This is a genomic window from Kitasatospora sp. cg17-2 (genome assembly GCF_054031055.1).
In genome coordinates, this window is sequence record NZ_CM132923.1 from 684481 (window position 1) to 742151 (window position 57671).

A 57671-nucleotide genomic window follows, 5' to 3' on the forward strand; every position below is an offset into this window, starting at 1 on the left:
CCGCCGGGCTGCGACCGGGCCTGGGTGTGCGCGCTGCCCGACCTCGCCCCGGGCGCCCGGACCGTCGTCCAGGTCGTGCTCAGCCCCGATCGGGCCCTCACCGGCCTGGTGACCGGCTCCCTGACCACCACCGGCACGGACGCCGACCCGGGGGACAACCAAGCCCGTCAGCAGCTGCGGATCCTCCAGCCGCGCATCGTCGCCGTCCCGCCGATCGGCAAGCCCGGCTTCGTCACCTCGGTGCGCGGTGAGGACTTCCCGCCCGGCGCGCCGGTGCGCTTCACCTGGCAGCCGGGCATCACGGCCGCGGCGGCGCCGACCGTCCCCGGACCGGACGGCCGGTTCGTCGGCCAGCTGCTGATCCTCGCCAAGGACGCGACCGGCCCCCGGGTCATCACCGCGACCGGCCCGGGATTCTCCCCGGTGCGGACCGACTTCCTGGTGGTCAGCGGCACGGTCCAGCCGCCCAACGAAATGATGCGCCGATGATCCACGAGGTCGACGAGGGGCTGCGCCGACTCCTCGCGGAGTCCGGGCTGGACGCGTCGGGCGTCGACGTGGTGTTCGACGCGCCGACCCGTGACTGGGCGGCCCGCCGCAGCGCCCCGACGGTGTGCGTGTTCCTGTACGACGTCCGCGAGGACCACACCCGGCGCGCCAGCGGCGCGGGCGAGGTGTACGACGCGGACGGCTTCCTCGCCGCGCGGCGCGCCCCGGCCCGCTGGTTCGAGCTGACGTACCTCGTCACCGCGTGGGCGAGCCGGCCGCAGGACGAACACCGGCTGCTCTCCCAGGTGCTGAGGTGTCTGGTGTCCACCGACGCGCTGCCCCCGCGCCTGCTCACCGGCTCGCTCGCCGAACTCGGCCTCATCGTCGGCCTGGACGGCGGCGGCACCGGGCTCGACGCGCCCGCCGCCTCCGACGTGTGGTCGGCGCTGGGCGGCGAGCTGAAGCCCTCGCTGGGGCTGCGGGTGAGGGCGCCGCTGGCCGGGGCCAGCACCGCCGTCGCCCCACCGGTCACCGAGGGGCTCGTGGTCCGCGCCGCGGCCCGGAGCGCGCCGGAGGAGCCGGGGGCCGCGCGGCGGCTGCGCTACACGGAGGCGGCCGAGCCCGGTCCGGAGGGCTTCGGCGGCCCCCGGGAGCGGGGGCCGGCCCCCGCCCGCCGCCGACGCGGGGAGCGGCAGCCGTGACCCGGACCCTGGAACCCCCGGCCGCGACGACAGCCCCGGCCACGACGCCGGACCCGGACCCGTACCTGTGGACGCGGCTGCGGGTCGTCGAGGAGCGGGTGCGCGAGGCCGTCGCGATCCGGCGCGCGCTCGATCCCGATCCGGACGATCCGTACCGCGGCCAGTTCCTCACCCCCGAGGCGGTCGCCCGCGTCCTGGACGAGGGGGACCGGCCGGCTCCGCCCGCCCTGCCCGGTCCGGACGCGCCGCCGCCCGGCTCGCCGCTGGCCGTGCTCGCCGCCCGCTTCGCGCTGGCACCCCTGGACCTGGACCTGCTGCTGGTAGCCCTGGCCCCGGACCTCGACACCCGCTTCGAGCGGCTCTACGGCTACCTCAACGACGACCTGACGCGCCGCCGGCCCACCGTCGGGCTCGCCCTCGAACTGTGCGGGCAGCGCGGGGTGTCGGCGGCCCGGTTCCGGCTGGCCCCCTCCGCGCCGCTCGTCGCGGGCGGTCTGCTGGAGGTCACCGAGGCCGAACGGCCGCCCCTGTCCCGGGTACTGACCGTCCCGGACCGGGTCACCGCGCACCTGCTGGGCGACACCGCGCCCGACCCGCTGCTGACCGGGGTGCTCGGCCGTCCGGCCGGTGATCCGGCCGTCGACCCGGCCGAGCTGCGCCGGGCCGCCGCCGCGGCCGGGACCGGCACCGGCCATGTCCACCTGCGCGGCCGGGGCGGCGATCCCGAGGGGCTGGCCGTCGCCGCGCTGCGGGCGGGCGGGCTGCCGCCGCTGGCCCTGGTCCCGGCGGCGCTGTGCCACGACCCCCGGGGCGTGCCCGGCATCGCCCGGGCCGTCGCACGCGAAGCCCGGCTGCTGGGCGCTGGCGTCCTGCTGGGGCCGCTGGAGGAGCTGCCCGACCGGCCCGACGAACGGGCCGGGGTCCTGCGCACGCTGTGCGACGCCCTGCGCGGTCTCCCCTTCCTCACCCACGGGACCGGCGGCTGGGAACCCGCCTGGGCGGCCGACACCCCCGTCACCCTGACGGTGGCGGCCCACGCCCCCGAGCGGCAGGTCGCGCGCTGGCGGCACGCACTGGAGCGGGCCGGCGAGCAGCACGGCGCGAGCGGCGAGAACAGCGTCGGCGAGGACGGCGCCGAGGCGCTCGCCCGGTCCGTCGCCGCGCACCGCCTGGACGCCGGGCAGCTGCGGAGGGCCGCCGGCACCGCGGTGCGCACGGCCGCGCTCGACGGCCGCCCGGTCTCCCCCGACGACCTGCGCACGGCCGTCCGGGCCCAGAACGGCGCGGGGCTCGCCCGCCTCGCCCGCCGGGTCGAACCCGCGGTGGGCTGGGACGACCTGGTGCTCCCCGCCCCCACCCACCGCAGCCTGCGGGAGCTCGCGGTGCGCGCCCGCCACCGCGAACAGGTGCTCGGACAGTGGGGCATGCGGCCCGGCGGCGGGCGGGGGCGCGGGGTGATCGCGCTGTTCGCGGGTTCCTCCGGTACCGGCAAGACGATGTCGGCCGAGGTGGTGGCGGCGGACCTGGGCATGGACCTGTACGTGGTGGACCTCTCCACGGTGGTCGACAAGTACGTCGGTGAGACCGAGAAGAACCTGGAGCGGATCTTCACCGAGGCCTCCGCCGTCAACGCGGTGCTGCTGTTCGACGAGGCGGACGCGATCTTCGGCAAGCGTTCGGAGGTCAAGGACGCCCACGACCGGCACGCCAACATGGAGTCGGCGTACCTGCTCCAGCGGATGGAGTCCTTCGACGGCATCGCCGTCCTGACCACCAATCTGCGCGCCAACCTGGACGAGGCCTTCACCCGCCGCCTGGACGTGATCGCGGACTTCCCGGTGCCCGACGCCGACCAGCGCCTCGCCCTCTGGGACCGCTGCCTGGGCGACCGGGTGCCCCGGAGCGACGACCTCGACCTGCGCTTCTGCGCGGACCGGTTCGACCTGGCCGGAGGCTCCATCCGGGCCTGCGCGGTGACCGCCGCGTACCTCGCCGCCGAGTCGGGCGGGCCGCTGACGATGGCCCAGACGGTGGCGGCGGTCGCGCAGGAGTACCGCAAGCTCGGCCGGCTGGTGCTGGAGGGCGAGTTCGGACCGTACGTGGCCCAGGTCACGCGGGTCTGAGCCGGGGCGGCCGGCGGACCGTCCCAGCACTGTCACGGAGGCCCGCCGCGGTGGGCCGTCCCGACGGTCCGGGGAGGGCCGGGGAGGGCAGCGCCCTTGCCCCCGGGCAGGTCCCCCGGTCCCTCCCCCGGTGACGGCGCGCCGGAAAGGCTGGGGGCGGGGCGCGACGGCGCGCGACCGGGTCCAGTCGACGGCGTTCCGCCGTTCTCCCTCCGCCGTCCACCGCCCGTAGAACCTGGCCGGAGATCCACCGAAGACCGTCCACCGAAGACCGGTGACACGAAGGAGCGAGCATGCCGACGTACCTCACCCCGGGGGTCTACGTGGAGGAGGTGCAGTCCGGTGCCCGCCCGATCGAAGGGGTCGGCACCGCCGTCGCCGCGTTCGTCGGGTTCGCCCGGACCGGCCCGTTCCACGAGCCCACGCTCGTCACCAGCTGGGACCAGTACTCCCAGCACTTCGGCGGCTTCACCGAGGGCGCCTACCTGCCCCACGCGGTCTACGGGTACTTCGCCAACGGCGGCGGCGCCGCGTACGTCGTCCGGGTCGGCGGTTCCGACCGGGACAGCTCCGCGCCCGCCGCCTCGGCCCCCGAGCAGCGCGCGGCGGAACCCGTCGAGCTCGGCGGGTTCCTGCTCTCGGCCCGGCCGGGCGTCACCGGCGTCTCGGTGGAGATCGCCGACGCGGAGGGCGAGAACCCGCCCGAGGACCGGTTCAGGCTGCTGGTCCACCGCGACGGGGCGGTGGCCGAGACCTTCGAGGCGTCGGCCCGCCGGAACGTCAAGGGCTACCTCGTCACCCAGGCCCGCGGTTCGGCGCTGATCGAGGTCACCGAGCAGCGCGGCACCGCCCAGGGCCGGCCCGCGAACGGGACCGCGGCCCTGCCCGACGCCCCCGCCGCCGTACCGGCCCCGGCCGCCGGCCAGGGCGCGGCGGCCGGGCTCGACCCGGCCGAGTACATCGGCGACGCGGCGGCCCGCACCGGGCTCGGCGGCCTGGAGACCATCGACGAGATCACCATGGTCGCGGTGCCCGACCTGATGGGCTCCCACCAGCGCGGGGAGCTGGACGCCGAGGGCGTGCGCACCGTCCAGCTCGCCGTGATCTCGCACTGCGAGCAGATGGGCGACCGGGTCGCCGTCCTGGATGCCCCGCCCGGTCTCTCCGCGCAGCAGGTGCGGACCTGGCGCAACGACGAGGCGGGCTACGACTCCCGCTACGCCACCCTCTACTACCCGTGGATCCGGGTCTTCGACCCGGCCGCCGGGCGCAACGCCACCGTCCCGCCGAGCGGCCACATCGCCGGCGTGTGGGCGCGCAGCGACGCCGAGCGCGGGGTGCACAAGGCTCCCGCCAACGAGGTGATCCGCGGCGCGGTCGACCTGGAACTGCGGCTGAGCAAGGGCGAGCAGGACCTGCTCAACCCGATCGGGGTGAACTGCGTCCGGGCCTTCCCCGGCCGGGGCATCCGGATCTGGGGCGCCCGCACCCTCTCCTCCGATCCGGCCTGGCGCTACCTGAACGTGCGCCGCCTCTTCAACTACCTGGAGGAGTCCATCCTCCTGGGCACCCAGTGGGTGGTCTTCGAGCCGAACGACGACCGGCTCTGGTCGAGCATCCGGCGCAACGCCACCGCGTTCCTCACCGAGGAGTGGCGGCGCGGCGCGCTGTTCGGGCGGACCGCCGCGGAGGCGTTCTACGTCAAGTGCGACCGGGACAACAACCCGCAGGAATCGATCGACCAGGGCCGCGTGATCTGCGAGATCGGCGTGGCACCGGTCAAGCCGGCCGAGTTCGTGGTGTTCCGGCTGTCGCAGTTCTCCGACAGCACCAGTCTCGTCGACGAGTGACCCGCAGGTCCGGCGCTCCCGGGACCACCGGGACGAGCAGCAAGGAAAGGTGACAGACAGTCATGGCAGAGGGCGATGCTCTTTCCACCCATATCTTCGGCGTCCAGCTCGGTGGCTACCTGGTCGAGTCGATCCAGGAGATCAGCGGCCTGACCGTCGAGGAGGAGGTGGTCGAGGTCCGGCAGGTCAGCAAGGACGGCAAGCAGATCATCCGCAAGCAGCCCGGCGCCCGCCAGGCCGGCGAGGTCACGATCACCCGGGGACTCGACAAGAGCAGCGAGTTCACCAAGTGGATCACGGAGACCCTGAACAACGGGGCCGTCGACACCGCCCGGCAGAACCTCACCATCGAGATCAAGGACTCCACGGGCGAGACCGTCCGACGCATCCAGCTGATGAACGGCTGGGCCTCCAAGTGGGAGGGCCCCTCCCTCAAGGCCGGCGAGTCCGCCGCGGCCACCGAGTCCGTGACCATCGTGTTCGAAGAGATCATCGTCGAGTGAGGCGACGTACAGTGACGGCGGGCAGCCTGGAGGAGATCCTCCGGGCCACGGAACCCGCCCCGGCCCCGGCCCCGGCCTCCGCCCCGGCACCGCCGACGGCACCGTCCGCCGGCGCTCCGGCGCGGCGCGAGGAGCACGCGCTGCGCACCGAGTTCGAGTTCGAACTGCCGCGCGGGTACGTGGACGAGGCGGGCACCCTGCACCGGCACGGCTCGATGCGCCTGGCCACCGCGCGCGACGAGCTGCGGCCCCAGATCGACCTGCGGGTCAAGGAGAACCCGGCGTACCTGAGCGTGGTGCTGCTCAGCCAGGTCATCACCCGGCTCGGCACCGTCACCGACGTGCACGCCGGGGTCGTGGAACGGATGTACGCGACCGACGTCGCGTTCCTCCAGGACTTCTACCGGCGCGTCAACAGTGAGGGCCACACCCGCGCGGCGGTCACCTGCCCGCACTGCGAGGGCGCCTTCGAGGTCGACCTCTCCGGTGGGCGCCTGGGGGAATCGTGACGTACGCGCTCCCCCGGCTCAGGGAGGAGATCGCGTACATCGCCTACCACTTCCACTGGCAGCGCGACGAGATCCTCGACCTGACCCATGCCGAACGCCGGCAGTGGGTCACCGAGATCGCGCAGATCAACTCCCGCATGAATGAAGGAGGTTGAGCAGATGGCATGGCGGGACAGGGTGCGCCGGCGGACCGCCGTGCCGGACGCCGCGGGTGTGGCTCCGGAAGCGGGCGCGGACGCGGCGGGTGCGGCGGGTGCGGTCCGGGAGGCCGCCGCCGGCCGGGGCCCGGGCGTGCCCGCGGACTGGGACGGCGGCTGGCGCCGTACCGTGCCGGGCCCCCTGACCGTGTCCCGGGCGCCGATGAGCGTCAGCGACGGACTCGCCTTCCGGGACGGGCTGGCCGCCTGGCGCGATCCGTCCTTCGACACCGGCCTCGCCCACGCCCTGCTGCCGACCGCCCCGACCGGCCTGGTCCGCGGCCTCGCCCGCCCCGCCGTCGCGCAGCCCACCCACAGCGTCGGCGGGCCGCTGCTGCTCAGGGCGCTGCGCCCCACCGACGCGGACACCACGCCGGACGCCGCGCCGGGGGCGGGGGCACCGCAGCCGGCGGCGCCTCCTGCACCGGGTGCGCAGGCTGCCGGGCGGGCACGGCCAGGTGCGCGTGCTTCGGCGAAGGGCGCTGCGAGGTCGGCACAGGCCGCGCCCGCGGTCAGCGCCGGCACCGACCGCTCGCGACCGGAAGGGACCGGCGAGCGCCCTGGTCGGTCCGGCGGCGGGCGGGATACTCCCTCGGGGGCCGGGGCGACGACCGGTGCACCCGGCACCCCTGGCCGCCCGCCCGCGCAGTCTGCGCAGTCCGCAGCGGTGCTCGGCGCGAACACCGCTCCCGTCGTCCAGCGGGCCGAAGTGACCGCCGCAGCCCCGACCGCAGCCCCGACCGCGCCCCCGGCCGGGACCGGCCATACTCCGGCGCCCAAAGGGCTCCCGCTGGTCCGCCGCATCGCGGTGGTCCCCGGCGCCTCCGGCGGGGGCGCTCCGGGGACGGCCCCCGGCGGCCGTCCCGTGCAGCGGACCGCCACCGGATCTGGGTCCCTGCCCACCGCCACCACCGGCCGCCGACCCGGCCAGGCGACACCCGCCGCCACCGGCCCCCGTCCCGGCCACCCCGGCGAAGGGGCTCCGGCGGACCGCGCCGAGGCGACGCACGTTGTGGTGCGGACGCGCCCTGTCGGCCCGTCGCTGACCACCGCCCGCGTGCCCGCCGCACCCAGGCGCCGGGTGCCCGCCGTACTCCCCGCCGCAGCACCGGCCCACGTCGGCCGACCGTCCCCCGACGCACCCGTACAGCGGGCGACCGACGACGCGCCCCCGCTCGGCGCCCCGCCGACCGAAGTCCCGGCGCCCGCCGTGCCCTCGGACGTGGTCGGCCCCGGTCCGGGCGTTGCACCGGCCATGCCCGTCGTCCAGCGGCAGGCGGAGACCGTCCTCGACCGGACCGGCACTCCCGTGCGGGGCGCGGACGCGGCTCCCGTGCAGCGTGCGGCCGACCGTCCTGCCCCGGGCGCTTCGGCGTCCGAACTCCCGCCCTCCAGTGGCTCCTTGGCGGCGGGGGCGGCCGCCCCCGCGCCAACCGCGCCCACACTCCAGCACCGGGCGGAGACCGTGGCCGACGCGCCTGTGCAGCGCGCGGCCGACCACCCCACCCTCGGCACGCCCTCGTCCGAACTCCCCACCACGGCAGCGCCCCTGGGACTGGATCCCGCCACTCCCGCACCGCCCATGCCGATCGTCCAGCGCGCGACGGAGACCACGACCGACGCACCCGTGCAGCGCGCAGCCGATCACCCCACCCTCGGCGCAGCAGCGACCGAACTCAGTTCCACCGCAGCATCCTTGGGCACCGCTCCCACCCCTTCCGCGCCGGGCCTGCCGATCGTCCGGCGGACGACGGAGGCCACGACCGCCACGCCCGTGCAGCGTGCGTCGGGCCACCCCGGCCTCGGCACGCCCTCGTCCGAACTCCCCACCACGGCAGCACCCGTGGGACCGGATCCCACCACTCCCGCACCGCCCATGCCGATCGTCCAGCGCGCGACGGCGACCACGACCGACGTACCCGTGCAGCGCGCGCCCGGCCGGCCGACCCTCGGTCCGCCGCTGGCCGAACTCCCCTCCACCGCAGCGCCCTTGGGCACCGGCCCGGCCGTCCGGGCACGGGCCGGTGAATCCCCCTCCGCGGCCGCGCCCTCGGCGCCGACCCTGCCGGTCGTGCAGCGGCAGTCGGAGGCTCCGGCCGCCGAGGGCGGCCCTGGGCGGACCGCTCGGCGTCCTCGTGCCGGGTTGGGAGCCCCGCTGCCCGCGATGCCGCCGACCGCCAGCCGTCCCGCGGCCCCGGCCACCGTCCAGCGCATGCCCGTGCCCGTGCCGGAAGCGGGACAGCACCCCGCGTCCCCGACCACCGTGCCACCGACCACCGCGTCCCGGCACGGCGGTCGCGCCGGAGTTCCCGCGCCATCCGCAGGAGCCCGGACGAGCGGGCCCGTCCCGCTCGTCCTCGCCGGTCGGCCCGGGGCCCCGGGCCCGGCACCGGCCGCTCCGCGCCGCAGCGTCCAACTGCTCTCGGCGCGGCCCCTGACCCTCGGCAGCGGCCGGGACATGGGCAGCGCGACGGCCCCCGTTCCTTCCGCCCGCGCGGTGAGCCGCCCCGTGGTCGCGGCCCGCTGGACCGCCCCGCCCTCCACCGCCGCGCCGCAGCACGTCCAGCGGGCGCCCGGCGCCCCGGCCCCGCGCCCGGCGTCCGCGTCCGGCCCCCTTCGCCCGTCCGAACCCCTACGCCCGTCCGAGCCCCTTCGCGGACCCGAAGCCCTCCGTACCTCCGGCCCCGGGCGCCCGTCCGGCCCGCTGCCCGTGACCGCCCCGCACGCACCGCCGCTGGTGGTCCGGCCTTCCCCGGCCACGTCCTCGGCAGGGCCCGTACCCGTGGTACAGCTGGTGCGGTCCAGGACACCGGACCCCGGCGGAACGCCGGAAGTCCCCCCGGCATCACCCCCGGCCCCCCTCCCCGTGCAACGCGACACCGGCGGCGTCCGGGGCACCGCCCCGGGAACCACCACCACCCCCGCCCCGCGCACCACCGCCCCGGGAACCACCACCGCCGCCGCCCCGCGCACCACGGCCCCGGAGCAGCAGGTCACCACCCCCGACCGAACCGGCGGAGGTCCGCGCGACGCCGGAGCACAGGGCGGCGACCTCGACCTGGAGGACCTGGCCCGCCGCCTGCTCGACCCGGTCGCCCGCCTGCTGCGCGCCGAGCTGCGGCGCGGCCGGGACCGCGCGGGCAGGACCTTCGACGGCCGCCGCTGAGCACCCGCACGAACGAGAAACGGACCACGGACCGATGACGGACAACATCTTCGCGACCAGCGTGTTCTTCCGGCTGGCGATCGGCGGCAACGACCTGGGCGCCTTCCACACCTGCTCCGGCATGGGCGCCGAGGTCGAGATGGAGAGCTACGCCGAGGGCGGCAACAACGGCTTCACCTGGCAGCTCCCGGGTCGCGTGACCTGGTCGAACATCACCCTCACCCGGCCGGTCACCGCCGACACGGCGAAGATCGGCCGCTGGCTGGACGAGACGCTGCGGCGGGTCGAACCGAAGGACGGCGAGATCGTGGCCCTGCGGCCCGATCTGAGCCGGATCATCAGCTGGCAGGTCTTCGGGATCGTCCCGGTCCGCTGGCAGGGTCCGTCCTTCGACCCCGCCAACTCCGCGGCCGCGGTGGAGACCCTGGAGATCGCCCACGCGGGACTGGTCCCCGCCTGACCCGCCCCACCGACGTCCCACCACCGCCCCACCGAAGTCCCCCCACCGCCCCGTCCGACGACCGCCGTACTCCCGCTCCGGAAGGAAGCCCCGCCATGGCCTACTCGGCACGCGCCAGCCGCGCCAGGGCCCAGCTCACCCTGAAGGAGCCCCCGGCCTCGGTCGGGGCCAAGCCCGGCGGGACGATCGCCCGGCTCGACCTCCAGTTCAACCCCTCGACCCTGCAGCTGGGCAAGACCACCGAGTGGCGACGGTCCCCGTCCCGGATGGCGGGGCAGTCGGCGCTGCCCGAGTTCGTGGGCAGCGGACCGCGCACCCTGAGCCTGGAGGTCTTCCTGGACGCCACCGCCACCCATGACGACTCGGTGGAGCAGGCGGTCGAGAAGCTGATGAAGGCGTGCGTGCCGACCCCGGCCAGTCTCGGCCGCAAGAAGCCGGCCAGCCCCTGGGTGCGCTTCGAGTGGGGCAGCGCGCGAACCACCTCCTTCGACGGGGTGCTGTCGAACCTGTCGGTCTCGTACACGCTCTTCGACGTGGACGGCACGCCGTTGCGGGCGACCTGCTCGCTGTCCATCGAGGAGGCGAGCGTCGAACCGCCCGGCCAGAACCCGACGTCGGGCGCGCGCACCGCGCGCAGCACGCACACCCTGGTGGCGGGCGACAGCCTGGCGATGCTGGCCTGGCGCGAGTACGGCGACGCGACGGCCTGGCGGGTCATCGCGGAGGCGAACGGCATCGACGACCCGATGGCGCTCGCCCCGGGCACCGAGTTGGTGGTGCCGGCCCTGCGGGACGACGACCGCGCCCGAACGACCGGCGACGGGCACGCATTCGACAACGGACCCGGAAACGGACCCGACAGCGGTCCGGAGCACAGGCCCGACCACGGTCTCGACCACGGACGAAGCAGCGACAACGGGTTCGGCAACGGCAGCGGCGAGGGGGAACGGTGAGCGGGTTCGATTCCGGGGGCAGGTCCTTCGCGGCCGACCCGATCGTGGAGGCCCCCGGCGAGCTGCCGCAGATCTGGGCGGCGCAGCTGGTCAGCTGCGTGGTCGACGAGAACGTGAGCCTGCCGGACGCCGCCGTGCTCACCTACCGCGACCCCGACCACGAGTTCCTGCGCGCCACCGGGATCACCATCGGATCCCCGCTGCGCGTGTCGGTGACGACGGCGAAGGGGCAGGCCCGGGAGCGGCTGTTCGACGGGGAGGTGACGGCCCTGGAGATCGACCGGGACGGCACCGGGTCGTTCACCGTCGTCCGCGCCTACTCCAGGGCCCACCGGCTCCAGCGCGGCCGCAAGGTGGTCGCGTACCGGAACATGACGGCCGCGGACATCGTCCGCAAGGTGGCCGCGAGCGCCGGTCTGGCCGTCGGGAGGGTGGAGGCCGCGCCGGTGACGTACCGGCAGCTGTCCCAGGCGAACGTCTCCGACTGGGACTTCCTGCAGTTCCTCGCGGGCGAGAGCGGTGCGCGGGTGCGCGTCGACGACAAGGGGCTGCTGCAGTTCACCAGGCCCGCGAAGGCGTCCGGGGCGCCGGCGCCCTCGACGTCGGCCGCGCTCGACCCGATGGTCCTGGAGTACGGGCGCAACCTGCTGGCGCTGCGGGCCGCGCTGTCGGCCGCCGACGGCGCCTCCGAGGTGCAGGTGCGCGGCTGGGACGTCGCCACGAAGCGGCCGTTGGTCGCCGAGCAGCCGTCCGTGGTCAGCGACACCGTGGTGCCGGGGCTCGCTCCCGGGACGGCCGCCCGGTTCGGGAGGTCGGTGGTGGCCGTCACCGACACCCCCTACCGGACCCAGGCGGAGACGGCGGCGGTCGCCCGCGCGGCGGCGGCCCGGGTGAGCGCCGGGTTCGGCGACCTGGAGGCGGTGGCCGAGGGCAATCCGCTGCTGCGGGCGGGCAGACCGGTGGCGCTGGGCAACGTGGGGCCGGCGTTCTCCGGCCGGTACACGGCGACGGCCGTGCGGCACGTGCTGGAGCCGCACGGCGGCTACCGCACCACCGTGTGGGTCGACGCCGGCCAGGACCGCTCCCTGCCCGGACTGATGGCGGGCGCCGACGCTCCGGGGCGCGGCCCGCGCATCCCCGGTCTGGCGGTCGGGGTGGTGACGGACGTGCGCGAGCCGAACGGCTCCGAGCGCGGCGCGGTGCGTCTGACGTTCCCCTGGCTGGACGACACCTACGTGACCGACTGGGTGCGCACCGTCCAGTGGGGCGGCAAGGGCGGTGGCGGGGTGGTGAGCCCGGAGGTCAACGACGAGGTGCTGGTCGGGTTCGAGCAGGGCCTGCTGGACAGTCCGTACGTGATCGGCGGGCTCTACAACGGGGTGGACCGGCCCTCGCCGCACGGGGTGCCGCTGGTCGACGCGACCAGCGGCAAGGTCAACCGCCGTTCGGTGGCCTCGCGTTCGGGTCACCGCGTGGAGCTGCTGGACGCGCCGGCACCGGGTCCCTCCGGGCTGCGGCTGGTGACCGGGGACGAGCGGCTGGAGGTCCGCATGGACGACCGCCTGGACCGGATCGAGCTCACCGTGTACGCGGGACGGAACCGTCCGCTGACCTCCGTCCTGCTGGACCGGGACGGCATCACGCTCGACGCCCGGCAGGGCACCGTGAAGGTGACCGGTCGGCAGGTGGACATCGACGGCACGGCCGGGGTCAGCATCGGCGGCCGGTCGGTCCAGGTGTCCGGGTCGACGGAGGTCTCCGTCGACGGCGGCCTGCTCGCCGTCCTCAAGGCCCGTCTCGTCCGGATCAACTGACGTCGCGTCAGTATCTGTTCCCACTCTCCCCCTTCTCCCCGAGGAGCCCCCGATGCCAGCCGCAGCCCGTACCGGTGACCCCACCGACCACGGTGGCCGGGTCGCGACCCCGCCGCCCGGTGCCGCCGCGCGGGTGGCGACGGTGCTGATCGGCGGGCGGCCCGCCGCCGTGGTGGGCAGCCTGCACGTCTGCCCGGTACCGCCGCACGCGGCCCTGGGGCCGGGGAACGTCCTGCTGCCCTCCCCGGCCGCCGTCACCGGGGGTGCGGTGCTGATCGGCGGACTGCCCGCCGCGCGGGCCCGCGACAAGGCGGCGTGCGGCGCGACGGTCCTGACCGGTGCGCCCGACGTGCTGATCGGAGGAGTGTGATGGGCGATCGGTTCATCGGGCGCGGCTGGGCGTTCCCGCTGCGGGTCGGGCCGACCGGCGGGATCGCCATGGTCGAGCGGGAGCGGGAACTGGAAGAGGCCATCCGCCTCGTGCTGGGCACCGCGCCCGGCGAGCGGCCGATGCGGCCCGACTTCGGCTGCGGCATCCACGAGTACGTCTTCGCCCCCGGCGACGGCGTCACCGCCGGGCGGATCGCCCAGCAGGTGCGCGAGGCGCTGGAGCGCTGGGAGCCGCGGATCGCGGTGGACGAGGTCGTCGTGGCCTTCGACGCGGTGGAGACGGCCACCCTCTACATCGACGTGCGCTACACGGTGCGCACCACCAACGACCGGCGCAACCTGGTCTTCCCCTTCTACACGATCCCCTCCGAGCAGGGGACCGAGGAAACGGTCGCGGACTGATGGCCCTGCCCTCCCCCAACCTGGACGACCGACGGTTCCAGCAGCTCGTCGACGAGGCGAAGCGGTACGTGCAGCAGCGCGCCCCGGAGTGGACCGACCACAACGTCTCCGACCCGGGCGTCACCCTGATCGAGACGTTCGCCTACCTCGTGGACCAGCTGCTGTACCGGCTGAACCGGGTCCCGGACAAGAACTACCTGGCCTTCCTGGACCTGTTGGGCATCCGGCTGTACCCGCCGTCGGCGGCCGTCGCCGAGGTCGACTTCTGGCTGTCGGCGCCCCAGCCGGACCCGGTGACGCTGCCCGCGGGCACCGAGGTGACGACCGCGGCCGGCGAGACCGGGGCGGCCGTGGTCTTCGCCACCACCGACGACCTGCGGATCCTGCCGAGCGAGCTGATCCGGCTGGTCACCGCGCCCCGTACCGGCGAGCAGACCGACCGGACGGGTGCGCTGGCCGAGGGCCGGGACGTCCCGTGCTTCCAGGCCGCGCCCGAGCCCGGTGACGCGCTGCTGTTCGGCCTGCCGACGGCGGTGCCGCGCTGCGTGGTCGCGGTCCGCCTGGACAGCCGGGTCGAGGGCGTCGGCGTCGACCCGCGCCAGCCCCCGCTGGTGTGGGAGGCGTGGGACGGCGGCCGGTGGCAGCGCTGCGAGACAGGCTCCGACAGCACCGGCGGGCTGAACCGGCCCGGCGAGGTCATCGTGTACGTGCCGGCCGGACACACGGCGTCGCTGATCGGCGGGACCAGGGCGGGCTGGTTGCGCTGCCGGGTCACCGAGGCGGAGCCGGGGCAGCCGTTCTACTCGGAGTCGCCGACGGTGCGCGAGGCCGCCGTCTTCACCGTCGGCGGCACCACGGCCGTGGAGCACGCCGAGCGGGTGACCGACGTGCCGCTCGGCGTCTCGGAGGGGGTGGCGGGGCAGTCCTTCCGGCTCGGCCGCCCGCCCGTGCTGCTCGACGGGGAGCCCCCGGTGGTGGAGGTGTCCTCGCCGGACGGGTGGCAGCGCTGGGAGGTGGTGGAGCACTTCGGGCACTCGGGGCCGGCCGACCGGCACGTCCGGGTGGACGCCACCACCGGCGAGTTCGCGTTCCCGCCGGTGCTGCGCGAGGCCGACGGCACCCTGCGCGCGTGCGGGGCCGTACCGGCCAAGGGCGCCCGGATCCGGGTGGCCCGCTACCGCACCGGCGGCGGCCCGGCGGGCAACGTCTCCCGCGGCGCGGTCTCCGTCCTGCGCAGCTCCGTCCCGTACGTCGCCCGGGTCGTCAACCGGGAGGCGGCGCGCGGCGGGGTCGCCGGGGAGACCGTCGACAACGCCAAGCTGCGGGCGCCGGAGACGCTGCGCATGCAGGAGCGCGCGGTGACCGCCGAGGACTACGAGATCATCGCCCGGCAGGCGGCCCCCTCCGTGCGCCGGGTCCGCTGCCTGCCCGACCGGGACGCGGGCGCGGGCGCGGTACGGGTCCTGGTGGTGCCGGACGCGGTGGCCGACGAGGGCGGCCGGCTGCGCTTCGAACAGCTGATCCCGTCCGACCAGGTCCTCGCCGGGATCACCGCGGCCCTCGACGAGCGGCGCCTGATCGGCACCCGGCTCCTCGTCGAGCCGCCGTTCTACCAGGGCGTCACCGTCGTCGCCCGGCTCTCGGCACCGGCCGCGGCCGCCGACCGGGTGCGCGACGCGGCGCTCGACGCGCTCTACCGGCACTTCGACCCCTTGCGCGGCGGAGCCGACGGAACGGGCCGGCCGTTCGGGCGGCCCGTGCAGTACGGGGAGGTGTTCGGTGTGCTGCAACGCGCCGTCGGGGAGGTGGTGGTGGAGGAGATCCGGCTGTTCGCCGCCGACCCGGTCACGGGCCGGCGCGGCGCCCCGGTCGACCGGGTCGACGTCGGCGCGGGTGCGCTGGTCTTCTCCTACCAGCACCAGGTGCTCGTGACCGCGCGGGAGCCGGAGGTGCGCGGATGAGCCGCGCCGCCGTCCCGGACCTGCCCAGCCGCCACCCGATCGGCGAGCAGCTTCCCGCGCTGTACGCCGACGACGACTTCGCGCAACGGTTCACGGCGGGGCTGGACACGGTCCTGGCCCCGGTGTTCACCACCCTCGACAGCCTGCCCGCGTACTTCGATCCGCGGCTGGCGCCGGCCGACTTCCTGGCCTGGCTGGCGACCTGGGTGGGCGGCGCCGACGATCCGCGCTGGCCGCTGGCGCTGCGCCGGGAGGCGGTGGCCGGCGCGGTGGAACTGCACCGCTGGAGCGGCACCCGGCGCGGCCTGGTCGAGGCTCTGCGCCTGGTGCTGGACGTGGCCGCCGAGATCACCGGGGACGGCGGGGCCGCCTGGTCGAGCACCGCCGGTGGCGCGCTGCCGCCCGCCCCGGCCGACGAGGTGCTCGTCCGGGTGTGGCCGCTGCGGCACGGCGGAGCGGTGGACGCGGCGCACGAGGTGGACGCCGACCGGGTCCGGGCGCTGGTCCGGAGCCTGTGCCCGGTCCACACGGTCTGCCGGGTGGAGGTCCTGCCGGGACCGCCCACGAACGAGGAGGGGCGACAGTGACGCGCGAGTGTCCCGCGTGCGGGGCGGCCAACGGTCCGACGGACGGCTTCTGCGGCAACTGCGGCTCGTACCTGGGCTGGTCGGACACCCCGGCTGCCCCGGCCGCCGACCCCTCGCCTCCCGCCGTCCCCCGTCCCCCCGACCCGTCACCGCCCGCCGAGCCCCCGCCCGCCGAGCCCCCGTCCACCGAACCCCCGCGCGCCGAACCCCGGCGCGCCGCCGCCGCTCCTCCCCCTTCCCCTCCCCTCCCCGACTCGCCGCAGCCCGTACGGCCGGCGAAGGCCGTCGCACCACGCCCGGTCGTCCGGCCGGTCCCGGTGGACGACGACACCGCCGGAACGCCCTGCCCCTCCTGCGGCACGCCCAACCCGCCCGACCGCCGCTTCTGCCGCCGCTGCGCGACCCCGCTCGCGCCCGGTACGGCCCCACCGCCGCTCCCCTGGTGGCGGACGATCCGGCGGCGGCGCCGCACCCGGGCCGGCTCGGGCCGGGCCACCCGCTTCCTGGTGGTCCTGGCCGTGGTGCTGGCCCTGTGCGCGGGCGGCCTCCTGCTGCTGCCGGCCGGCCGGAACCTGGTCGCGGACACCCGGGACAAGCTGGGCAAGAGCAAACAGGTCACCCCGGTCCGCGTGGAGGCGAGTGCCGAGGTACCCGGCCGGCCGGCGGGCAACGCCACGGACGGGCTCAGCAACCGCTACTGGGGCGCACCGGGCCCCGGTGCCTCGATCACCTGCACCTTCGCCGAACCCTTCCGCCTGGTGGCCGTGATCGTCACCAACGGCGCCTCGACCTCGCCCGAGGACTACGCCGGCGAGGGGCGGGCCCTGCGGATCGACCTGGAGGTGACGGACTCGAACGGCCGGAAGTCGGTCAAGAAGCTGACCCTGATCGACAAGCCCGGCCCGCAGACCTTCGACACCGGCATCAGCGACGTCACCACCGTCCGGCTGACCCTCGAAGCCCCCGCCGGCCTGGACGGCGACCGCCATCTCGCCCTGGCCGAGCTGGAGTTCTTCCGGCGGAGCTGAGCCCCGGCGGACACCGGTGCCGGACCGGTGCCGGACCGGCGCCGATCCGCGCCGCACCCCCGTGGACGCACCCCCCGTTGACGCCCCCCGTGGCCGCGCCGGGCCTGGACGTCGGCCGAGGAGGACCGGGCTCCCCCACGGGGGGGCGGCGCCCGCGTCTTACCGTTCCCTGACGCCGCCCCGTGTCGGGGCGCCGCGGGTCGGGACGGCCGCTAGCGTCGGCGGCATGAGAATCCTGGTCACCGGCGGTGCCGGTTTCATCGGTGTGTCCGTGGTGCGGGCCCTGGTCGCGGCCGGGCACGCGGTGCGGGTGCTGGACGCCCTGCTGCCGGCGGTCCATCCGACCGGGCGGGCGCCCGTGCTGCCCCCGGGTGTCGACTTCCGGCGCGGGGACGTCCGGGACGCGGCGGCTGTCGAGGAGGCGCTCGCCGGCGTGGACGCGGTCTGCCACCAGGCGGCGATGGTCGGGCTGGGGCTGGACCTGGACGACGCGCCGCAGTACGTCGGCTTCAACGACCTCGGCACCGCGGTCCTGCTGGCCGCGATGGCGCGGACCGGTGTCCGGCGGCTGGTGCTGGCCGGGTCCATGGTGGTCTACGGGGAGGGGCGCTACCGCTGCGCGCGGCACGGCGAGGTGGCACCGGGGCCGCGGCGGCCCGCCGATCTGGACGCCGGGCGGTTCGAGCCGCCCTGCCCGGTCTGCGGGGCTCCGCTGCGGCCGGACCTGGTCGCGGAGAGCGCGCCCGCCGACCCCCGCAACGTCTACGCGGTGACCAAGCTCGCCCAGGAGCACCTGGCCGCGGCGTGGGCGCGGGCCTGCGGCGGAGCCGTCCTGACGCTGCGGTACCACAATGTGTACGGCCCCGGGATGCCGCGCGACACCCCGTACGCGGGAGTGGCCTCGCTGTTCCGGTCGGCCCTCGCCCGGGGCGAGGCGCCCCGGGTCTTCGAGGACGGCGGCCAGCGCCGGGACTTCGTCCACGTCGCGGACGTCGCCGCCGCGAACCTCGCGGCACTGGCGGCCGTGGGCGACCGGCCGCCGGGCAGCGCCCGGGCGTACAACGTGGGCAGCGGCGAGGTGCGCACCGTCGGCGGGATGGCGGCCGCGCTGGCCGCGGCCCACGGCGGCCCGGCGCCGGTGGTGACGGGCGAGTACCGGCTCGGCGACGTGCGCCACGTCACCGCCGACTCGGCCCGGCTGCGCGCCGAGCTGGGCTGGCTGCCGCGGGTGTCCTTCGACCGGGGCATGGCGGAGTTCGCGGCCGCGCCGCTGCGGGTCTGAAGGTCAGCCGCGGGCGGACGGCAGGGCGATCTCGAAGCAGCAGCCGCCGGCGACGTTGTGGACGCGGGCGCGCCCGGCGTGGGCCTCGACGATGCCGCGGACGATGGCGAGGCCCAGGCCCGCACCACTGCCGCCGGCCTCGGGCCGGTCGGACCCCTCACCGGGATCGGCCGGCCTGGGCGTGCGGGCCGCGGTGCCGCGCCAACCGGTCTCGAAGACCCGGGGCAGGTCCTGGGCGGGGATGCCGCCGCAGCCGTCGGTGACGGAGAGCAGCACCTCGTCCGCCTCCCGCCGCGCGGACACCGCGACCACGCCGTCCTGGGGGGTCGAGCGGATCGCGTTGACCAGCAGGTTGCCCAGGACCCGGGTGATCTCGCGGCTGTCGACCTCGACCGGCTCCGGCTCCACCTGCCGGCCCTCCAGCCGGACGCCCCGCTGGCGCGCCAGCGCGTGGGCGCCGGCCAGGGCGTCGTCCACCAGGTCGTAGACGGACACCCGGGAGAGCGAGAGGGAGAGGGTGCCGGCCTGGATCCGGGAGAGTTCGAACAGGTCGTCCACCATGCCGGTGAGCCGTTCGACCTCGGTGCGGATCCGCCGGAGGTAGCGCTCGGGCTCCTCGGCGACGCCGTCCTCCAGCGCCTCGGCCATCGCCCGCAGTCCGGCCAGCGGGGTGCGCAGGTCGTGCGAGATCCAGGCGACCAGCTCCCGCCGGGACTGTTCGAGGGCCTGTTCGCGGGCCCGGGACTCGGCGAGCCGGGCGCTGGTGGCGGCGAGCTCCCCACTGAGCTGGGCCAGTTCGCGGCCCAGCGGGTGGGCGGGCGCGGTGAAGCCGGTGTCGCTGCCGACGGTCCTGGCGGCCACGGTCAGCGCCCGGCTTCCGGCGACCACCTGCCGCCCCAGCAGCGCGGCCGTGCACAGCGACACGACGGCGGCCATGGCGAGCACCGTTATCACGACACCGAGGTCGTGGGAGGAGAGGAACATGGCCTGCGCGACGGCGAAGGTCCCGGAGGTGACGGCGAGCACGGTGACGGCGGCGACGCAGAACAGCGAGAGCGCCATCGAGCGTCGGCGCAGCAGCCGGACGGCGGGCCAGCCGAGCAGGCCCGCGCCACCGGCGCCGAGGGCGGCGAACAGCGCGATCAGCAGCAGGTCCTTCACGAGCGGTCCTCCTCGGCGCGCCGCGCCGGGTCGTAGCGGTAGCCGACGCCCCACACCGTGCTGATCAGCCGCGGCGCGGCGGGGTCGTCCTCGATCTTCTCGCGCAGGCGCCGCACGTGGACGGTCACGGTGGAGAGGTCGCCGAAGTCCCAGCCCCAGACCCGGGCCATCAGCTCCTGCCGGGAGAACACCGTCCCGGGGTGCCGGAGCAGGAACGCCAGCAGGTCGAACTCCCTTGCCGTGAGCGCCAGTTCCTTCCCCGCCCGGTGGGCACGACGGGCCGGTCCGTCGAGGGTGATGTCCCCGGAGCGGACGGGCCCGGCCGGGGTGCCGGGCGCCGGTGCCCCCGCCCGCGCGCGCCGCAGCACCGACTGGACCCGCAGGACGAGCTCGCGCGGGCTGAACGGTTTGGTGACGTAGTCGTCGGCGCCCAGTTCCAGGCCGAGGATGCGGTCGGCCTCGTCGCCCCTGGCGGTGAGCATGACGACCGGCAGTTGCGCACCGCTGTCCTGGCCGCGCAGGCGCCGGAGCACCTCCAGGCCGTCGATGCCGGGGAGCATCAGATCGAGGACCACCAGGTCGGGGCGGTGGGCGCGGGCGAGGGCGAGCCCCTGCGGGCCGTCGGCGGCGTGGTCGACGCGGTGGCCGGCGCGGGCGAGGTAACCGGCGACGACCTCGGCCACGGTCGGGTCGTCGTCGATCACCAGGACACGGCCGGCGGCCGGGGGTCCGGTGGTGGCGGAGGGCTCGTTCACCCCGCCGAGGATAGGTGCCCCCGCGCCGGTGCGGACGCCGCCGCGGTCCGCCGTTCGACCTCCGTAAGATCCGGGGACCTGCCGCGCCGGCGCCCCGGTGGGCCGTCGGCGGGACGTTCGACTTCCGTAAGGCTGCGGCGCCGCCGCGCGGAGCCGAACGGCCCCTAGCGTGACCGGCGTGACCTCCGTTACCCCTCTTCCTCCTTCCTCCGGTGTCGATGTCGTGCTGCCCTGCCTCGACGAGGCGGCGGCCCTGCCCTGGGTGCTCGGGCGGATCCCGCCGGGCTGGCGGGCGATCGTCGTGGACAACGGTTCCCGCGACGGCTCGGCCGAGCTGGCCCGATCGCTCGGGGCGACCGTGGTCGAGGAGTCCCGGCGCGGATTCGGCGCCGCCTGCCACGCCGGGCTCCTCGCCGCCACCGCCGAGCTGGTCTGCTTCCTGGACTGCGACGGCTCCCTCGATCCCGCCCAACTGCCCCGGGTCACCGCCCCGTTGGCCGACGGCAGCGCGGACCTCGTGCTCGGCCGCCGCCGGCCGGTGGCCGTGAACGCCTGGCCCCTGCACGCCAGGCTCGCCAACACCGTGCTGGCCCGCCGCCTGCGCGCCCGCACCGGTGCCCCGCTGCACGACCTGGGGCCGATGCGGGCCGCGCGGCGCGAGCGCCTGCTCGCCCTCGGGCTGGGCGACCGCCGCTCCGGGTACCCGCTGGAGATGGTGCTCGCCGCCTCGGCCGCCGGCATGCGGATCGCCGAGACCTCCGTCGACTACCTGCCGCGCGCCGGCCGGTCGAAGGTCACCGGCACGCTGCGCGGCACCCGGCAGGCGATCCGCGACATGCGGGCCGTCCTGGCCGCCCCGCCGCCCACCCTGCTGGTCATCGCCAAGGCTCCCGTGCCCGGCCGGGTGAAGACCCGGCTCACCCCGGCCTGCACACCCGAGCAGGCGGCGGCGCTGGCCGAGGCCGCGCTCGTGGACACCCTGCACACCCTGGCGACCGTACCGGCCGGACGGCGCCTGCTGGTCCTGGACGGCGAACCGGGCCGCTGGCTGCCGCCGGGGTGGCAGGTGGTCCCGCAGAGCGGCGGCGGACTGGACGCGCGACTCGCCGCGGCCTTCGGCCACGCGGCCCGGCTCGCCCCGCACGCGCCCGCGCTGCTGGTCGGCATGGACACCCCGCAGGTGGGCGCGGCCACCCTGGCCGAGCCGCTCTCACCGGTGCGCCGGGCCGGGGCGGACGCCTGGTACGGGCCCGCGTCCGACGGCGGCTTCTGGGCCCTCGGCCTGGCCCGGCCGACCGAGGACCTCGCCCGCCGGCTCCTCCTGGGCGTGCCGATGTCGACCCCGGACACCGGTCGGGTGCTCCTGGACCGGCTCGCGGCGGCCGGCCTGGCGGTCCGCCGGCTGCCGGAGGCCACCGACGTCGACACCGTCGAGGACGCCCGGCTGGTCGCCGCCCAGGCACCGCACAGCCGGTTCGCCGCCCGCCTGCGCTCGTTCCGGACCGCCCCCGAGGTGGCGGGTTGAGCGGCACCGCGACGGCCTGGATCGACGACCCGTTCGCCGACGCCGTCCGCACCGGACGCGGTCCGCTGTGGCTGCGGGGCGACGACGGCCGCCGGATCCCGCTGGACATCGAGCGCTGGTGCGCGCCCGCCGACGGCGGTGACCACAGCCTGCTGCTGCGCTGCTTCGACCTGTCCGCGCCGGTCGTGGACCTCGGCTGCGGGCCCGGCCGGCTGGTCGCCGCGCTGCTCGCCCTCGGGGTCCCGGCACTCGGCGTCGACGTCACCCCGGCGGCCGTCAGCCGCACCCTGGGCCTCGGCGGGGCGGCGCTCTGCCGGTCGGTGTTCGACCGGCTGCCGGCCGAGGGCCGCTGGGGCGCCGCCCTGCTGGCGGACGGCAACCTCGGCATCGGCGGGAACCCGCAGGCCCTGCTGCGGCGGGCCGCCGAACTGATCGCGCCGGACGGGCTGCTGCTGGTGGAGGTGGAACCGCAGGAGGTCGACGAGCGCGTCACCGTCCGGGTCGAGGGCCCGGACGGCCGGCTCGGGCCGCCGTTCGCCTGGGCGCGCCTCGGCGCCGGGGCCGCCGTCCGGCGGGCCCGCGGCGCCGGGCTGGTCGAGGCGGAACGGTGGACCTCCCACGGCCGGCGCTTCCTCGCCCTGCGCAGGCACGCCGCCGCACCCGCCGGCTGAGGCCGTCCGCCGCACCGGGGGGCGCGCCCCCGGTGCGGCGGCTCAGGGGCGGGGTGCGCCGCCGCCCCGGACCGGGTGTCCCCGGTCCGGGTCGGGCGCCCACCCTCCGCCCACCGTCACGACCGCCCGCCCCGCCAGCCGCTGCCGCAGCAGCGGGACCAGGAGGACGACGCACAGCGCCGTCCCGTAGGAGAGCTGCTGCGCCGTCTGCCCTCCGGTCAGGTAGAGCGCCTGCCCGGCGGCCGGAACGGCCAGCCACTCCCAGCGGCCGTCGAGGGCGACCAGCGCGACCACCAGCAGCCCGTACCACGGGTATCCGGGCGAGACCAGCAGCAGCGCGGTGCCCGTCACCAGCAGCGCGCCCTCCCAGGGCCGCTCCCGGTCGCCCCGGAGCAGCACCCGGACCACCACGACCGCCAGCACCAGCCCCGCCGCCCACGGTGCGAGGCGGTCCGGCAGGACCAGGCGCAGCAGCCCGAACCGGTCGAGGTGTCCCTGCTCGTAGCCCTCCTCCCGCAGGTAGCCCGGCAGGTAGCCCAGGACGGAGATGCCGGAGGCCGCGACGTACGGCAGGTAGGAGAGGGCGAACGCGCCCAGCGCGGAGCCGAGCAGCAGGACGTCGCCGCGGGTCGGGCGGCGGGCCAGCAGGCCGGACAGCGCCCCGGGAAGGGCCAGGGCCGGCAGCAGTTTGGTGGCGACCGCGCCGCCGAGGAGGAGCCCCCCGCGGACCGCTCGGCCCCGGGCCGCGCAGCCGAGCCCGGCCACCGTCAGGAGCGCGCCGAGCGTGTCCACGTGCGCGTCGTTGACCGCCCACACGGTCACGCCGGGGAACCACCCCCACAGCGCGGCGCGCCACGGCGCCCGCCCCGTTCCCAGCAGCAGGCCGGTGGTCGCCACCGCCAGCAGTGCCCCGGCGGCCTGGACGCCGCGCACCCCGCCCCCGAAGGGGTGCAGCGCGAGGAACCAGGCCTGCGCGACGGGCGGGTAGACGGTGTGCACGGCCGGCCGGTTGATGCGGGTGCAGTCCCCGGCCGCCGTCCGCCGCTCGTCCCAGCCGGTGCAGCCGTCGCCCGTCGGGAAGAGACCGGGATCGCGCAGGCGGGCCAGCGCCGGGTCGTCCGGGGTGTGCGCGTAGGGCGAGACCCCGGCGGCCTGGACGCGCCCGTCCCAGACGTAGCGGTAGGCGTCGTCGCTGGTCCGCGGCGGGGCCAGGAGCCCGACGGCGGCCACCGCGACGCTGCCCGCCAGGACCAGCGGCACGGCCTGCCGTCCGGGCACCCGGCGCAGCAGCGGTACCGCGAGGGCGAAGAGCGCGACGTCGAGGAGGTACCAGCCGTGGCGCGGGAGGGCGCCGCCCTCGGCGACGGTCAGCGCCAGGGCGGTGACCAGGGCGGCCAGGGCGAGGAGGCAGGGCAGCACGGTACGGGGGATCACGTCGGCCACCCTCCCACCGGCGGGGCCCGGCGGGCCGGGCGGCGGGGCCACCGTTCGGATTCCGTAAGCACGTCGGAGCACCGGTCCGGCCCGTCCGGGCGCTTCGATGGGCAGGTGGAATCCGAACCCGCCGACTCCGGCACCCCGGCCGCCCGCCGTCGCTACGACCCGCCGCTGCCCGCTCCCCCGTCGTTCCTGCGGCGCGGGCCGTTCCGCGAGGGCGCGTTCACCTCGCCGCTGCACGAGCCGCGGACGGTGGTCGTCGTGGGACGGTGGTTGGGCGCGGCCCTGCTGCTGTGCTTCCTGACCGGCCTCGTCAGCCATCTGCTCCAGGACCCGCCCACCTGGCTCGCCCCCCACCTGCCGGCCCGTCCGGTGAACGGCTACCGCGTCACCCAGGGCCTGCACGTGATCGCCGGTCTGGCCGCGGTCCCGCTGGCCGGCGCGAAGCTGTGGGCGGTCTACCCCCGGCTGTTCGAGTGGCCCCCGGCGCGCAGTGTGCTGCACGCCCTGGAGCGGCTCGGCATCGCGGTCCTGGTCGCGGCCGTCCTGCTGGAGCTGTTCACCGGTCTGCTGAACACCCTCCAGTGGTACCCGTGGCCGTTCCCGTTCCGGCAGACGCACTTCTGGCTGGGCTGGCTGGCCACCGGCGGACTGCTGGTCCACCTCGCGGTCAAGGCGCCGCTGATCGCGGCGAACTGGTGGCGCCGGGCGGCGCCGGTGCTGGTCGGGCGCCGGGCGTTCCTCGCCTCGGTGTTCGCCGCGACCGGCACGGTCACCCTGGTCACGGCCGGGCAGACGGTGCCCTGGCTGCGTGCCCTGGACCTGCTGGCACCGCGCCGCCCGGACCTCGGCGCCCAGGGCCTGCCGGTGAACCGCACCGCCGCCCAGGCCGGCACGCTCACGGTGCCGGCCGGCTGGCGCCTCGTGGTCGACGGGCCCAGGCCGTACGCGCTCACCCTCGCCGAGCTCGGCGAACTCCCCCAGTACGAGGTGGAGCTGCCGATCGCGTGCGTGGAGGGCTGGAGCGCCACCGCCCGGTGGGGCGGGGTCCGGGTCTCCGACCTGCTGGTGCGGGCCGGGGCCCCGGCCGGGTCCTCGGCCCGGGTCACCTCGCTGGAGGCCGAGGGGCCCTACCGGGTGATGGAGATGCCCGCGCGGTACGCGGACGATCCGCTCAGTCTGCTGGCCCTGCGGGTCAACGGCGAGGTGCTGACGGCGGACCACGGGTTCCCGGCGCGGATCGTCGCGCCGAACCGGCCCGGTGTCCTGCAGACCAAGTGGGTCGCCCGGATCGAGGTGGTCGCATGACCGCCGCGGTCCGCGGCCTGCTGCTGGCGGCCGGCCTCGCCCTGATCGGCTACGGCCTGTACGGGCTGCTCGGCGACCCGTACCTCACCGACCCGGTGGACGTCCTGGTCTGGGGGTTCGGGGGGCTGGTGCTCCACGACGGCCTGTGGGTGCCGCTGTTGTGCCTGCTGGGCGCGTTCCTGGTGCGCGGGCCGGTGCTGCGCGGCTGGCTGGTGGTCGCGGCGGCCGTCACCGCCGTCGGCCTGCCGGCCGTGCTGCGCGCCGGGGACGACGGCGGCAACCCGTCCGTGCTGCCGCTGCCGTACCTGCGCAACTGGCTGCTGGTGCTGGCCGCCACCGCCGGACTCGCGCTGCTGGTCGCGCTGGTCGGACGGTGGCGGCGCCGGGATCCCGCCGCCGGGTACCGGGACCGCGGCGTCAGGCGCCGGGCACCCCGGGGAGACCGGTCGTGAGGCCGTCCAGGGCGTGCGGGCACGGGCAGTCGCGCACCGCGGGGAGGCGCTCCACCGCCTTGAACAGCACGGTGCGCAGCCGGTCGACGTTGCGGGCGAACTCCTTCAGCACCTCGCCGTGGGTGACGCCCGCACCGCTCTCGACGCCCGCGTCGAGGTCGGTGACCAGCGCCACCGAGGTGTAGCAGAGCCCGAGTTCACGGGCGAGGACGGCCTCCGGGTGCCCGGTCATGCCGACCACCGACCAGCCGTTGGCGGTGAACCAGCGGGACTCCGCGCGGGTGGAGAAGCGCGGGCCCTCGATCACCACCAGCGTGCCGCCGTCGACCGGCTCCCAGGCCGCCTCCCCGGCGGCCTCCATCGCCACCTGCCGCCCGGCCGGGCAGTACGGGTCGGCCGTCGACACGTGCACCACCTCGGGCACCGTGCCGTCCGGCAGCGGCAGACCGTCGTAGAAGGTCTGCGGGCGCCCCGAGGTCCGGTCCACGAACTGGTCGGGCACCAGCAGGGTGCCCGGCCCGTACTCCGGCCGCAGCCCGCCGACCGCGCAGGGCGCCAGCACCTGGCGCACACCCAGGGTGTGCAGCGCCCACAGGTTCGCCCGGTAGTTGATCCGGTGCGGAGGGAGCCGGTGGCCCCGTCCGTGCCGCGGCAGGAACGCGACCCGGCGGCCGGCCGCCTCGCCCACGAACAGCGCGTCGCTCGGCTCGCCGTACGGGGTGTCCACCCGCACCTCGGTCACGTCGTCCAGCAGCTCGTAGAGCCCGGACCCTCCGATCACGCCCACCTCGGCGCTGGGCCGGACGTCCTGGTCGACCGTCATCGCGGTCCGCCTCTCTCCTCGGGAACAGCCTCCGGGCCACTGTAGGAACGGACCGCGCCGGATCCGGGCCGCCGGTCCTTACGAATCGCGAACGTCCCCCGTGTGCTCGTTCCGGTGACGACGGGACCCGGGGGCACCGGGTCCGGGTGCACCGCCACGCCCGTCGAGGGAGGAGGCCGAGCGGCAGCGAGGTTCAGGGAGCCCCGTACTCCGCCAACCGCTCGGCCGCACGGCGGACGCGAGGCTCGCGCCGCAGGGGGTCGAGGCGGTCGAGTCGTTCGCGGAACTGACGGCCGAGCACCGGAGGAAGACCCCCCGTGACCACCACGACCTGCTCGACCACGTCCGCGGCACGATCGACGTCCCCCAGGGCCAGGGCCACATCGAGAACAGTCAGGAGGTAGAGCGCGGTGAAGGGAGGCGTACCGTCGGAACGCGGTACGGCCAGAGCCCGCGTCACGGCGTCGACGTGCCGCTCCGCCCGCTCGGAACGTCCGAGGTGGACCGCCACCCGGGCCCGAACGAGGTTCAGGGTGAGGTGGTCCGGTTCGGCTTCGCGCCCGGTGTCCGACACCGAGGCGTCCCCGCAGCCGGCGACGGCCTCCTCCGCCCGGGCCAACGACCGGTCGGCACGGCCGGCTTCGCCCTCGCGAGCGCGGGCCATGGCCCGGGCGCCGTGCAGCACCGCCGCGAACGCCGCCGGACGGTCCGGGTCGGCGGCACCGGCGGCACCGGCGGCACGGACGAGCATCCGCACGTCGGCGGGGTCACCGGCCTCCAAATGCCGCAGGCCCAGCAGCAGCATCGCCCGGGACACCCGAACCCGGTCCCCCGCCACGGCGGCCGCCCGCATCGCCGCCAGCGCCTGCCGCTCCGCCCGGGCCTGCTCACCGAGCGCACCGCTGATCCAGGCGCACAGCAGCGCGGTCCGCGCCCCGAGCAACAGCAGGTGACGCCCGGTGGCCCGGTCCTGGCCGGCCGCCGTAAGCAGCCGCACGACCAGCCGGTGTTCGGCCACAGCCGCCACGTACAGCGCCGTCGGCGGCAGCTGGGTGCGGTGGAACTGCTGCTCCAGACCCGCGACGCGCGCGGAGATCCACGCCAGCCCGTCCACCCCGGTGGGTTCGCCGCCCCCGACCCGGCCGCGTCCCGGGGCGGAGGCACGCGCGACCGCCGCCTTGAGGTGGCCGGCCAGGGCCGGTCCGCGGAGGACCAACCCGGGCGGGGCGGCGACCTCCGCCAGGTGGGCCGAGCTGCGCAGGACGGCGGCCGCACCGCCGCCGTTCCAGTGCTCGTCCCGCAGTGGAGCGTCACCGACGGCCAGGTACAGCCAGTGCGGCCAGCCGAGCCGTACGACCTGCCCGGGCGGGACGCCGTGGATGTCGGCCATCGCCAGCTGCGCGGTGTACTCGGGCACGATCCGCCCCGACTCCCACCGCGACACCTTCTCCCGCCGCGCGGCCGTCCGCCCGTGACCGAGGCCCGCGTGCCGCTCGGCCACCAGACGGGCGTACTCGGGGTGGGACAGACCCATCCCCGTGCGCAGCAGCGTCAGCGGGTGGACCACGAGCAACGCCCCGGAAGGCCCGGCGCGCGGCCGAGAGCGCTGGTCCCGGTGGGGGCCCACGGGTTTCCGTCGGCGCCGGAGCGCGGCGGCGCGGACCGGTGCTGTCCGTCGTTCACGGTGGTGTTTCCTTTCCGGTGGACCACGTGCCCTTGAGGAGCCCGCACGGACGGCGGGTCGGGGCGGGGCCAGCCTCTCCGGCAGCACCCGGGTCTGTGATCCCCCGGACCGGCCGCTCCGGGGCCACCGTCCGGCTGCCCCCGGACCGACCGTCCGGAGGTCCGCTGGCCCCCTGTCGGCTTTCGCGGGCCCCCTTGTCGGCGACGGCCGTACCCCCGTCCTGCGGGAAAGCGCCGAGAGCCTGCGCGGCACGCTCACCTGCGGCACCACACCCGTCGGCGGCCACCGCATCCACGCCCGCCTGTCCGTCTCCGACCACTGACCGCAGCCCGTCGGGGCCGGTCGGCCTGCCGCGTGCGCCACGTGGGCCGGGGCGCTCTTCACTCGAACCGGTGTATTGGGCGGGACGGTCGGTTCGATGTCCTCGGCCCGGGTCACGCTCCTGGACATATGGCTGAGGAGCGTGCGGGACGGACGGTGAGGTCGGGGCGGCCGCCGCGGGCGGGTTTCCGGGGGTGGCGCCGGATCGCCGTCGCGGCTGCCCTCGTGCTGGTCGCCTGCGTGTGCGCGATGTGGCCGTCGGCCGATGCCGGGAGGGATCCGGCCGCGACCGCCGCGCCCGTCGCACCGCTCGCGGCACCCTCGTCCGTACCCGGCTGTGACCTCGGCACCTACGTCAACGACCTGTACGACCTGGATCCCGCGAAGCGGGTCTTCTCCGCACGGCTGTACCTGTGGTCGATCTGTCCGGACCCGAAGCTGGACCCGCTGCCCACGGCCGCGTTCACCAACGCCGACGATCCGGAGAAGGGTGATCCCGTCCTGACCTCCGAGGCCGGCAGGTTCAGGGACCTGATGCTCCTGCAGGGGACCTTCCGGCAGGACTGGGACGTCCGCGCCTTTCCTTTCGACCGGCAGCGGATCGAGGTGCTGGTGACGGCGGCGGCGGAGAGCCGGACCTTCCGGATGCTCCCGGACAACGTCAACTCGACCTACAACAGGGAGATCCGGCCGGCAGGGTGGCGGATCACGGGTTTCCGGCTCGAACCCGCCCAGCGCGTCTATCCCACGAACTTCGGTGATGTCACGCTGCCGCCGGGGGCCACGAGCACCTACAGCAGGATCCGTGTGCAGATCGATCTGGCGAGGGACGATCCCACGGTCTTCTGGAAACTCACCGGGCCGCTGTTCCTCATGGTGCTCGTGGTCACCGCGACCTTCCTGCTGCCCGCGCACACCGAGGCCCTGGGCATGGGAGAGCGGCTGAACTCCCTCCAGAGCCGCCTCGCCATGCTCGCCGGTGGGCTGTTCGTGGTGATGCTGAACATGCAGCAGGTCAACACGGTGATCACCAGCACGGTCGGGCTCACTCTCCTCGACTGGCTCCACCTGCTCACCCTCGGCTTCCTCCTGCTGGCGGTCGTCGCCACCGTCCTCTCCTGGCGCTGGACGGTGCACGGCGGCAGCGCCGATCAGGCGGGGCGGTGGAACCGCCTGGTCGCGACGGCGGGCCTGGCGGGATACCTGGCGATCACCCTGGCACTGGTGTGGAGCTTCGCCGCACGAGCGGGGTAGCGAGGTCAGTTCGTGCCGTCGGCCGGAAGGTCCGGGTCGGCACTGACGGGTGAGAGGTTCTGGACGGCCCGGGCCTGGTCAACCATGATCAGCAGGGCGTCGAGGCTCGCCGCGGAGAGCCCCTCGGCGCGCAGCGCGAGCGAGCGCACGCGTGTGTCGCGCAGCGCGTGCGCGAGCCTGAGCTGGGAGTTGACCCGCTCGGCGACCGCGTCGTTCAGGAAGTACTCGGGCGGCACGCCGAAGAACTCGGCGAGGACGTCGAGTTGTTCGAGCGTGACATTGCGCTTCTTGCCGGTCGCTGAGCGCGGTGCGCGGCCGGCCTCCGGACCGGCCCCGGGAGAATTAGAAGAACTCGTCGAGCAGTTGGTAGAAGGCGATCCGGTCGCTCCGCAGCTCCGTCGCCCCGTAGCGCTCCAGGAAGCTCTCCACGCAGTCCGGGCCGAACCACGGGTCCTCGACGTGCCGGAGCTCACGGAGCGCGATCGCCAGGTCGGAGTGCCGGTCGGCGCGGCCCAAGCGGCCCACGTCGATCAGCCCGGTCACCGTGAGGGTGTCGGGATCGATCAGGACGTTGTTCGGGCACAGGTCACCGTGGCAGACGACAAGGTCCTCGTCGGCCGGGCGGGTGCGCCGGAGTTCGGCGAGCAGCCGCTCCCCCGACCAGCCCTCCCGCTCGTCCTCCAGGTTCTCCAGGTCCACCAGGCCGTAGGCGACGGCCTGTTCGGCGAGCGGGACGGCGGTGGCGAGGCTGCGGTCGAAGGGGCACTTGTCGACCGGGAGTTCGTGCAGCGCCCGGGCGATCCCGGCGATCGCGGCGGCCACCGCCGGGCGCCGGTGGGCCGGCCATTCCTCGGCGGCGCCGACACCGGGGACGGCCTCGGTGACCAGCCAGACCGCGTCGGCGTCCGCGCCGCGGTCGACGATGCGCGGCACCGGGATGCCCTGGTCGGCCAGCCAGGCCAGGCGGTCGGCCTCGGCGGCCAGGTCGAGCGCGGGATTGCCGTCCGGCGCCGCCGGGGCGATCTTGGCGTAGAGATTCGAGCGCGGTCCGACGAGCAGATGCACGAGAGCCCCTGAGTCACCGTCAGTCACCGGCGTCCACTCGTAGGTCGAGTAACGATGGCGCAACGTGCGGTCCATGGGGTCATCATGCCGCACGGCCGGGCCCTCACGCGTCCCGGCCCCGCGCGGCGCCGGCCGCCTCGAACCGGCGGACCAGTGGTGATCTGCGGGCCCGCGCCACCGCCACCAGGAAGGCGGTCTTGTCGGCTAGTTGACGCCCGGGGCCGCCGGAGCCACCGCCGTCACCGTGGGCACCAGGACCGCGGCCGTGCGCGGCATCGCGTACAGGTCCAGCAGCAGCCGCAGCCCGGGCCGCAGTCGGTCCGCGGGTACGGCCAGCGGCACGCCGTGGCCGAGCCAGTTCACCCCGGCCGGCGCCGCGCTCCAGCCGAACAGTCGCAGACCGAGCCGCAGCTCCCGACCGACGGTGGGGCCGCTGTAGCGCGAACAGGTCCAGGCGCAGGCGGCGTTCGCGGCCAGGTGGGTGCCGATCAGGAGCACCCGGTAGGCCAGGGGCTGGACGTCGGAGCCCGCCTCACCGAGTCGACCCGACCCTCTCCTCCGGAGGTCGATGACGGGACGTCCCTTGGGCGCGAGGTGTCCTCGGCCATCTGCAACCGGCGGCAGTCGGCCCGGTGGGCCGCTACGGGCCCGGCCACGCAGTCGGCCGAGGAGGTCGGGCCAAGTCCGTGGCGACCCCCGCACCGCCTCCGAGCAGGGCCCGCAGCTCACGGCCGACGGGCCTGCAGACCTCGTGCCGTACGCAACGGCGACACGTCAGCGTCCGGACGGTGGCCGGGCCACCGTCCGGACGGGAACGCGCGCCGCGTCGGGAGCAGTTGCCCCGGGCACCCGGAGACCCGCTGGAGCAGGTACCCCCACGAGTACAGGAGCAGATACCGCAACGCAGCAGAGCACCAGAGCGAGAAATCGCAGGCGCCGACGAGGAGCGTCTCGTACCCTCGTCCTCACCGGTTCGCCGAACAGCCACTGAGGATTGTGTGAAGCACTTCGATCTCCGCGCCAGGATTCCGTCGCTCGTGCAGGCCATGGCCGCCGCCGACCACAGCCCGGACGCCCAGCTGGTACAGACCCGCCACCGCGTCTCGCTCGTGGAGAGCTGGGACATCGAGCCCGGCTCCACCGTCCTCGAACTGGGCTGCGGTCAGGGCGACATGACCGCCGTCCTCGCGGAGGCCGTCGGCCCCCGGGGGCGCGTGGTGGCCGTCGATGTCGCCGGTCCGACCTACGGGGCGCCGGTCACGCTCGGGGAATCGGCGGCCCGGCTCGCGGCGGGCCCGCTCGGGCCGCGCATCGACTTCCGCTTCGGCACGGATGTCCGCGACCTGTCGGTCGACTTCCCCTCCGACGCCTTCGACCACGTCGTGCTCGCCCACTGCTCCTGGTACTTCGCCTCGCTCGGGCAGTTGCGCGACACGCTGACCCGGGTACGGCCCTGGGCGCGACGCCTGTGGTTCACCGAGTGGGACCTGACACCCCCCTCCGGCGACCGGCTGGCACACCTGCTCGCCGTACTGGTCCAGGGCCAGATCGAGGCCGCGGGCTCGCACGGCGAGGGCAACATCCGCACGCCATTCTCCCGCGAGGCGCTGCTGCGGCTCCTGCCCGAAACGGGCTGGACGGCGGACGGCGACGGGCCGGTCGACACCGACGCCCTCCAGGACGCGGACTGGGAGATCGCCGCCTGCCTCGACCTGATCACCGCAGGAGAACGGCTCGCCGCGCTGCCCGAACCGGTACGGCAACTCGTCCTCGGCCAGAGCGACGTCCTGCGAGCCGTCGCCGCACCGCACGGCAACCGCCCACTCGCCGCCTACTGGGTCACCGCACGCTGACACCCCACCACGGCCGGACCGGCCGACTCTCGGTCTGCGGCCGGGTCGGGGCGGTCGCCGGGATCGGCGGGCGACCGCCGGAGGAAGCACCGGCCGCTGGCCACCGCCAGATGTGGTCACAGCAACAGCACCCACAACGGACCGATCCGGGGCGGACGGACCGGCCACTGGTGACGGACCGGCAATCGCCCGTACCCTCGGTGCGAAAGAACGAACGGTGACCGTTCGTACTGCGATCCGGGGCACAGTGGCGAGGGGGCTGTTGGTCGTGGTGGGGGCGGCGTTCCGGTTCACGGGGTTACGAGGGCACGATCCCGACGGCTTCGGCGGATTCCGGCTGCTCGCGCGCCTGGGCGAGGGCGGGATGGGTCAGGTGTTCCTGGCCCTGTCGCCCGGCGGAGTGCCGGCCGCGGTGAAGGTGGTCCGTCCCGAGTTCACACAGGATCCGGAGTTCGCAGCCCGGTTCTCCCGCGAGATCACCGCCGCGCAGCGGGTGCGCGGCGCTCACATCGCACCGTTGCTGGACGCGTCCGCGCATGCGGCGCGGCCGTGGCTGGCGACCTCCTACGTGGCCGGACCCTCGCTGCACGACCTGGTAGTCCGAGCCGGCCCGCTGCCGCACGACCAGGTGCTGCTGCTGGCAGGAGGGATCGCGCACGCACTGACGGACATCCACGCGGCCGGGGTGGTGCACCGCGACCTGAAGCCCGCGAACATCGTGCTCGACGAGACCGGGCCCAAGGTCATCGACTTCGGGATCGTGAAGTCCCTTTCCCAGTCGGTGACGTACGCCAGTCAGTCGACCCGGATCGGCACCCCGTTGTACATGTCGCCGGAGCAGGCGACGGGCCGCCCGGTCGGCCCGGCCTCCGACGTCTTCTCGCTCGGCTCGACCCTGTACTTCCTGGCCACCGGGCGGGAGGCGTTCGGCGCGGAGAACAAGTGGGCGGTCGTCCACCGGGTCACCGCCGACTCCCCGCAGTTGTCCGCCGTGCCCGAGCCGCTGCGCGAGTTGATCACCGACTGCTTGAGCAAGGACCCCGACCGCCGGCCGACGCCGGCGCGGATCCGGGAACGGTGCGACGCGCTGCTCGGCGGCACGACCCGTCCCGGTGCCTGGATGGCCATCGACGGTGCGCGCGAGGCCATCCGCGAACGCACCGACGCCCTGCGCACGCTCACCACCCCGCCACCGCACCAGGTCAGACCCACCCCCACCATGCCTGCGTCGCCACCCGGCGGCGGAGACGGTGCCGGGCGGTCACGTCCGGCCGATCCACAGGGCGGATCGCCCGTACCGCCGACGCGACCCGACAGGTCTTCGTTGCAGTCGCCACGCGAGCGCCCCGACAAGCGCCCGTCGACCACCCTCGGCAAGGCCCTGCTCGTCATGGCCGGGGTTGCTCTGCTGGCAGCGGGCACGAACCCGATGGCGGAAGAGCTCAGGCTCTCCAGGAGCGAGCAGGCCCAGGTGATCCTGGTCGTCGACCGGCATCACCCCTTCGGAACGACCAGCTACACCCCCGACCCCAGCAGCGACTACTCGGCGTTCGCCGCCACCCTCGTCCTCGGGACCGCGACGGCAATCGCCCTCGCCGGGGTCGGGCAGCTTCGAACGGGACGCAGCCGCGGGAAGCTGAAGAGCGTGGCCACCGTCGCGAACGGGATCTCCATGCTCTTGGCGGGAGTGTCCGTCTACGCCGTCGCCAACTTCCTCATAAGTGGCATCGGGTACCACAGGACCCTGGTGGCAGGCGGGTGGACGTACATCATCGCGAACGCCCTGATCCTGGCCGCAGGCTGCACCCCAATCGGACGGAAGAACCCGACGACCAGAAGACCGAAGCGCAACTGACCGCACCGGGCGACGAGCAACCCGAAGCCGGACTCCTGGCCGGCCGGAGCGGCGCCGGGCCTGGCACTGCCTGCGCTGCACCCGTAGCGGCGGCGCGGCAACGGTGGCGAACGCGCCGACCGACCGTCGAATCGGACGACCGGGCTCAGTACCCGTTCACGCGGACGACGACGCTCGCGGGCGATCTGTTGCGGCACCGCGGGGCGGTCGGTCAGCGCACGCTCTCCAGGACAGCCCGCTCCCTGTCGGGGTCGATCCAGCGCGTGGCCCACCGCCGTTGCGGCACCGAGACATTGCCCCGGCACAACCAGGACCAGGTGTCGGCAACGGTCCGCGCGAACTCGGCGACGTCGCGGACGTCAACCGCCTGCACGCCCCGGCCCGGACCCCGGGCGCGAGGATCCGGCCGCCCTGCGCGGCGCGGCCACCAGGGCAGTCGGCCCACGTACCCCCCTCGGGCGGAGCAGGCTCGTCCTGGCGAGCCCGAAGGTCTCCGTCACCACGCATCGGTCCCGGCCTTCCGGCGCCCGTGGTCGGGGTTGACCGCTGATCCCCGTGCCACAACCGATCAGGATCAAGCGCCAAGTCGGCTGCGGCCTCCCACACCGGCGAGCCGGCGGCCAGGGGCTCGATAGGCCACCCCTCGTACACCGCCACCGTGAACACGTACACATAGCGGTAGACGACCCACTCCAGGACCCGGACAACCGCCAGCACGTAACTCGGGCCCAAAGCTTGTTGCAGGAGTCCGGGTGGGGGCAGGTCGGTATGTGGTCCGGCCTGCTGGTTTCATGTGGTTCGGGCGAGGTTGTGCATGTGGGCGACGGCCTGCACCGCGTGGTGCAGGCCGTCGCCCTTCTGTCGGCAGTCGCGGAGGATCTTCCAGTTCTTCATGCGGGCGAAGGTGCGCTCGACGCGGGCGCGTACGCGTCGCCGGGGAAACGGCCGGGGCAGGACGACACCGCGGTGGCGGGAGTTCCGGAAACAACCCCGTGGGATATTCCGGACGTATTGTATGAATGATAAAAATCAGGGTCTCGGGTATGGCCATATTCACCCGCCCGGGAATAACCTCTAGCCGCGAGAGTCGAAGTCGTCCGGCGGTGACGGATCTAACCCCGCCCACCGACTCTCCTCGACAGTTATTTCCCATGCCCGTCACTTTCGTGGCGGACCTCCATGCCTTCGGCACGGGCCGGTTCACGGGCACATCTGTCCACCGGTCCCTGCCGCGGCATGCCCGACAAACCGAACAGCACGGACCAAGAAACAAATGAGGCGACATGAGCAGTCAATTCGACGGCCTGGCGCAGATGTACGAGGACATGTTCGCCCTGCCGTGGCGGAAGGACCTGGAATCCCACAGCGTACTGGCGACCCTGGGGCAGGTCCGGGGCGAACGCGTCCTGGACCTCGGGTGCGGTACCGGCCTCTATTCGCGCCTGCTGAAGGCGCAGGGGGCCGAACTGGTGGTGGGTCAGGACGTGTCGGAGGGCATGCTCTCCTACGCGAGGGCGCAGGAGCCCGCCGGCCACCGGGGCATCGAGTACGTCCACGCCCTGCCGCCCGCCCTGGAGGGGACCTTCGACGCCGTGCTCGGCGTCTACGTCCTGCCCTACGCCGAGCAGTACGCGGAACTCGTGGAGCTGTGCGGGATGGCCGCGCGGGCGCTGAGGCCCGGCGGCCGGTTCGTCACCCTGCCGGTCAACCCCGACTACGACGGCAGGCGCGAGTACTACGAGCGTTACGGGTTACGGTTGTTCGACGCGGAGCCGCGGTTCGACGCCTCGAAGGTGACCCTGGAGCTGGAGTTCGGCCCGTACCAGGAGACGATCACGGCCCGGTACTGGAGCCGGGAGGCGCTGGAGGGCGCGCTGGCCGAGGCGGGCTTCACCGAGATCGGCTGGCCCCCGTTCCGGGTCTCGGAACAGGGGATGCGCGAGCACGGAAAGAGCTTCTGGGGGCCGTACCTGCGCACGCCGCACGCAGCGCTGATCAGCTGCGTGAAGGGTGTGTCCGTCCCGTGAACGTGCTCCGCGCGCCCACCGCGATCGGCACCCTCGTCCACCCCGACGCCCACGGCATCGACTCCGCCGCCTGGGACCGCCTGGTCGGCGCCGACAACTTCTACGGCAGCCACCGCTGGGTGCGCTCCACCCACCTCGCCTCCGGCGGGGACCCGGTCGTCACCGCCTCCGCGTCCGGTGTCCTGCTCGGCGTGCTGCCGACCTGGCCCGGCGAGGGTCGCGGCGACGAGATGTTCTCGCTGCCCGGCATCCTGCCCGGCCTGGCCGCTGCCGGCGGCGGCAGGCAGCTCTGGCTCGGCACCCGGCGCTCGGTCCGCAACGAGTTGCTGTGCGTCCGGGGACCGCGGCGGCGCCCTGTGCTGAGGGCGCTCCTGGGACGGGCGCTGGAACTCGCCGCCGACCGGGGCGACGACGGAGTGGTGATGGCCTACCTCGACGGCGAGGACGCCCTGGAGCTGGCGGCGGCCCACCCCCGGGCCCGCGCGCTGCTGCACTCGGCCGACACCTATCTGCCCGTACCGCCGGGCGGCGCCGGAGAGCTGTCGGCCCGTGCCAGCCAGCACACCCGGACCCGGCGCAGGAGCGAGATGCGCGCCTTCCAGCGCACCGGAACGGTCGTCAGGACCGCCCGGCTCACCGAGGACGTCGTTGCCCGCATCGCCGACCTGATCGCCCAGAACCGCACCCGCCACGGCAGTTCCGGAGGTCCGCAGGCGGTGCTCGACGCCCTGAACGCCCAGCGTGCCACCGGCCTGCTCGACGACGCCGTGGCGTTCCTGGGCCTGCGCGGTCCCGACCTGGTGGCCGCGACCGTCTGCTACGAGCACGGGGACCGGCTGTACGCCCGCTACTTCGGCTACGACTACACGAGTACCGCGCCCACCAACGAGTACTTCCTGCTGACCTACCACGCACCCCTCGACTACGCCGCCGAGGGCGGGTTCCGGCGCTACCGGACGGCGATCTCCGCGTGGGACGTCAAGGTGCGCCGGGGCGCCCGGCTCACCCCCCTCGCCGCCGTGGTGCTGCCGCTGCACGGCGCCGTCTGCGCACCCGCCCGCCAGCGCGAGCACAACATCACCGCCGCCGGGCGGTGGCGGGAGCTGGCCGGGGACCACCTCCAGGCCATGGGGCCGGAGTGGGCCAGCTGGGACTCACCGCTGCCGTGACCCGACCAGCGTCCCTCAGGGAAGGAGAAACGTTCATGCTCCACCTCCACTACCGGCTCGAACTGACGGAGGCCGCCGAGGCGAACCCGGCCGGGTTCTGGGCCTGGGCCGCCGAACGCGAGAAGTGGTTCTACGAAGGACTCGACACCGTGCTCGCCACCAGCTGGCACCTGCGGACCGTCGGCACCCACGTCCACGCCCTCGAACACCTCGTCACCTTCGCCGACGAGGCCGCCTGGGGCACCTACCGCCGCCAGGTCTCCGCCCGCAGCAAGGACCCCGCCTGGGAGGAGCGCCGCACCGAGCAGACCCACTGGTGGCGCCTCGCCGAGGCCGCCCTGCTCAACGACCCGCCCGTCGCGATGGGCCTCCACCGCGCCCCGCCGCCGAGGTGACCGCCGTGACCACGGGCTCCGGCTCCGGCTCCGAGTACGCCGACCACGTCGCACGCAGCACCCACCTCCTCGACCACGGACGCTTCACCACCCTCGCCACCCTCGGCGAGGACGGCCCCTGGGCCTCCACCGTGAACTTCGTCGCCCTCCGCGACCCGCTCCGGCTGCTCTACTACTCCCTCCACCGGTCCAAGCACTCCCGGAACATCGAGGCGCGGCCCGACCTCGCCGGCTCGGTCCACCTGCTCGGCACCCCCGGATTCGGCCTGGACGGCGCCCAGTTCACCGGGCGCTGCGAGGCCGTGCCGGAGTCCGAGGTCCCGTGGCACCGGCAGACGTACTACGAGCTGAACCACCCCGACCCGGAGGTCCGCGCGGCCTGGCTCCTCCCGGAGTCGGACTTCACCGGCCACGGGCCGCGCCGCTTCTACGTGGTGCGCGTGCACCGGTGGTGGCTGCTGGACATCGACCGCTGGCTCGCCGACAAGCACGACACCCGTGTGGAGGTCGACCTCGCCGAACTCGCCCGCCCGGCCCGCCCTGCCCGGCCGTGACCACACTGACGAACGCACGCGTCGTCACCCCGCACGAAGTCCTGGAGCCGGGGTGGGTCACCTTCTCCGGCCCCACGATCACCGGGGTCGGCACCGGCGCGGCCCCGGCCGCCGCCGACGACGACGTCCACGACCTGGCGAACGCGTACCTCCTCCCCGGTTTCGTCGACCTGCACCTGCACGGCGGTGACGGCGCCTCCGTCGGATCCGGCGATCCCGACGAGGTGCGCAGGGCCGTCGCCTTCCACCACCGCCACGGCACCACCCGGATGCTGGCCGGCATCATCGCCGGCCCGGTGCCCCGGATGACCGCCGCCGCCGCGACCCTCGCCGACCTCCTCGACGCCGGCGACCCCGGCTGCGCCGGAGTCGCCGGGATCCACTACGAAGGCCCCTTTCTCAGCAGCCGCCACCGGGGCGCCCACGCCGAGGCACACTTGCTCACCCCCGACCCGGCCACCCTGGCCGCGCTGCTCACGGCCGGCCGGGGCCACGTCCGGGTCGTCACGCTCGCCCCCGAACTCCCGGGCGGCCTGGAACTGGTGCGGTCCGTCGTGGCCGCGGGCGCCATCGCGGCGATCGGCCACTCGGAGGCCGACCACCGCCGCTCCCGCGACGCCTTCGCCGCGGGAGCCCGGCTGACCACCCACCTGTTCAACGCCATGAACCCGCTGCACCACCGCGAACCGGGCCTCGCCGGCGCCACCCTCGCCGACGACAGGATCGTCTTCGAGCTGATCAACGACGGCCTGCACCTGCACGACGACACGGTGCGCATCGCCTTCGCGACCGCGCCCCACCGCGCGGCCCTGGTCACCGACGCGACCCCCGCCGCCGGAATGCCCGACGGCGAGTACCGCCTGGAGGACGTCGACCTCACCGTGCGCAACGGCCGCGCGACCCTGCCGGACGGACACACCCTCGCCGGCAGCACCCTGACCATGGACCGCGCCGTCCGCCGGGCCGTCCACCACCTCGGCCTCCCCCTCACCCAGGTGGCCGCCGCGGCGGCCACCACCCCGGCCCGGCTCCTCGGCCTCGGCGACCGGACCGGCTCCATCGCCCCGGGCAAGGACGCCGACCTGGTCGTCCTCACACCCCGACTGCACGTCCGGCACACCGTCCTCCAGGGCCACATGATCGGAACCCGCTGACCCCCGCCCCCCGCACGACCCCGTGCCAGGCCCGCTGCACCCACGCCCGGCAGGTGGACCGCACCGCAGGTGCTGCGGCTCCCAGCTCGTTCGCACACACACCGGGCCCCTTGGCAGCCTACGAGTCGAGCGGGACGACGGCGTGGGTGTCCCAGCAGATCTGCCAGCCGGGCAGGTCCGCGCCGGGCGTCGGGACGCGCTGCCAGTACACCTCGATCAGGGCGATCCGGCTCACGGTGAAGGTCGCGTGGCCGGGCCGCACGTAGTGGATGATCTGCGCAACTTGGTCGGTGTCGGTGTCCGCCGCGGCGTACGCGACGGTCGTGTGGAGAACGCCAAGCGGGTAGCCGGCCGCGTCGGCTCCGAAGACCTCGTGGACAGCGGTACGGACGCGGCGCTGAAGAACGGCGAGGCGGTCATCGGGGTGAAGGTCCAGGCGCACACCGGTGCGGTACGCGATCGGCGATCCGGCCTGCAGAAGGACCGGCCCGATGTCGGCCACGGCGGTGCGCAGCCGCTCGGCGAGTGAGTCACGGACCGCGTGGCCAATGGCGTCGGCGGATGCAGAGGTGATCATGTCGAGGGTGATATGTGCGCGCTCGTCAGGGACCGGCACGAGGGGCAGCCCCGCGAGCACCTTGCGAAGGCCTGCGAGGAGGCCCCGTAGGGCCGACCCTTCTGGCAGGTCGGGCAGGGCGTACACCTGGAGGGCCCGGAGGCCGTCGGGCCAGGGTCGGGTGCCGAAGGTGGGATGGAACGCCTTCATGAAGTTCTCCTCGTCGCAGGAGGGAGTGAGAACGACCGTCTCAGCTCGGGAGCAGCACGGGGAACCCCGCCCGGTCTCCCGCCGACGCCGTGATCCGTAGGGTGTCAGCCACGCAGTCCGTGCAGATCGTCCCGCCGGCTCGCACTGCCTCGACCATGGCCGAGCGCAGCTGCTCGCCGGAATCGGCCGCCTTCGGCAAGGTCGACATGAGGACGACTCCTCGTTGTTGGTGACGTGCTAAGGGTGCCGCCGCGGGTCTGTTCCCGGGAGTTCACGACAGCGGCCGCTCTCGGACGGCGCCGTAGAACGAGTGGGCGTGCGTGCGGTACGGGCGGCTCTGGTTGGCCCTCGGGCATGACGACCTCCTCCTCTCGGCCGGCGGGACGGTCGAGTTCGACACCCGCACGGCGTCGCCAACGCCGTACCCGGTGAACCGGTCGAGTACCCGGTCCTGTTCGGGCCTCAGGGCGAACGGCTGCGCCCGCACCCCGGCGGCCTCTCCCCCGGACCGGGTCCTGACGCCGTCGGGCCCCGCTCAGTCAGGGACTCTCGCCGCCGACTCGGCGAGCCGTTCGGCGAAGGCTGCGACCAGCGTCCGGAGCTCCGCGGGCTCCTCGACGGCGAACGGCGCGTCCAGCGAGGCGAGCACCGCCGGCAACCAGTCCAGCCGGTCCACCCGGAGCTCCACCCGGTTCCACCGCGCCGCCCCCGGCTCCACTGCCGGGAGCTCCCGTACCACGGCGACGCTCGCGGGCAGCCGCAGGTGGATCCGCTCGGCCGTCGACCGGACCCGCAGCACCACCCGGTACCGGTACGGGGCCGTGGCGAGCCCGTGCAGAAGGCGCTCCGCCGGGTCGACCGCGGCCGGGGGCTCGAAGGCGCCCGGCAGGGTCCGTACGCCCGCGACGCGGTCCAGGCGCAAGGTGCGGTCCTCCCCCACCGCGGGATCCACGCCGGTCAGGTACCAGCGGCCCTCGTGCGCCACGAGCCCGTACGGGTGCAGCGTGCGCTCGCTGCGCCGTCCGTCCGCCGCGGTGTACCGGACCGCGAGCGGCCGGTGGCCGCGCACCGCGTCCGCGACCGTGAGCAGGACCTGGGAGTCGGGCACCGCCGTCGCCCGGGATCCGGGTGCGGCGGTGAGGGTGAGGGCGTCCAGCACGGCGTCGAGCCGCTGTCGGAGCCGCTCGGGCAGCACCCGGCGGATCTTGGCCGCCGCCGTCTCGCCCGCGGTGTGCCCGGCGTCCGCCACCGCGGTCAGGCCGGTGTGCCGGCCGGCGACCAGTCCGAGCAGGACGGCGAGGGCCTCGTCGTCGCTCAGCATCAGCGGGGGCAGCCGGTACCCGGCCCCGAGCCGGTAGCCGCCGTAGCGGCCGCGCACCGACTCGACGGGCACGTCGAGGTCGAGCAGGTGGTCGACGTACCGGCGCACCGTGCGCTCGTCGACCCCCAGGCGGTCGGCGAGCTCGGCCACGGTGCGGACACCGCCGGACTGCAGCAGTTCCAGCAGCGCGAGGACGCGGGCGGTGGGTCGGGCCATGCGGGAAGTCTCCCAGCGATACCGGGCGGATTGTGTCCAGTATCGGTCCTAACGTCGTACCGGAAGCACCGACCGCACGACCGAACCGCAGGAGACACCCATGGACTTCCTCTCGATCCGCATCGTCACGGCCGACGTCGCCCGCCTCGTGGACTTCTACGAGCGCGCCACCGGCGTCGGCGCCGACTGGTCCACCCCGGACTTCGCCGAGCTCAGGACGGCCTCGGCGACGCTGGCCATCGCCGGCACCCGCACCGTCCCGCTGTTCGCACCGGGATCGGCCGAGCCGGCCGCCAACCGCAGCGTGGTGCTGGAGTTCCTCGTCGACGACGTGGACGGCGCCCACCGGCGACTGAGCGCCGACGTGCCGGAGTTCGTGACCGAACCCACCACGATGCCCTGGGGCAACCGCTCCCTGCTGTTCCGCGACCCGGACGGCAACCTGGTCAACTTCTTCACCCCTGTCACCGAGGCCGCGAGGGCGAGGTTCGCCCGCTGAGAGGCCGACCCGTCGACGAACCGGCGACAGGGCCCTCGGCGACGACTTCCCCGCCGAGCACTGGATCCACCTGCGGAGCGCCAACCCCGTCGAGTCGACCTTCGTGACCGTCCGTCTGCGGACCGAGGTCACCCAGGGCGCCGAATCCCGGGCCGCAGCCGACCTGGCGATGGTTTCGAGCTCGTCGAGTCCGCCCAGGCCCGCCGACGAGCCCTGAACGCACCCACCTCGTCGCCCTCGTCCGCGTCGAGGCCCGCTGTGAACGCGGCCGGCTCGTTGAACGGCCGCGGACGACGGCGGCGTGAATCAGGGTGGCGGACCCGCGTCGGAGTTCGAGATCATCCGGTCATGTCGAACGGCACGGCAGGACAGGACCTTCCGGCCGGCTTCGGGTTCCGGCCGTATCGCGGCGACGAGGACCACGGTGCCATGGCCGCGGTACGGCGGGGGTGTGCGGAACGGGACCGGGTCGATGTCCATTCGGTGGTGGAAGGGCTGCCGACAGCGGCCGAGATCGCCGAAGCTTCTGCCAAGTCGGAGGAGCCGACCAAGAACCAGATCCTGGTGGTGCTCGACGGGAGCGTCGTCGGCTACTCGACGATCCGGTGGTGGCAGGAACGGGACGATACGTGGCTGTACCTGCACCGCGGCCACCTCTTGCCCGAGCATCGCGGCCAGGGCATCGGCTCAGCCATGCTGAGCTGGGCCGAAGGGCGGATCCGCCGGATCGTCGAACAGCACGGAACGGCGCGGACGGCGGTGATCGGCGCGAACGCCACGGCCTCCGAGAAGGACGCCACGGCCCTTCTGCTCGCAGCCGGCTACCGACGTGTCTTCAGCCTGGTCGAGCTGGAACTGGGCGATCTGCGGCAGTTGCCCGAGCCGGGCAGCGAACTGCCGGTCGGGACACGGACAGGGCCGATCGGGACAAGCCACTACCGTGCGGCTTGGAGGACGGTCGTTGATTCGTATGCGGACACCGGCTTCACTCAGAGATGGCCCTTCCGGGACTTCGTCGACAACGCCGACCCGACATGCTGGAGGGCTGCCTGGATCGGGCCGGACATGGTCGGCGTCGCCCTCTGCTCCATCCGCCGTCACGACCGCACCGTGGGCGAGGTGGAGGAGCTGAGTGTCCGGACGGACCGGCAACGCCTCGGAATCGGCCGGGCCCTGCTGCTCGACGGGCTGCGGAGCCTTCGCGAGCAGGGCGCAACGACCGCCCGGCTGTTCACGGGCACGGCAAACCCGCACCGGTCCTACGACCTCTACGAGAGCGTGGGATTCCGACGACAGAACGAGTACGTCCGCTACCGCAAGCCGCTTGCTTGATCCACCCGGAGTTCATCGAGATCCGGTCAAAGCACTGATCAGTCGTTCGCGTCTACGGCCGACAACTCCACCGCACGGGGCCTGATCGTCCAGCCCAGCCTGGCTGCTCGTCGTGGTTCGCTGCCGCCACCTTGGCAGGCGACTACCGGCGCTCATCGGAGCGAACGCCGGACGGACCGCCCTGCTCCCAGAAGTCATTCAGCGCCTGCGTCAGTTCTTCCCTGAACTCAGTCAGGCTTCCCAGCAGGAACAGCTCCTGGTCGGACAGCCGATCGCCCGACATGGTTCGCTTCATCAAGGCGTCGATCTTCTGGCCAAGGACGCCCAGGCTGATTTCAACTGCCCGGTCGTACCCGTCCGCGTAGACGCGTCGGCCGACTTCAACGCCAGCTTCGCCGACCATGCCCCTCGTACCGTCAACCAAGCGGCCCATGATCCCCGCCACATTCTTCTCCTCCCGACCAATGCTGCGCCTGCTGCTACTCAAGCAGCCGAGGTCGCCTCGATGTGCTCACTGAACTCGATCGGGTGATGTCGGGCCCGATCGCCTGACAGGCGGAGTGGGGATCCAGGAGCCCTGAGGTACGAGGCACGCGCAGGGCGGCGGCTTGACCGACGACGAGAGGGCCACGCGGAAGCGGATTCGGCTGGAGGCCGTGGCGCGCTTCGAGGGCGGGGAGAAGAACTGGGACATCGCGGCCGCGCTGCGGGTGAGTGATCGGTCGGTGGAACGGTGGCACCGGCAGCGGCGGGAGCGCGACGAGTCGGAGGTCCGTTCGAAGAGTTCGCCGGGCAGGTCGAAGCTGAGCGAGGCGCAAGTGGTGCGGCTTGAAAGCGAGATGGAGCGTGGTCCGCTGGCCCATGGGGGGAGGACCGGCGCTGGACGCCGGCACGGGTGAAATCCCTAGCACGAGTTGCCCCTCCCGGATACGCGCCCACTCGAGGATTCCACCCATGGCGCGCAGGCCCCGCCCGCCCCGTATGCGGCCTTCGACCGCACGGTCGGGCTCACGGAAGGCTACTCCTTGCACTCCTTTACGCGCACGATTTGTGCCGTTGTGATCATGTTTCCGGATGGTTGACACGGCCCTGAGCGCGCCCGCCGGGGATGCAGTGACGGATTGGACTCGAGAGGTGACGCGTTGTTCGCCTCAGGTCTTCCTGGCCCTCTACAGGTGGCCGTACTTCTTCAAGTAGTGTCGCCAGCCGAGCCTCTGAGGGCTCATCACTTTTGCTGCTCACGATCCGTATCTACGGCTGGAGTTCACGGCGATGACGGCGGCGACCGGGATTGACGCGCGCTTTGCGTACCGTGTCTACCTCTCACTTCTTCGCAGCACAGAAAGCGGCATATGCCCGGAGGATCTCGCCCGGGACCTCGGCGCCGGGGTCGAGGAGGTCCGGGAGGCCGTCGAGTGGCTGGCCGGGAACGGGTTGCTCGACCGGGGGCCGGAGGCGGCGGCCACGCCGCAGAGCGTCCTGAGACGTTTGGTCGCCGATCAGCAGGAGCGTCTGGCGGAGTTCGCCCGGGCGCAGGACCTGATCTCCGACCTCACCGACGGCTTCCTCGCCACTCCGGCCTCCACGGGGGAGAGTCCGGCGGTCGAGGTGGTCGAGTCACGGGCGCAACTGGGGCAGCGGCTCGGCGAGTTGCACGCGTCCAGCCGGTCCGAGGTAGCGGTGATGCTGCCCACGGCGGCCGAGCGGGAAGCACTGCACCCGTGCATCCGCGAGGACGTCGAGCTGCTGCGCCGGGGTGTCCACTACCGGCTGGTGGCGCCGGCCTCCGCGCTGGCGAGCCCGGCGGTCGTGGAGTACGTGAACGCGCTCCAGGAGGCCGGGGCGGAGATCCGGACGGCGGAGTCGCTGCCGCTGCGGCTGGTCATCGTCGACCGGGAGAAGGTGGTCACCCGGTCGCAGGTCGAGGGGCTGCGCCGCAGTGTGGTGATCGACGGCGGACTGCTCGCCCAGCTCTTCACCCGGGTCTTCGAGCACAGCTGGTCCACGGCCGCGCCGTACACCAGGCGTCGGCGCGGCGGCGGTTCGGCGCCGGTGCTGTCCGGCACCCATCGGCTGGTACTGCGAATGATGGCCGCCGGGGCCACCGACAAGTCGATAGCCCGTCATCTCGGGTACTCGGACCGGACGGTGCGGCGGTTCGTCGCCGAGATCCTGCGGGTGCTGGAGACCGACAACCGACTCACGGCGATGGTGCGGGCCACCCGGCTCGGGCTGCTCGAACACGAGGGCCGGGAGAGCAGGGAAGGCCGGGAGAACAGGGAAGGCAGGGAAGGCCGGGAGGACAGGGAAGTGCGGGCGGCGCAGGGCTGATCGAAGCACCGGAGCGGCGCGGGGAGGATGTCACAGCAGCCCCCGTTCGGCGGCGATCCGGGCGGCGTCGAAGCGGTTGCGCCCGTCGAGCTTGCGCATCGCGCCCGAGGTGAGGTTGCGGACCGTCCCGGCGGCCAGGTAGAGCTCGCGGGCGACCTCCTTCACCGAGGCGCCGGTGGCGGTGAGCCGGAGGATCTCGCGTTCCCGCGCGCTCAGCACCTGCTCCGCGACGGCCGTCCGGACCGCCGGCCCGTCGGGCGCAGGTTCGGCCTCGCCGGGGGCCGGGCGGCCGCCCGCGGCGGCGTCCCGGATCGCGTCGACCAGGCGGGGGATCTTGGTCTGCTTGGTGACGACCCCGAGCGCCCCCGCCGACACCGCCCGGTCCACCAGGGTCCGGGTGGGCCGGGCCGCCATCAGGACGACCCGGCAGTCGGGTAGACGTTTCCCCAGCTCCCGCACCAGGCGGAAGCCGCCCTGCGCGGTGCCCATGCCCAGCACGGCCACGTCCGGCCGGCGGCGCACCGCGACCGGGACGACCATCGAACTCCGGTTCACCGCCCCCACGACCTCGAAGTCCTTGACGGACGCGAGCACCTCGGCGATCGCGTCCAGGGGCAGCAGCTGCTCGTCGGCTACCAACACACGAATGGTCATCACTAGGTCTCCCCCGAGGATCCCGTGAACGGAACTCATGGCGATCGTGCGGCCGCGCCCCAGTGTGTGGCGGACGGCCCGCTCCCGTCGACGGCACCCGGGCGTCCGGGTGCGGACATGTCCTCAGCAGGACCGGTGGGTCTACGTGGGTCTACGCGTGTCATTCGGTGACCCCTCAACTTATCCCGGGTCCGGCGGCCGACCCGACGCCCGCGGGCAGGGACGTGACAAGTGTCAGTAAAAGCAGGTCAACGCCTTGTCGGCGGTGACCTGCCGGGACCACGATGCGCACTGGTGATCGACTGCCGCGCGGGGCCCGTCCGCCCCGCGCGGCCCCCGACACCCGCTGCCCCCCGACCCCTCCGCCGCCCCGACAGCCCCCGCGCGGCACTCGGCCGCTCCCGGCCGACCCGACCCGACACCGCCCGCGCGGCACCCTCCCGCGCGGCTCCCGTCCGCCCCGATCCCGCCCCGACCCCGGCCCGTGCCCCGCCGGCACCCCGCCCCAGCGTGCCCCCGCACGCCCCGGGCCGGGCGCCGGTCCGCGCCCGGACCGGCTCCACGGATGCCCTGAGGAAGAGGACATGCACACAGACCCTGTGGTCCAGGACCCGGCCCAGGCCCTGGCCGTCGTCGGCATGGCGGGACGGTTCCCCGACGCCCCGGACGTCGAGAGCTTCTGGCGACTACTGATGGACCGTCACGACGCCATCGGCCCCGTCCCCGCGAGCCGTTGGGACGCCACCGCGCAGCTCGACCCGCAGCGCGAGATCCAGGCCGTCGGCGGATTCCTCACCGACGTCGACCGCTTCGACGCCACCTTCTTCGGCATCTCCCCCCGCGAGGCGGAGATGCTCGACCCGCAGCAGCGGCTGATGCTGGAGGCGGCCTGGCGGGCGCTGGAGGACGCCGGGACACCGGCCCGCGCGCTCGCGGGCAGCCGGACCGGCGTGTTCGTCGGCGCCGGCTGGCACGACTACGAGCACGTCGGCCGCAAGAGCGCCGCCGGCGTCACCCAGCACACGGCGCCCGGCTACGCGCTCGACATGATCGCCGCCCGGGTCTCCTACTTCCTCGGGCTCACCGGGCCCAGCCTGGTCGTCGAGACCGGCTGCTCCTCCGCGCTGGTCGCGGCGCACCTCGCCGCCCAGGCCCTGCGGGCCGGCGAGGTGGACGCGGCGATCATCGGCGGTGTCGCGCTGATCCTCGACCCGACCGCCTCGATCGGTCTGACGTACTTCGGCGGTCTCTCCCCCGACGGCCGGTGCAAGGCCTTCGGCGCCGGGGCGAACGGCTTCGTGCGCGGCGAGGGCGTGGGCGCCCTGTACGTGAAGACCGTCGCCCGGGCGCAGGCGGACGGGGACCGGATCCACGGTGTCATCGCCGGTACGGCCGTGAACAACGACGGCGGCGGACAGAGCGTCGTCGCGCCCAGTCCGCTCGGGCAGGAGCGGCTGCTGCGGGACTCCTACCGGCACTGGGGCATCCCGGCGGACCGGGTCGCCTATGTGGAGGCGCACGGCACCGGCACCTCGGTCGGCGACCCGATCGAGGCCGGCGCGGTCGGCCGGGTGCTGGGGCGGACCCGCAGCGCGGACGCCGGTCCGCTGCCGATCGGCTCGGTGAAGACCAACATCGGCCATCTGGAGGCCGCGGCCGGGATCCCCGGGCTGTTCAAGGCGCTGCTGTCGCTGCGCCACGGCGTGGTGCCGCCGAGCCTGCACTCGGCGGAGCTCAACCCGGAGATCGCCTTCGACGAGCTGAACGTGACGGTGGTCCGCGAGCCGCTGCCGCTGCCGGCGGACGAGCAGGTCTTCCTCGGCGTGAGCAGCTTCGGCTGGGGCGGCACCAACGCGCACGTGGTGCTGACCGGGGCGCCGCGGCCGGAGACCCCGGTCGCCGACGACCGACCCGACGCGCACCGCGCCGCCGAGGTGCACCGCGCCGCCGACGAGCACCGCGCCGCCGACGTGCATCACGCCCCCGTGCTGCTGCCGGTGTCCGCGCACTCGGAGCAGGCGCTCGCCGAGCGGGCCCGCGAGCTGCGCGATCTGCTCACCGGCGCCACCGACGCGGCGCCGGAGCAATCGCCGGAGCCGGAGCAGTCGCCGGAGCCGGAGCAACTGGCGGCGCTGGCCGGCACCCTGGCCTGGCAGCGCGACCAGTTCCCGGTCCGCGCCGCCCTGCTGGCCGCCGACGCCGCCGGAGCGGCCGCGCAGTTGGAGCGGCTGGCCGCCGACCCGGCCGGTGCCGAGCCGGTGCCCGGCGTCTTCACCGGCCGTGCCGCGACCGTCGGCCGGACCGCCTTCGTGTTCCCCGGCCAGGGCTCGCAGTGGCACGCCATGGGCCGCGAACTCCTGGCCGCCGAGCCGGTGTTCGCCGCGGTGATCCACCGCTGCGCGGCCGCGCTGGAGCCGTGGACGGACTGGGACCTGGTCCGGGTCGTCTCCGGCGAGGCCGGGGAGGAGTGGCTGTCGCGGATCGACATGCTGCAACCGACCCTCTGGGCCGTGTCGCTGGGCCTGTGCGAGCTGTGGCGGGCGGCCGGCGTCGAGCCGGACGTGGTGGTCGGCCACAGCCAGGGCGAGGTCACCGCGGCCACGGCGGCGGGCATCCTCTCCTACGAGGACGGCGCGATGGTCGTCGCCCGGCGCAGCGCGATCGCCCGCCGCACCTCGGGCAAGGGCCGGATGCTGGCGGTGGACCTCTCGCTGGACGCGGCGAAGGCGGCGCTGTCCGGCTTCGAGGAGGGCGTGTCGCTGGCCGTGAACAACGGCCCGAACAGCTGCGTGCTCTCCGGTGACACCGAACTCGTGCTGGCACTCAAGGAGTTGCTGGAGGCCGAGGGCACCTTCTGCCGGCTGGTGAACGTCGACTACGCCTCGCACAGCCCGCAGATGGACGAGCTGGAGGACGACCTGCTGGCGGCGCTGCGGTCGGTGCGGCCGGGCCGGGGCGACGTCGAGCTGATGTCGACGGTGCGGGTGGCCCCGCTGGAGGGGCCGGAGCTGGACGCCGGCTACTGGGTGGACAACCTGCGCCGGCCGGTGATGTTCGCGGACGCGATGGAGCGGCTGTTCGACACCGGGGTGACCCATGTGGTCGAGATCAGCCCGCACCCGGTGCTCACCCCGGCGCTGGAGCAGTTGGCGGCGCAACGGCCGGTGCCGCCGCAGGTGCTGTCGACGCTGCGGCGCGACCAGGGCTCGCCGGACACGGTGCGCGAGTCCGCGGCGCGGGCGTACGTGAGCGGTCTGGAGCCGTTCGGCGCGCTGCCGCGGTCCGCCTGGGCGCCGGTGCCGCCGTACCCGTGGCAACGGTCCGTGCACTGGGTGGAGCAGGGCCGCCGACGGGCCGGGAGCGGGGCCGGGGAGGAACTGCGGCTGGTGCCCTCGGTGACCGAGCAGGGTGCCTGGACCGGCATGCTGGAGCTGGCCCCGGCGGACATCCCCTGGGTGCGCGACCACCGGGTGTACGACGCGGTGGTGCTGCCGGGCACCGGGATGCTGGAGCTGGCGCTGCGCACGGCGCTGGCCAGGACCGGCGGTGCGCACCGCACGCTCGCCGAGGTCGGCCTGCACGGCCATCTGACGCTCACCGAGGAGCCGGTGACGGTGGCACTGGGCTGGCGGGACGATGTGACGGGCGGCGGCAGTTTCACGCTGTCCTCGCTGGAGCCGGGCGGGCAGGGCTGGGTGCGGCACGCCTCGGCGCGGGTGCTGGCGGAGGACACCGCGCCGGAGGCGCCGTCGTTCCCGGAGCGGCTGCTCGGTCTGGACGCCGCGCCGGCCGCCGCGTTCTACGCCGACTGCGCGGCGCGGGGCCTGAACTACGGTCCGGCGTTCCAGGGTGTGCTGGGGCTGCGGTCCGGGGCGGCGGAGTGCCTGGCCGAGGTGCGGCTGCCGGAGGGCTGCCTGGCCGGCGGCCATCCGCACCGGCTGCACCCGGCGCTGTGGGACGCGGCGCTGCAGGCGTCGATCCCGCTGTTCCCGGGCGAGGAGGCGGCGGTGCCGGTCGGGGTCGGGCGGGTGCATCTGCACCAGGACCTCGCGGAGCCGGTGACGGCGCTGTGGTCGCACGCGGTGCGGCGGGACGGCGGCGAGGAGGTGGACCTGTTCCTGTTCGACGCCGGGCGGCGGCCGGTGCTGAGCCTGCTGGGCCTGCGGATGCGGGCGCTGGCGGCCTCGGCCGATCCCGGTGCGGTGGACGCGGAGCGGATCCACCGGCTGGAGTTCCGGCCCGCGGAGCGCCTGGCCGAGGCCGACGAGGACGGGACCGACGCACCGCGGCACACCGGCCGCTGGGCGGTGTGCGCGGCCGACCCGGTCGGCGGCACGGCGGCCTGGGCGCGGGCCGGGGAGCTGGCCGAGGCGCTGGGCGCGCTCGGCGGGACGGCGCTGGCCCAGGTGGCCGACGGCGCGGACGCGGCGCGGACCGAGGTCTGGCAGGAGCGGCTGGCCACCGTGGAGGGGCTGGACGGTGTGGTGTTCCTGGCGCCGGGCGCGGACGCGGGGCCGGACGCCCAGCGGGCGGCCCTCACGGCGCTGGCCGCGCTGGTGCGCGCCTGCTCCGCGCGCCCGCAGGTGCCCCGGCTGGCCGTGGTGACCGCCGACGCCCAGCTGCCGCCGTCGGCGGCCGGGGCGGTCGACCCGGGCGCGGCCCTGTACTGGGGCTTCGGGCGGGTGCTGCGCCGTGAGCACCCCGAGCTGCGGCCGGTGCTGGTGGACGTGGCCGGTGACGAGGCCGACTGGGCGGCGCGGTGCGCCGTCGAGCTGTCGGCCGAGGACGGCGCGGACCAGGTGGTGCTGCGCGGCGGGGAGCGGCTGGTCGGCCGGCTGGTGCGCGGCGCGGCGGGCCCGGTGGACGACCTCGCGGACCCGGCCCGGCCGCGCTGGCGCTCGGCGGCCCCGCAGCCGTTCCGGCTCGCGCCGGACGGCCGGGGCACCTGGGACGGTCTGGCGTTCCGGCCGCTGGAGCGGCGGGCCCCGGGCGCCGGGGAGATCGAGCTCGCGGTGGGGTCGGCGGCGCTGAACTTCATCGACGTGATGAAGGTGATGGGCACCTATCCGGATCCGACGGCCGACGCCCGGCTGCTCGGTCTGGACGGCGCGGGCGTGGTGACCAGGACCGGCGCGGGCGTGACCCGCTTCGCCGTCGGCGACCGGGTGGTCGCCTGCACCAGCGGCGGCGCGCTCGCCACCCACTGGACGGTGCTCGCCGACCACGCGCAGCACGTGCCGGAGGGGATGACGGACGCCGACGCGGCGGCGTTCCCGGCGGTGACCATCACCGCCTGGTACGGCCTGCGGCATCTGGCCTCGCTGCTGCCGGGCGAGACGGTGCTGATCCATTCGGCGGCGGGCGGGCTGGGGCTGGCGGCGATCGCGGTGGCGCGGCTGCTGGGCGCCGAGGTGCTCGCCACGGCGGGCAGCGCGCACAAGCGGGCCCGGCTGCGCGAGCTGGGCGTGCGGCACGTCTTCGACTCCCGGGACCTCTCCTGGGCGGACGAGGTGCGGGCGGCGACCGGCGGCCGCGGGGTGGACGTCGTCCTCAACTCGCTGACGGGCGCGGCGATCCCGCTGGGTCTGGAGGTGCTGGCCGAGGGCGGGCGGTTCGTCGAGGTCGGCAAGGCCGACATCTACGGCGGGCGCACGCTGGGCCTGGACGCGTTCCGCAAGGGCATCGGCCTGTCCTCGCTGGACCTCGCCGGGGTGATCGCCCGGCGGCCGGCGCTGTTCACCCGGCTGTTCGCCGAGGTGTGGGAGCGGGTGGAGGCGGGTGAGCTGGCGCCGCTGCCGGTGCTGTCCTACCCGTTCGCGCGGGCCGCCGAGGCGATGCGGGAGATGTCCCACGGCCGGCACATCGGGAAGTTCGTGCTCTCGGACCCGTCGACGGTCACCGAGGTCGCGCCGGAGCCGCTGCGGGACGGCCGGTTCCGGGGCGACGGCACCTATCTGATCACCGGCGGGCTCGGGGCGCTCGGCCTGTCGCTGGCGGAGTTCATGGCCGGGCGCGGCGCGGGCCGGCTGGCCCTGGTGGGCCGCTCGGCGCCGACGGCGGAGGCGGCGGCCCGGATCGGGGCGCTGCGGGCGCGCGGTGTGCTGGTGGAGACCTTCGCGGCCGATGTCGCCGACGCGGCGGCGGTGCGCCGGGTCCGCGAGCAACTGCCCCCGCTGCGCGGGGTGGTGCACGCGGCCGGCCTGCTGGACGACGCGACCGTGCTCAATCTGACGGCGGAGCAGCTGGACCGGGTACTGGCGCCCAAGGTCGACGGCGCGGTCCACCTGGACGCGGCGACCGAGGGCGATCCGCTGGACTTCTTCCTGCTGTTCTCCTCCGCGGCCGCGCTGTTCGGCAACGCCGGCCAGGCGGCCTACGCGGCGGGCAACGCCTTCATGGACGCGCTGGCGGTGGACCGGCGGCGGCGCGGGCTGCCGGCGCTGAGCGTGCAGTGGGGCCCGTTCAGCGACGTCGGTCTGGCCGCCGCGGACGACAACCGAGGGGCCCGGCTGGCGGAGCGCGGCATGGCGGGTTTCTCCACCGCCGAGGCGTGGCGGGCGCTGGAGGGGTTCCTCGGCGGCGACGAGCAGGTGGTCGCGTATGTGCCGATCGACCTGCGGCAGTACCTGGAGGCGTACCCGGACACCGCGACGCTGGCCAGTTGGAGCGCGCTGCGGGAGCTGGCCCGGCACGGCGGGAGCGGCAGCAGCGCGGGCGCGGCGTTCCTGGCCGAGCTGCGCGGGGCGCCGCAGGAGCGGTGGCCGGAGCTGCTGGAGGCCAAGGTGCAGGAGCTGGCCGGGCGGGTGCTGCGGCTGGAGGCCGGGGCGATCGACCGGGACACGCCGTTCAAGTCGCTGGGGCTGGACTCGCTGATGGGTCTGGAGCTGCGCAACCGGCTGGAGGCGGCGTTCGGGCTGCGGCTGTCGCCGACGCTGCTGTGGACGTACGGGTCGGCGCGGGCGCTGTCGGCGGTGCTGGCCGAACGGCTGCTGGGCGATCCGGCGGCGGCGGGCGAGGACGGCGAGGACGGCTCCTCGGGCGAAGCCGCTACGGAAGGCGAGGGCTGAGCAGATGACGGAGCAGCAGCAGGGCGGCACCACCGCGCCCGCGCCCACCCCGCTCACCCGGGCGCTCGACACCGTCCGCAAGCTGCGGGCACAGCTGGACGCCGCGAGCGGCACCGGCCCGCTGGCCGTGGTCGGCATCGGCCTGCGGCTGCCGGGCGGCATCGTCGACCTGGAGGGCTACTGGGAGGCGCTGGCCGAGGGCCGCGAGCTGGTGGGTCCGCTGCCCGCCGGGCGGCGCGGGCCGTTCGCCGCCGAGTGGGAGCAACTGCCGCACAGCGGCGGGTTCCTCGACGAGGTGATGGACTTCGACGCGGAGTTCTTCGGCATGGGACCGGCCGAGGCCCGGGGGGTCGACCCGCAGCAGCGGCTGCTGCTGGAGGTCGCCTGGGAGGCGCTGGAGAACGCCGCGCTGCCGCCGGACCGGCTGGACGCGGCCCGCACCGGGCTGTTCGTCGGGATCACCGGCCAGGAGTACTGGGACTGGCACAGCGGCGAGTTGGACACCCACTGGGCGGGCGGCAACGGCCACTGCTTCACGGTGGGCCGGGTGGCGTACGCGCTGGGGCTGGCCGGGCCGGCCATCACGGTGGACACCGCCTGCTCCTCCTCGCTGGTGTCGGTGCACCTGGCGCGCCAGGCGCTGGCCCGCCGGGAGTGCGACGTGGCGCTGGCGGGCGGGGTGAACCTGGTGCTCTCGCCGCGCGCGACCCGGCTGCACCGGCTGGCGGGCACCCTGTCGCCGGACGGGCGGTGCCGTCCCTTCGACGCCCGGGCGAACGGCTTCGCCCGGGGCGAGGGCTGCGGCGTCCTGGTGCTGAAGCGCCTGGAGGACGCGCGGCGCGACGGCGACCGGGTGCACGCGGTGGTGCACGGCTCCGCGGTCAACCAGACCGGGCGCTCGACCGGCTTCACGGCGCCCAATGTGCTGTCGGAGGTCGCGCTGACCGAGGCGGCGCTCGCGGACGCCGGGCTCACCGCCGCCGACATCGGCCTGGTGGAGGCGCACGGCACCGGCACCTCGCTCGGGGACACCATCGAGATGGAGGCCATCGCCGCCGCGCTGGGCCGTCGCAACGGCGGCGCCGAGCTGAGCGTCGGCTCGGTCAAGGCCAATCTGGGCCACCCGGAGTCCGCGGCCGGGGTGATCGCCCTGGTAAAGGCGGTGCTGTGCCTGCGGCGGCGCGAGGTGCCGCCGCTGGTGAACTTCAGCACCCTCAATCCGCTGATCGACCTGGACGGCACCGCCATCACCCTGCCGACGGCGCTGGGGCCCTGGCCGGAGCGCGGCGGGCGGCACGCGGCGGTGAGCGCGTTCGGCATGGGCGGCACCAACGCCCAGGTGATCCTGGGCGCGGCCGAGGCCACCGCCGGGTCCGAGGCCGGGGCCGATACCGGGGCCGGGGCCGTCCCGGTGGCGGGCTTCGAGCTCTCCGCCCGGACCCCGGAGGCGGTGCGGGCGCTGGCCGGCGCCCTGCACGGGCGGCTCGCCGGGCTGCCGGACGGCTCCTACCCGGCGTTCGCCTACACGGCCGGGGCCGGGCGGGCCCGGCACCGCTGGCGGGCGCGGATCGCCGCCGCCGACCGGGCCGCCGCGCTGCGGGCGCTGAGCGGGCTGGCCGAGGGCGGTGCGCCGTCCGGTGTGGTACTCGCCGAGCGGGAGCAGCACGACCGGGAGGGGGCCGACGGCGGGTTCGCGGGGCTGCCCAGGGCGGTGCTGGACCTGCCGAACTACCCCTGGCAGCGGCGCCGGTACGCTCCCGAGGCTCCTGCCGTTCCCGAGACGCGGGCGCCCGTCGTTCCCGAGCTGCTGGCGCTCGCCGTTCCCGAGACGCGGCCGTCCGCCGAGGAGGGGACCGGGCGCGCGCTGTTCGCCCTGGAGTGGGCCGAGACCGAGCCCGGTACGGGTGCGCCGTGCGGCGCACCGGGCCGCTGGCTGCTGTTCGCGGACCGCGCGGGCACGGCCGGCGCCCTGGGCGCCGAACTCGTCGCCCGGCGCGGCAGTTGGGTGACCGTCACCCCGGGCAGCGGCTCCCGGCGGATCGACCCGCTGCGGTACGAGCTCGACCCGGCCCGGCCGGAGGACCTCGCGGCCCTGCTCAAGGAGCTGCGCGCGGCCGGTGACGAGCCGTGGGCCGGGGTCCTGTACGCCTGGGGCCTGGACGCGGCCGCCGGACCGGCACCGGCGGGCCCGGGTCCGTTCCCGCTCCCGGCGGCGCGGGAGGACACCCTCCGCCCGGCCCCGCTGCTGGTCCGGGAGCTGGCCGCCGAGGGGCTGCCCGGCGCCCCGCGCCTGGTGCTGCTGACCCGGGGCGCCCAGCGGGTGACCGAGCGGGACGGGGCGCCCGACCCGGTGCAGGCGCTGCTGTGGGGTGCGGCCGGCGTGGCCTCGGCCGGGACCGACGTGCCCCGCCCGCTGCTGGTGGACCTCGACCCGGACCCGGCGCGGGACGACGCGGCCCGGCTGCTGGACGTGCTGCTGCGCCCGGGCGGGGAAGGCCCGGCCGCACTGCGCGGACCGGTCGGGTACACGCCGGTCCGGGTGCCGCAGGACTCCGCCGACGGCACCGAACCCGCGTGGCAGCGGCGGCCGTTCGACCCGGAGCTGGACACCAACCAGCGGCTGCTGGCGGTCCGGCCCGGCCTGCTGGAGAGCCTGACGCCGACCCGCTGGGAGCGGACGGCGCCCGGCCCCGGCCAGGTGGAGATCGAGGTCGCCGCGGCGGGGTTGAACTTCAGCGACGTGCTCAAGGCGATGGGCGCCTACCCGGGCGCGGCCGGCACGGTCCCGCTGGGGGTCGAGTGCGCGGGCCGGGTGAGCGCGGTCGGCGCGGGCGTCGGGCGCTTCCGGGTCGGCGACCGGGTGATGGCGGTCGCGCCGTCCGCGCTCGCGGCCTTCACCACCACCGAGGAGCACCTGGTGGCGCCGAGGCCGTCGGCGCTGGACGACGAGCAGGCGGCGGCGGTGCCGGTGGCCTTCCTCACCGCCGTGTACGGTCTCGGCCACCTGGCCCGGCTGCGGGCGGGCGAGACGGTGCTGGTCCACTCGGCCAGCGGCGGTGTGGGCCTGGCCGCGCTGGCGGTGGCCCGGCGGTGCGGGGCACGGGTGTTCGCCACCGCGGGGACGGCCGCCAAGCGCCGGTTCCTGCGCGAACTCGACGGTGTGGAGCTGGTGATGGACTCCCGCTCGACGGACTTCGCGGCGGAGGTCGCGGCGGCCACCGGCGGGCGCGGGGTCGATGTGGTGCTCAACTCCCTGACCGGGGAGGCGCTGCGGCTCGGCCTGGGGCTGCTGGCGCCGGGCGGGCGGTTCGTCGAGCTGGGCAAGCGGGACATCCATGACGACAGTCCGATCGGCCTCGGCGGCCTGAAGGCGAACCGGGCCCTGTTCGCGGTCGACCTGGACCACACCTTCCATGCGCAACCGGGGCTGCTGGCCGAGCTGTTCGAGGAGGTGGTGCGGGGCTTCGAGGACGGCGGCTTCGGACCGCTGCCGGTCACCGTCCACCCGTTCGCCGGGGCCCGGGAGGCGTTCGCCGTCATGGCGCAGGCCCGGCACACCGGGAAGCTGGTGCTGCGTCCGGAGCCGGCGCCCGAGCTCGCGGTGCCG

Annotated in this window: 45 protein-coding genes and 6 pseudogenes (2 of these 51 only partly in view); 38 read left to right on the top strand and 13 right to left on the bottom strand. The window is 75.0% G+C overall.

Going from position 1 to position 57671, the window contains the following annotated elements:
* The 17 genes and pseudogenes from ACW14Y_RS02820 to ACW14Y_RS02900 form a co-directional block, all read left to right on the top strand.
* Window positions 1–489, top strand: partial view of a hypothetical protein gene (locus tag ACW14Y_RS02820; RefSeq protein ID WP_456985742.1) — the end only. It extends 2844 nt beyond the left edge of the window; the window shows 489 of its 3333 coding nt (coding positions 2845–3333); the start codon falls outside the window, past its left edge; the stop codon is at window positions 487–489.
* Window positions 486–1190, top strand: coding sequence for a DUF4255 domain-containing protein (locus ACW14Y_RS02825; protein WP_380389769.1), 705 nt, complete (start codon window positions 486–488; stop codon window positions 1188–1190). The genes ACW14Y_RS02820 and ACW14Y_RS02825 overlap by 4 nt, the downstream gene beginning before the upstream one ends.
* A gap of 8 nt (window positions 1191–1198) precedes the next feature.
* The gene (locus ACW14Y_RS02830) at window positions 1199–3313 is read left to right on the top strand and encodes an AAA family ATPase (RefSeq protein WP_456988033.1); all 2115 of its coding nucleotides are present in this window, start codon (window positions 1199–1201) and stop codon (window positions 3311–3313) included.
* A gap of 293 nt (window positions 3314–3606) precedes the next feature.
* Entirely contained in the window at window positions 3607–5163 is a 1557-nt protein-coding gene (locus tag ACW14Y_RS02835) for a phage tail sheath family protein (protein ID WP_456985743.1), read from the top strand.
* A gap of 62 nt (window positions 5164–5225) precedes the next feature.
* Window positions 5226–5666: a phage tail protein gene (locus tag ACW14Y_RS02840; RefSeq protein ID WP_340635028.1), complete on the top strand. Its 441-nt coding sequence runs from the start codon at window positions 5226–5228 to the stop codon at window positions 5664–5666.
* Window positions 5663–6175 carry a hypothetical protein gene (locus tag ACW14Y_RS02845; protein WP_380308035.1) on the top strand — a complete coding sequence of 171 codons (513 nt, stop codon included), beginning with the start codon at window positions 5663–5665 and terminating at the stop codon, window positions 6173–6175. The genes ACW14Y_RS02840 and ACW14Y_RS02845 overlap by 4 nt, the downstream gene beginning before the upstream one ends.
* Complete coding sequence (locus ACW14Y_RS02850; protein WP_167349762.1) at window positions 6172–6330, top strand: DUF6760 family protein; 159 nt, start codon at window positions 6172–6174, stop codon at window positions 6328–6330. The genes ACW14Y_RS02845 and ACW14Y_RS02850 overlap by 4 nt, the downstream gene beginning before the upstream one ends.
* A gap of 2908 nt (window positions 6331–9238) precedes the next feature.
* Complete coding sequence (locus tag ACW14Y_RS02855) at window positions 9239–9538, top strand: hypothetical protein (RefSeq protein ID WP_456985744.1); 300 nt, start codon at window positions 9239–9241, stop codon at window positions 9536–9538.
* Window positions 9539–9572: 34 nt separating this feature from the next.
* Window positions 9573–9998 (top strand): phage tail protein, encoded by a 426-nt coding sequence (locus ACW14Y_RS02860; protein WP_053645909.1) that lies wholly within the window; start codon window positions 9573–9575, stop codon window positions 9996–9998.
* Window positions 9999–10093: 95 nt separating this feature from the next.
* Window positions 10094–10792: pseudogene (locus ACW14Y_RS02865) on the top strand (CIS tube protein); the annotation flags it as partial.
* Between the two features lie 155 nt (window positions 10793–10947).
* Window positions 10948–12765: a type VI secretion system Vgr family protein gene (locus tag ACW14Y_RS02870; protein WP_456985745.1), complete on the top strand. Its 1818-nt coding sequence runs from the start codon at window positions 10948–10950 to the stop codon at window positions 12763–12765.
* Between the two features lie 52 nt (window positions 12766–12817).
* Window positions 12818–13135, top strand: a complete 318-nt coding sequence (locus ACW14Y_RS02875) for a PAAR domain-containing protein (protein WP_380308029.1) — start codon at window positions 12818–12820, stop codon at window positions 13133–13135.
* On the top strand, window positions 13135–13557 hold the full coding sequence (locus ACW14Y_RS02880; protein ID WP_340635035.1) for a GPW/gp25 family protein: 423 nt from the start codon (window positions 13135–13137) through the stop codon (window positions 13555–13557). The genes ACW14Y_RS02875 and ACW14Y_RS02880 overlap by 1 nt, the downstream gene beginning before the upstream one ends.
* Window positions 13557–15518, top strand: a complete 1962-nt coding sequence (locus ACW14Y_RS02885; protein ID WP_380394368.1) for a putative baseplate assembly protein — start codon at window positions 13557–13559, stop codon at window positions 15516–15518. The genes ACW14Y_RS02880 and ACW14Y_RS02885 overlap by 1 nt, the downstream gene beginning before the upstream one ends.
* Window positions 15515–16105, top strand: coding sequence for a phage tail protein (locus tag ACW14Y_RS02890; RefSeq protein ID WP_456985746.1), 591 nt, complete (start codon window positions 15515–15517; stop codon window positions 16103–16105). The genes ACW14Y_RS02885 and ACW14Y_RS02890 overlap by 4 nt, the downstream gene beginning before the upstream one ends.
* Window positions 16102–17133, top strand: coding sequence for an NADase-type glycan-binding domain-containing protein (locus ACW14Y_RS02895; RefSeq protein WP_456985747.1), 1032 nt, complete (start codon window positions 16102–16104; stop codon window positions 17131–17133). The genes ACW14Y_RS02890 and ACW14Y_RS02895 overlap by 4 nt, the downstream gene beginning before the upstream one ends.
* 226 nt (window positions 17134–17359) lie before the next feature.
* Complete coding sequence (locus tag ACW14Y_RS02900) at window positions 17360–18415, top strand: NAD-dependent epimerase/dehydratase family protein (protein ID WP_456985748.1); 1056 nt, start codon at window positions 17360–17362, stop codon at window positions 18413–18415.
* A 3-nt stretch (window positions 18416–18418) separates the two neighbouring features.
* On the opposite strand, the gene ACW14Y_RS02905 is transcribed toward ACW14Y_RS02900, so the two are convergent.
* On the bottom strand, window positions 18419–19576 hold the full coding sequence (locus tag ACW14Y_RS02905) for a sensor histidine kinase (protein WP_380312828.1): 1158 nt from the start codon (window positions 19574–19576) through the stop codon (window positions 18419–18421).
* Window positions 19573–20331, bottom strand: coding sequence for a response regulator transcription factor (locus tag ACW14Y_RS02910; RefSeq protein WP_380312825.1), 759 nt, complete (start codon window positions 20329–20331; stop codon window positions 19573–19575). Before ACW14Y_RS02910 ends, ACW14Y_RS02905 begins: the two co-directional genes overlap by 4 nt.
* Window positions 20332–20500: 169 nt before the next feature.
* On the opposite strand from ACW14Y_RS02910, the pseudogene ACW14Y_RS02915 reads away from it, so the two are divergent.
* The 3 genes and pseudogenes from ACW14Y_RS02915 to ACW14Y_RS02925 all read left to right on the top strand — a co-directional run.
* Window positions 20501–21220 (top strand): annotated as a pseudogene (locus ACW14Y_RS02915) (glycosyltransferase family 2 protein); the annotation flags it as partial.
* Window positions 21221–21397: 177 nt separating this feature from the next.
* Window positions 21398–21856 (top strand): TIGR04282 family arsenosugar biosynthesis glycosyltransferase, encoded by a 459-nt coding sequence (locus tag ACW14Y_RS02920; protein WP_456988035.1) that lies wholly within the window; start codon window positions 21398–21400, stop codon window positions 21854–21856.
* Window positions 21853–22527, top strand: coding sequence for a methyltransferase domain-containing protein (locus ACW14Y_RS02925; RefSeq protein WP_456985749.1), 675 nt, complete (start codon window positions 21853–21855; stop codon window positions 22525–22527). Before ACW14Y_RS02920 ends, ACW14Y_RS02925 begins: the two co-directional genes overlap by 4 nt.
* Window positions 22528–22569: 42 nt before the next feature.
* Here ACW14Y_RS02925 and ACW14Y_RS02930 read toward each other — a convergent pair whose 3' ends face one another.
* Window positions 22570–23961: a glycosyltransferase 87 family protein gene (locus ACW14Y_RS02930; protein ID WP_456985750.1), complete on the bottom strand. Its 1392-nt coding sequence runs from the start codon at window positions 23959–23961 to the stop codon at window positions 22570–22572.
* Window positions 23962–24135: 174 nt separating this feature from the next.
* Here ACW14Y_RS02930 and ACW14Y_RS02935 point away from each other — a divergent pair, with 174 nt between their 5' ends.
* Complete coding sequence (locus ACW14Y_RS02935; RefSeq protein ID WP_456988037.1) at window positions 24136–25272, top strand: molybdopterin-dependent oxidoreductase; 1137 nt, start codon at window positions 24136–24138, stop codon at window positions 25270–25272.
* Entirely contained in the window at window positions 25269–25724 is a 456-nt protein-coding gene (locus tag ACW14Y_RS02940) for a hypothetical protein (protein WP_380311937.1), read from the top strand. Before ACW14Y_RS02935 ends, ACW14Y_RS02940 begins: the two co-directional genes overlap by 4 nt.
* Here ACW14Y_RS02940 and ACW14Y_RS02945 read toward each other — a convergent pair.
* Together ACW14Y_RS02945 and ACW14Y_RS02950 are read right to left on the bottom strand one after the other, a co-directional pair.
* Complete coding sequence (locus tag ACW14Y_RS02945) at window positions 25690–26547, bottom strand: S-methyl-5'-thioadenosine phosphorylase (RefSeq protein ID WP_380311940.1); 858 nt, start codon at window positions 26545–26547, stop codon at window positions 25690–25692. The two genes, ACW14Y_RS02940 and ACW14Y_RS02945, sit on opposite strands and share 35 nt — an antisense overlap.
* Before the next feature lie 193 nt (window positions 26548–26740).
* The gene (locus ACW14Y_RS02950; RefSeq protein ID WP_456985751.1) at window positions 26741–28114 is read right to left on the bottom strand and encodes a hypothetical protein; all 1374 of its coding nucleotides are present in this window, start codon (window positions 28112–28114) and stop codon (window positions 26741–26743) included.
* 567 nt (window positions 28115–28681) lie between these two features.
* Here ACW14Y_RS02950 and ACW14Y_RS02955 point away from each other — a divergent pair.
* Window positions 28682–29806, top strand: coding sequence for a hypothetical protein (locus ACW14Y_RS02955; protein ID WP_456985752.1), 1125 nt, complete (start codon window positions 28682–28684; stop codon window positions 29804–29806).
* Between the two features lie 5 nt (window positions 29807–29811).
* On the opposite strand, the gene ACW14Y_RS02960 is transcribed toward ACW14Y_RS02955, so the two are convergent.
* The 3 genes from ACW14Y_RS02960 to ACW14Y_RS02970 form a co-directional block, all read right to left on the bottom strand.
* Entirely contained in the window at window positions 29812–30042 is a 231-nt protein-coding gene (locus ACW14Y_RS02960; RefSeq protein WP_380393856.1) for a hypothetical protein, read from the bottom strand.
* 106 nt (window positions 30043–30148) lie between these two features.
* Window positions 30149–30946 carry an APH(3') family aminoglycoside O-phosphotransferase gene (locus ACW14Y_RS02965; protein ID WP_456985753.1) on the bottom strand — a complete coding sequence of 266 codons (798 nt, stop codon included), beginning with the start codon at window positions 30944–30946 and terminating at the stop codon, window positions 30149–30151.
* Between the two features lie 129 nt (window positions 30947–31075).
* Window positions 31076–31369, bottom strand: coding sequence for a hypothetical protein (locus ACW14Y_RS02970; protein WP_456985754.1), 294 nt, complete (start codon window positions 31367–31369; stop codon window positions 31076–31078).
* Window positions 31370–31917: 548 nt separating this feature from the next.
* Between ACW14Y_RS02970 and ACW14Y_RS02975 the strand changes: the two genes are divergently transcribed.
* Together ACW14Y_RS02975 and ACW14Y_RS02980 are read left to right on the top strand one after the other, a co-directional pair.
* Window positions 31918–32724, top strand: a complete 807-nt coding sequence (locus ACW14Y_RS02975) for a class I SAM-dependent methyltransferase (RefSeq protein WP_456988039.1) — start codon at window positions 31918–31920, stop codon at window positions 32722–32724.
* A 268-nt stretch (window positions 32725–32992) separates the two neighbouring features.
* On the top strand, window positions 32993–34579 hold the full coding sequence (locus ACW14Y_RS02980) for a protein kinase domain-containing protein (RefSeq protein WP_456988041.1): 1587 nt from the start codon (window positions 32993–32995) through the stop codon (window positions 34577–34579).
* A 789-nt stretch (window positions 34580–35368) separates the two neighbouring features.
* On the opposite strand, the pseudogene ACW14Y_RS02985 reads toward ACW14Y_RS02980, so the two are convergent.
* Window positions 35369–35512 (bottom strand): annotated as a pseudogene (locus ACW14Y_RS02985) (transposase); the annotation flags it as partial.
* A 350-nt stretch (window positions 35513–35862) separates the two neighbouring features.
* Here ACW14Y_RS02985 and ACW14Y_RS02990 point away from each other — a divergent pair.
* The 5 genes from ACW14Y_RS02990 to nagA are packed head-to-tail and all read left to right on the top strand — an operon-like array spanning window position 35863 to window position 39878.
* On the top strand, window positions 35863–36606 hold the full coding sequence (locus tag ACW14Y_RS02990; RefSeq protein WP_456985755.1) for a class I SAM-dependent methyltransferase: 744 nt from the start codon (window positions 35863–35865) through the stop codon (window positions 36604–36606).
* Entirely contained in the window at window positions 36603–37775 is a 1173-nt protein-coding gene (locus ACW14Y_RS02995) for a GNAT family N-acetyltransferase (RefSeq protein ID WP_456985756.1), read from the top strand. The genes ACW14Y_RS02990 and ACW14Y_RS02995 overlap by 4 nt, the downstream gene beginning before the upstream one ends.
* 35 nt (window positions 37776–37810) lie before the next feature.
* A complete protein-coding gene (locus tag ACW14Y_RS03000; protein ID WP_456985757.1) occupies window positions 37811–38170 on the top strand; it encodes a hypothetical protein in 360 nt (119 codons plus the stop codon).
* 5 nt (window positions 38171–38175) lie between these two features.
* Window positions 38176–38724, top strand: coding sequence for a pyridoxamine 5'-phosphate oxidase family protein (locus ACW14Y_RS03005; RefSeq protein ID WP_456985758.1), 549 nt, complete (start codon window positions 38176–38178; stop codon window positions 38722–38724).
* Window positions 38721–39878 (top strand): N-acetylglucosamine-6-phosphate deacetylase, encoded by a 1158-nt coding sequence (gene nagA / locus ACW14Y_RS03010; protein WP_456985759.1) that lies wholly within the window; start codon window positions 38721–38723, stop codon window positions 39876–39878. Before ACW14Y_RS03005 ends, nagA begins: the two co-directional genes overlap by 4 nt.
* A gap of 118 nt (window positions 39879–39996) precedes the next feature.
* On the opposite strand, the gene ACW14Y_RS03015 is transcribed toward nagA, so the two are convergent.
* Window positions 39997–40644 (bottom strand): 2'-5' RNA ligase family protein, encoded by a 648-nt coding sequence (locus tag ACW14Y_RS03015; protein WP_456985760.1) that lies wholly within the window; start codon window positions 40642–40644, stop codon window positions 39997–39999.
* Between the two features lie 308 nt (window positions 40645–40952).
* Here ACW14Y_RS03015 and ACW14Y_RS03020 point away from each other — a divergent pair.
* Window positions 40953–41158 (top strand): annotated as a pseudogene (locus ACW14Y_RS03020) (helix-turn-helix domain-containing protein); the annotation flags it as partial.
* Between the two features lie 21 nt (window positions 41159–41179).
* Here the strand turns inward: ACW14Y_RS03020 and ACW14Y_RS03025 are convergent.
* Window positions 41180–42181, bottom strand: coding sequence for a helix-turn-helix transcriptional regulator (locus ACW14Y_RS03025; protein WP_456985761.1), 1002 nt, complete (start codon window positions 42179–42181; stop codon window positions 41180–41182).
* Between the two features lie 100 nt (window positions 42182–42281).
* Between ACW14Y_RS03025 and ACW14Y_RS03030 the strand changes: the two genes are divergently transcribed.
* From ACW14Y_RS03030 to ACW14Y_RS03040, 3 genes and pseudogenes are all read left to right on the top strand, one after another.
* On the top strand, window positions 42282–42680 hold the full coding sequence (locus tag ACW14Y_RS03030; RefSeq protein ID WP_456985762.1) for a VOC family protein: 399 nt from the start codon (window positions 42282–42284) through the stop codon (window positions 42678–42680).
* A 46-nt stretch (window positions 42681–42726) separates the two neighbouring features.
* Window positions 42727–42985, top strand: a pseudogene (locus ACW14Y_RS03035) (IS256 family transposase); the annotation flags it as partial.
* Between the two features lie 43 nt (window positions 42986–43028).
* Window positions 43029–44012: a GNAT family N-acetyltransferase gene (locus ACW14Y_RS03040; RefSeq protein ID WP_456985763.1), complete on the top strand. Its 984-nt coding sequence runs from the start codon at window positions 43029–43031 to the stop codon at window positions 44010–44012.
* A gap of 142 nt (window positions 44013–44154) precedes the next feature.
* On the opposite strand, the gene ACW14Y_RS03045 is transcribed toward ACW14Y_RS03040, so the two are convergent.
* Complete coding sequence (locus ACW14Y_RS03045) at window positions 44155–44457, bottom strand: hypothetical protein (RefSeq protein WP_380395099.1); 303 nt, start codon at window positions 44455–44457, stop codon at window positions 44155–44157.
* Between the two features lie 163 nt (window positions 44458–44620).
* Between ACW14Y_RS03045 and ACW14Y_RS03050 the strand changes: the two are divergent.
* Both ACW14Y_RS03050 and ACW14Y_RS03055 read left to right on the top strand, forming a co-directional pair.
* Window positions 44621–44919: pseudogene (locus tag ACW14Y_RS03050) on the top strand (helix-turn-helix domain-containing protein); the annotation flags it as partial.
* 365 nt (window positions 44920–45284) lie between these two features.
* On the top strand, window positions 45285–46343 hold the full coding sequence (locus ACW14Y_RS03055) for a LuxR C-terminal-related transcriptional regulator (protein WP_456985764.1): 1059 nt from the start codon (window positions 45285–45287) through the stop codon (window positions 46341–46343).
* Window positions 46344–46373: 30 nt separating this feature from the next.
* Here the strand turns inward: ACW14Y_RS03055 and ACW14Y_RS03060 are convergent, their stop codons facing one another.
* Window positions 46374–46997 carry a LuxR C-terminal-related transcriptional regulator gene (locus tag ACW14Y_RS03060; protein ID WP_030395401.1) on the bottom strand — a complete coding sequence of 208 codons (624 nt, stop codon included), beginning with the start codon at window positions 46995–46997 and terminating at the stop codon, window positions 46374–46376.
* Between the two features lie 584 nt (window positions 46998–47581).
* On the opposite strand from ACW14Y_RS03060, the gene ACW14Y_RS03065 reads away from it, so the two are divergent.
* A complete protein-coding gene (locus ACW14Y_RS03065; RefSeq protein WP_456985765.1) occupies window positions 47582–54064 on the top strand; it encodes an SDR family NAD(P)-dependent oxidoreductase in 6483 nt (2160 codons plus the stop codon).
* A gap of 4 nt (window positions 54065–54068) precedes the next feature.
* Window positions 54069–57671, top strand: the 5' portion of a protein-coding gene (locus ACW14Y_RS03070) for a beta-ketoacyl synthase N-terminal-like domain-containing protein (RefSeq protein ID WP_456985766.1). The gene runs 1140 nt beyond the window's last position; only the first 3603 of its 4743 coding nucleotides appear in the window; its start codon is at window positions 54069–54071; its stop codon lies off the right edge, out of view.

Coding starts and splice junctions, on each gene's coding strand:
- ACW14Y_RS02875 (WP_380308029.1), top strand. CDS start 12,818: ATGCCAGCCGCAGCCCGTACCGGTGACCCCACCGACCACGGTGGCCGG.
- ACW14Y_RS02860 (WP_053645909.1), top strand. CDS start 9,573: ATGACGGACAACATCTTCGCGACCAGCGTGTTCTTCCGGCTGGCGATC.
- ACW14Y_RS03055 (WP_456985764.1), top strand. CDS start 45,285: ATGACGGCGGCGACCGGGATTGACGCGCGCTTTGCGTACCGTGTCTAC.
- ACW14Y_RS02825 (WP_380389769.1), top strand. CDS start 486: ATGATCCACGAGGTCGACGAGGGGCTGCGCCGACTCCTCGCGGAGTCC.
- ACW14Y_RS02940 (WP_380311937.1), top strand. CDS start 25,269: ATGACCGCCGCGGTCCGCGGCCTGCTGCTGGCGGCCGGCCTCGCCCTG.
- ACW14Y_RS02955 (WP_456985752.1), top strand. CDS start 28,682: ATGGCTGAGGAGCGTGCGGGACGGACGGTGAGGTCGGGGCGGCCGCCG.
- ACW14Y_RS02900 (WP_456985748.1), top strand. CDS start 17,360: ATGAGAATCCTGGTCACCGGCGGTGCCGGTTTCATCGGTGTGTCCGTG.
- ACW14Y_RS02885 (WP_380394368.1), top strand. CDS start 13,557: ATGGCCCTGCCCTCCCCCAACCTGGACGACCGACGGTTCCAGCAGCTC.
- ACW14Y_RS02990 (WP_456985755.1), top strand. CDS start 35,863: ATGAGCAGTCAATTCGACGGCCTGGCGCAGATGTACGAGGACATGTTC.
- ACW14Y_RS02880 (WP_340635035.1), top strand. CDS start 13,135: ATGGGCGATCGGTTCATCGGGCGCGGCTGGGCGTTCCCGCTGCGGGTC.
- ACW14Y_RS03000 (WP_456985757.1), top strand. CDS start 37,811: ATGCTCCACCTCCACTACCGGCTCGAACTGACGGAGGCCGCCGAGGCG.
- ACW14Y_RS02890 (WP_456985746.1), top strand. CDS start 15,515: ATGAGCCGCGCCGCCGTCCCGGACCTGCCCAGCCGCCACCCGATCGGC.
- ACW14Y_RS03040 (WP_456985763.1), top strand. CDS start 43,029: ATGTCGAACGGCACGGCAGGACAGGACCTTCCGGCCGGCTTCGGGTTC.
- ACW14Y_RS03060 (WP_030395401.1), bottom strand. CDS start 46,997: ATGACCATTCGTGTGTTGGTAGCCGACGAGCAGCTGCTGCCCCTGGAC.
- ACW14Y_RS03025 (WP_456985761.1), bottom strand. CDS start 42,181: ATGGCCCGACCCACCGCCCGCGTCCTCGCGCTGCTGGAACTGCTGCAG.
- ACW14Y_RS02840 (WP_340635028.1), top strand. CDS start 5,226: ATGGCAGAGGGCGATGCTCTTTCCACCCATATCTTCGGCGTCCAGCTC.
- ACW14Y_RS02835 (WP_456985743.1), top strand. CDS start 3,607: ATGCCGACGTACCTCACCCCGGGGGTCTACGTGGAGGAGGTGCAGTCC.
- ACW14Y_RS03065 (WP_456985765.1), top strand. CDS start 47,582: ATGCACACAGACCCTGTGGTCCAGGACCCGGCCCAGGCCCTGGCCGTC.
- ACW14Y_RS02945 (WP_380311940.1), bottom strand. CDS start 26,547: ATGACGGTCGACCAGGACGTCCGGCCCAGCGCCGAGGTGGGCGTGATC.
- ACW14Y_RS03015 (WP_456985760.1), bottom strand. CDS start 40,644: ATGAAGGCGTTCCATCCCACCTTCGGCACCCGACCCTGGCCCGACGGC.
- ACW14Y_RS02965 (WP_456985753.1), bottom strand. CDS start 30,946: ATGGACCGCACGTTGCGCCATCGTTACTCGACCTACGAGTGGACGCCG.
- ACW14Y_RS02975 (WP_456988039.1), top strand. CDS start 31,918: ATGGCCGCCGCCGACCACAGCCCGGACGCCCAGCTGGTACAGACCCGC.
- ACW14Y_RS03030 (WP_456985762.1), top strand. CDS start 42,282: ATGGACTTCCTCTCGATCCGCATCGTCACGGCCGACGTCGCCCGCCTC.